The 57671-nt window shown below is 51.0% G+C and carries 54 protein-coding genes; 34 read left to right on the top strand and 20 right to left on the bottom strand.

The genetic code is table 11. The features are described from left to right. Positions 1-17: 17 nt before the first annotated feature. Positions 18-263 carry a hypothetical protein gene (locus AAHB90_RS25200; protein ID WP_342087998.1) on the top strand — a complete coding sequence of 82 codons (246 nt, stop codon included), beginning with the start codon at positions 18-20 and terminating at the stop codon, positions 261-263. A gap of 14 nt (positions 264-277) precedes the next feature. Here AAHB90_RS25200 and AAHB90_RS25195 read toward each other — a convergent pair whose 3' ends face one another. The 3 genes from AAHB90_RS25195 to AAHB90_RS25185 form a co-directional block, all read right to left on the bottom strand. Next, on the bottom strand, positions 278-1672 hold the full coding sequence (locus tag AAHB90_RS25195) for a tyrosine-type recombinase/integrase (RefSeq protein WP_342087997.1): 1395 nt from the start codon (positions 1670-1672) through the stop codon (positions 278-280). A gap of 278 nt (positions 1673-1950) precedes the next feature. Next, a complete protein-coding gene (locus tag AAHB90_RS25190) occupies positions 1951-2718 on the bottom strand; it encodes a DUF72 domain-containing protein (protein ID WP_342087996.1) in 768 nt (255 codons plus the stop codon). An 18-nt stretch (positions 2719-2736) separates the two neighbouring features. Further along, positions 2737-3408, bottom strand: a complete 672-nt coding sequence (locus AAHB90_RS25185; protein ID WP_342087995.1) for a DUF6766 family protein — start codon at positions 3406-3408, stop codon at positions 2737-2739. A gap of 232 nt (positions 3409-3640) precedes the next feature. Between AAHB90_RS25185 and AAHB90_RS25180 the strand changes: the two genes are divergently transcribed. From AAHB90_RS25180 to AAHB90_RS25165, 4 genes are all read left to right on the top strand, one after another. After that, positions 3641-7702, top strand: a complete 4062-nt coding sequence (locus AAHB90_RS25180) for an FG-GAP-like repeat-containing protein (protein ID WP_342087994.1) — start codon at positions 3641-3643, stop codon at positions 7700-7702. Between the two features lie 251 nt (positions 7703-7953). After that, positions 7954-8631, top strand: coding sequence for a GNAT family N-acetyltransferase (locus AAHB90_RS25175; RefSeq protein WP_342087993.1), 678 nt, complete (start codon positions 7954-7956; stop codon positions 8629-8631). Positions 8632-8720: 89 nt separating this feature from the next. Next, positions 8721-9608: an oxidoreductase gene (locus tag AAHB90_RS25170; RefSeq protein WP_342087992.1), complete on the top strand. Its 888-nt coding sequence runs from the start codon at positions 8721-8723 to the stop codon at positions 9606-9608. A 15-nt stretch (positions 9609-9623) separates the two neighbouring features. After that, positions 9624-10442 carry a helix-turn-helix domain-containing protein gene (locus AAHB90_RS25165; protein ID WP_342087991.1) on the top strand — a complete coding sequence of 273 codons (819 nt, stop codon included), beginning with the start codon at positions 9624-9626 and terminating at the stop codon, positions 10440-10442. Positions 10443-10515: 73 nt separating this feature from the next. On the opposite strand, the gene AAHB90_RS25160 is transcribed toward AAHB90_RS25165, so the two are convergent. The 5 genes from AAHB90_RS25160 to AAHB90_RS25140 form a co-directional block, all read right to left on the bottom strand. Continuing rightward, on the bottom strand, positions 10516-11430 hold the full coding sequence (locus AAHB90_RS25160; RefSeq protein WP_342087990.1) for a pirin family protein: 915 nt from the start codon (positions 11428-11430) through the stop codon (positions 10516-10518). 66 nt (positions 11431-11496) lie between these two features. Beyond that, positions 11497-12000: a methylated-DNA--[protein]-cysteine S-methyltransferase gene (locus tag AAHB90_RS25155; protein WP_342087989.1), complete on the bottom strand. Its 504-nt coding sequence runs from the start codon at positions 11998-12000 to the stop codon at positions 11497-11499. 421 nt (positions 12001-12421) lie between these two features. Further along, positions 12422-12637: a hypothetical protein gene (locus AAHB90_RS25150; RefSeq protein ID WP_342087988.1), complete on the bottom strand. Its 216-nt coding sequence runs from the start codon at positions 12635-12637 to the stop codon at positions 12422-12424. A gap of 210 nt (positions 12638-12847) precedes the next feature. After that, the gene (locus AAHB90_RS25145) at positions 12848-13258 is read right to left on the bottom strand and encodes an OsmC family protein (RefSeq protein WP_342087987.1); all 411 of its coding nucleotides are present in this window, start codon (positions 13256-13258) and stop codon (positions 12848-12850) included. Between the two features lie 73 nt (positions 13259-13331). After that, a complete protein-coding gene (locus AAHB90_RS25140; protein WP_342087986.1) occupies positions 13332-13916 on the bottom strand; it encodes a TetR/AcrR family transcriptional regulator in 585 nt (194 codons plus the stop codon). 188 nt (positions 13917-14104) lie between these two features. Between AAHB90_RS25140 and AAHB90_RS25135 the strand changes: the two genes are divergently transcribed. The 3 genes from AAHB90_RS25135 (at position 14105) to AAHB90_RS25125 (ending at position 15913) form a co-directional block, all read left to right on the top strand. Further along, a complete protein-coding gene (locus AAHB90_RS25135; protein ID WP_342087985.1) occupies positions 14105-14497 on the top strand; it encodes a hypothetical protein in 393 nt (130 codons plus the stop codon). Positions 14498-14614: 117 nt separating this feature from the next. After that, a complete protein-coding gene (locus AAHB90_RS25130; RefSeq protein ID WP_342087984.1) occupies positions 14615-15250 on the top strand; it encodes an SCO family protein in 636 nt (211 codons plus the stop codon). 81 nt (positions 15251-15331) lie between these two features. Next, complete coding sequence (locus tag AAHB90_RS25125) at positions 15332-15913, top strand: DJ-1/PfpI family protein (protein ID WP_342087983.1); 582 nt, start codon at positions 15332-15334, stop codon at positions 15911-15913. A 78-nt stretch (positions 15914-15991) separates the two neighbouring features. Here the strand turns inward: AAHB90_RS25125 and AAHB90_RS25120 are convergent, their stop codons facing one another. After that, a complete protein-coding gene (locus tag AAHB90_RS25120) occupies positions 15992-17107 on the bottom strand; it encodes a hypothetical protein (RefSeq protein ID WP_342087982.1) in 1116 nt (371 codons plus the stop codon). 372 nt (positions 17108-17479) lie between these two features. On the opposite strand from AAHB90_RS25120, the gene AAHB90_RS25115 reads away from it, so the two are divergent. Next, a complete protein-coding gene (locus AAHB90_RS25115; protein ID WP_342087981.1) occupies positions 17480-18379 on the top strand; it encodes a DMT family transporter in 900 nt (299 codons plus the stop codon). A 22-nt stretch (positions 18380-18401) separates the two neighbouring features. On the opposite strand, the gene AAHB90_RS25110 is transcribed toward AAHB90_RS25115, so the two are convergent. From AAHB90_RS25110 to AAHB90_RS25100, 3 genes are all read right to left on the bottom strand, one after another. Further along, positions 18402-19346, bottom strand: a complete 945-nt coding sequence (locus tag AAHB90_RS25110; protein WP_342087980.1) for a glycosyltransferase — start codon at positions 19344-19346, stop codon at positions 18402-18404. Between the two features lie 203 nt (positions 19347-19549). Next, positions 19550-19963, bottom strand: a complete 414-nt coding sequence (locus tag AAHB90_RS25105; protein WP_342087979.1) for a response regulator — start codon at positions 19961-19963, stop codon at positions 19550-19552. After that, positions 19956-21569 (bottom strand): sensor histidine kinase, encoded by a 1614-nt coding sequence (locus AAHB90_RS25100; RefSeq protein WP_342087978.1) that lies wholly within the window; start codon positions 21567-21569, stop codon positions 19956-19958. Before AAHB90_RS25100 ends, AAHB90_RS25105 begins: the two co-directional genes overlap by 8 nt. 442 nt (positions 21570-22011) lie before the next feature. Between AAHB90_RS25100 and AAHB90_RS25095 the strand changes: the two genes are divergently transcribed. The 4 genes from AAHB90_RS25095 (at position 22012) to AAHB90_RS25080 (ending at position 23873) form a co-directional block, all read left to right on the top strand. Further along, positions 22012-22371 carry a DUF4180 domain-containing protein gene (locus tag AAHB90_RS25095; protein ID WP_342087977.1) on the top strand — a complete coding sequence of 120 codons (360 nt, stop codon included), beginning with the start codon at positions 22012-22014 and terminating at the stop codon, positions 22369-22371. A gap of 6 nt (positions 22372-22377) precedes the next feature. Next, positions 22378-22941 carry a Crp/Fnr family transcriptional regulator gene (locus tag AAHB90_RS25090; protein ID WP_342087976.1) on the top strand — a complete coding sequence of 188 codons (564 nt, stop codon included), beginning with the start codon at positions 22378-22380 and terminating at the stop codon, positions 22939-22941. A 73-nt stretch (positions 22942-23014) separates the two neighbouring features. Continuing rightward, positions 23015-23344: a DMT family transporter gene (locus tag AAHB90_RS25085; protein WP_342087975.1), complete on the top strand. Its 330-nt coding sequence runs from the start codon at positions 23015-23017 to the stop codon at positions 23342-23344. A gap of 58 nt (positions 23345-23402) precedes the next feature. Beyond that, on the top strand, positions 23403-23873 hold the full coding sequence (locus AAHB90_RS25080) for an ankyrin repeat domain-containing protein (RefSeq protein ID WP_342087974.1): 471 nt from the start codon (positions 23403-23405) through the stop codon (positions 23871-23873). 52 nt (positions 23874-23925) lie between these two features. Here AAHB90_RS25080 and AAHB90_RS25075 read toward each other — a convergent pair whose 3' ends face one another. Continuing rightward, positions 23926-26118: a catalase gene (locus tag AAHB90_RS25075; RefSeq protein ID WP_342087973.1), complete on the bottom strand. Its 2193-nt coding sequence runs from the start codon at positions 26116-26118 to the stop codon at positions 23926-23928. Between the two features lie 16 nt (positions 26119-26134). Continuing rightward, a complete protein-coding gene (locus tag AAHB90_RS25070; protein WP_342087972.1) occupies positions 26135-26686 on the bottom strand; it encodes a ferritin-like domain-containing protein in 552 nt (183 codons plus the stop codon). Between the two features lie 147 nt (positions 26687-26833). On the opposite strand from AAHB90_RS25070, the gene AAHB90_RS25065 reads away from it, so the two are divergent. Both AAHB90_RS25065 and AAHB90_RS25060 read left to right on the top strand, forming a co-directional pair. Continuing rightward, positions 26834-27265, top strand: coding sequence for a hypothetical protein (locus tag AAHB90_RS25065; RefSeq protein ID WP_342087971.1), 432 nt, complete (start codon positions 26834-26836; stop codon positions 27263-27265). A 35-nt stretch (positions 27266-27300) separates the two neighbouring features. Then, positions 27301-27987, top strand: coding sequence for a phosphoribosyltransferase (locus tag AAHB90_RS25060; RefSeq protein WP_342087970.1), 687 nt, complete (start codon positions 27301-27303; stop codon positions 27985-27987). On the opposite strand, the gene AAHB90_RS25055 is transcribed toward AAHB90_RS25060, so the two are convergent. Then, the gene (locus AAHB90_RS25055) at positions 27984-28469 is read right to left on the bottom strand and encodes a response regulator (protein WP_342087969.1); all 486 of its coding nucleotides are present in this window, start codon (positions 28467-28469) and stop codon (positions 27984-27986) included. The genes AAHB90_RS25060 and AAHB90_RS25055 overlap by 4 nt on opposite strands. A 39-nt stretch (positions 28470-28508) precedes the next feature. Then, the gene (locus AAHB90_RS25050) at positions 28509-28913 is read right to left on the bottom strand and encodes a response regulator (protein ID WP_342087968.1); all 405 of its coding nucleotides are present in this window, start codon (positions 28911-28913) and stop codon (positions 28509-28511) included. A gap of 117 nt (positions 28914-29030) precedes the next feature. Between AAHB90_RS25050 and AAHB90_RS25045 the strand changes: the two genes are divergently transcribed. The 3 genes from AAHB90_RS25045 to AAHB90_RS25035 all read left to right on the top strand — a co-directional run bounded on the left by AAHB90_RS25045 (position 29031) and on the right by AAHB90_RS25035 (position 30674). Further along, positions 29031-30002, top strand: coding sequence for an MBL fold metallo-hydrolase (locus tag AAHB90_RS25045; protein ID WP_342087967.1), 972 nt, complete (start codon positions 29031-29033; stop codon positions 30000-30002). A gap of 201 nt (positions 30003-30203) precedes the next feature. Next, positions 30204-30500 (top strand): hypothetical protein, encoded by a 297-nt coding sequence (locus tag AAHB90_RS25040; protein WP_342087966.1) that lies wholly within the window; start codon positions 30204-30206, stop codon positions 30498-30500. Positions 30501-30503: 3 nt separating this feature from the next. Continuing rightward, positions 30504-30674 carry a hypothetical protein gene (locus AAHB90_RS25035; RefSeq protein WP_342087965.1) on the top strand — a complete coding sequence of 57 codons (171 nt, stop codon included), beginning with the start codon at positions 30504-30506 and terminating at the stop codon, positions 30672-30674. 152 nt (positions 30675-30826) lie between these two features. Here the strand turns inward: AAHB90_RS25035 and AAHB90_RS25030 are convergent, their stop codons facing one another. After that, the gene (locus AAHB90_RS25030; RefSeq protein WP_342087964.1) at positions 30827-31264 is read right to left on the bottom strand and encodes a hypothetical protein; all 438 of its coding nucleotides are present in this window, start codon (positions 31262-31264) and stop codon (positions 30827-30829) included. A 211-nt stretch (positions 31265-31475) separates the two neighbouring features. On the opposite strand from AAHB90_RS25030, the gene AAHB90_RS25025 reads away from it, so the two are divergent. The 16 genes from AAHB90_RS25025 to AAHB90_RS24950 all read left to right on the top strand — a co-directional run bounded on the left by AAHB90_RS25025 (position 31476) and on the right by AAHB90_RS24950 (position 51683). Further along, positions 31476-32078: a hypothetical protein gene (locus tag AAHB90_RS25025; protein ID WP_342087963.1), complete on the top strand. Its 603-nt coding sequence runs from the start codon at positions 31476-31478 to the stop codon at positions 32076-32078. 130 nt (positions 32079-32208) lie between these two features. Next, positions 32209-32760, top strand: coding sequence for a dihydrofolate reductase family protein (locus AAHB90_RS25020; RefSeq protein WP_342087962.1), 552 nt, complete (start codon positions 32209-32211; stop codon positions 32758-32760). Positions 32761-32869: 109 nt separating this feature from the next. Further along, the gene (locus AAHB90_RS25015) at positions 32870-33244 is read left to right on the top strand and encodes a hypothetical protein (protein WP_342087961.1); all 375 of its coding nucleotides are present in this window, start codon (positions 32870-32872) and stop codon (positions 33242-33244) included. A gap of 292 nt (positions 33245-33536) precedes the next feature. Continuing rightward, complete coding sequence (locus AAHB90_RS25010) at positions 33537-34127, top strand: RNA polymerase sigma factor (RefSeq protein WP_342087960.1); 591 nt, start codon at positions 33537-33539, stop codon at positions 34125-34127. Between the two features lie 299 nt (positions 34128-34426). Beyond that, positions 34427-35383 (top strand): FecR family protein, encoded by a 957-nt coding sequence (locus tag AAHB90_RS25005; protein WP_342087959.1) that lies wholly within the window; start codon positions 34427-34429, stop codon positions 35381-35383. A gap of 171 nt (positions 35384-35554) precedes the next feature. Beyond that, positions 35555-39082 carry a SusC/RagA family TonB-linked outer membrane protein gene (locus tag AAHB90_RS25000; RefSeq protein ID WP_342087958.1) on the top strand — a complete coding sequence of 1176 codons (3528 nt, stop codon included), beginning with the start codon at positions 35555-35557 and terminating at the stop codon, positions 39080-39082. 2 nt (positions 39083-39084) lie between these two features. Then, the gene (locus AAHB90_RS24995) at positions 39085-40563 is read left to right on the top strand and encodes a RagB/SusD family nutrient uptake outer membrane protein (RefSeq protein ID WP_342087957.1); all 1479 of its coding nucleotides are present in this window, start codon (positions 39085-39087) and stop codon (positions 40561-40563) included. An 85-nt stretch (positions 40564-40648) separates the two neighbouring features. Next, positions 40649-42295, top strand: a complete 1647-nt coding sequence (locus AAHB90_RS24990) for an amidohydrolase (RefSeq protein WP_342087956.1) — start codon at positions 40649-40651, stop codon at positions 42293-42295. Between the two features lie 93 nt (positions 42296-42388). Then, positions 42389-43981, top strand: a complete 1593-nt coding sequence (locus AAHB90_RS24985) for an amidohydrolase (protein WP_342088075.1) — start codon at positions 42389-42391, stop codon at positions 43979-43981. A gap of 228 nt (positions 43982-44209) precedes the next feature. After that, on the top strand, positions 44210-44464 hold the full coding sequence (locus AAHB90_RS24980) for a hypothetical protein (protein ID WP_342087955.1): 255 nt from the start codon (positions 44210-44212) through the stop codon (positions 44462-44464). A gap of 141 nt (positions 44465-44605) precedes the next feature. After that, the gene (locus tag AAHB90_RS24975; protein WP_342087954.1) at positions 44606-45274 is read left to right on the top strand and encodes an ABC transporter ATP-binding protein; all 669 of its coding nucleotides are present in this window, start codon (positions 44606-44608) and stop codon (positions 45272-45274) included. Beyond that, positions 45240-46403 (top strand): ABC transporter permease, encoded by a 1164-nt coding sequence (locus AAHB90_RS24970; RefSeq protein WP_342087953.1) that lies wholly within the window; start codon positions 45240-45242, stop codon positions 46401-46403. The genes AAHB90_RS24975 and AAHB90_RS24970 overlap by 35 nt, the downstream gene beginning before the upstream one ends. 1 nt (position 46404) lies before the next feature. Continuing rightward, positions 46405-46851 (top strand): hypothetical protein, encoded by a 447-nt coding sequence (locus tag AAHB90_RS24965; protein WP_342087952.1) that lies wholly within the window; start codon positions 46405-46407, stop codon positions 46849-46851. Between the two features lie 32 nt (positions 46852-46883). Beyond that, positions 46884-49445, top strand: coding sequence for a zinc-dependent metalloprotease (locus AAHB90_RS24960; protein ID WP_342087951.1), 2562 nt, complete (start codon positions 46884-46886; stop codon positions 49443-49445). A gap of 591 nt (positions 49446-50036) precedes the next feature. Then, positions 50037-51014 (top strand): CHAT domain-containing protein, encoded by a 978-nt coding sequence (locus AAHB90_RS24955; protein ID WP_342087950.1) that lies wholly within the window; start codon positions 50037-50039, stop codon positions 51012-51014. A gap of 15 nt (positions 51015-51029) precedes the next feature. Beyond that, positions 51030-51683 carry a hypothetical protein gene (locus AAHB90_RS24950; protein WP_342087949.1) on the top strand — a complete coding sequence of 218 codons (654 nt, stop codon included), beginning with the start codon at positions 51030-51032 and terminating at the stop codon, positions 51681-51683. Positions 51684-51693: 10 nt separating this feature from the next. Here AAHB90_RS24950 and AAHB90_RS24945 read toward each other — a convergent pair whose 3' ends face one another. Genes AAHB90_RS24945 through AAHB90_RS24935 form a run of 3 tightly spaced genes read right to left on the bottom strand, consistent with a single transcriptional unit; the run spans position 51694 to position 57267 of the window. Continuing rightward, the gene (locus tag AAHB90_RS24945; protein ID WP_342087948.1) at positions 51694-52953 is read right to left on the bottom strand and encodes a T9SS type A sorting domain-containing protein; all 1260 of its coding nucleotides are present in this window, start codon (positions 52951-52953) and stop codon (positions 51694-51696) included. Then, positions 52886-53896: a PorP/SprF family type IX secretion system membrane protein gene (locus AAHB90_RS24940; RefSeq protein ID WP_342087947.1), complete on the bottom strand. Its 1011-nt coding sequence runs from the start codon at positions 53894-53896 to the stop codon at positions 52886-52888. Before AAHB90_RS24940 ends, AAHB90_RS24945 begins: the two co-directional genes overlap by 68 nt. Before the next feature lie 5 nt (positions 53897-53901). Next, positions 53902-57267, bottom strand: a complete 3366-nt coding sequence (locus tag AAHB90_RS24935) for a PKD domain-containing protein (protein WP_342087946.1) — start codon at positions 57265-57267, stop codon at positions 53902-53904. Positions 57268-57671 lie beyond the last annotated feature (404 nt).

Here is a 57671-nt window from a genome sequence, read left to right as displayed (position 1 = left end):
TTAACTTCATCATCACTATGGAAAAAGACTTTGGACATCATGGCCCACACATTGTTCAAATTCGCCGGTTTACTCCGGAGAACACGGATTATTGGGAGAACGTTGCCGGCATCAATGAGCAGACCAACGAGCTGATCATGGCAAAGCCGGAGGATAGGCTGACGATGACGGAGGCCACGGCACTACTTAGAAAGCTGAACCCGACCGGATTTGCTGCGATCTACCGCGTGGTTCATTGGCATTGGCCTGAACAGCGGGCGTAATTTTGAGCCAGGGTTTACGAATCCTGGCTTTCTTGTTTCTTTGATTTTGGGATAAGGGCGCTCATGTATTCCATTGCCTCTTCTACTTCAAATGCCCCGAAATATTGCTCGGTGGTTTTAACCGATGAGTGGGTCATTGCTCCGGAAATGAACGCCATCGGCGCGCCAGACCTGAGCAGGGTAGTAGCAAAAGAGTGCCGCGCCTCGTACGTGCGCAATTTCGCTTCGAATCCAAGTGCGTCAGCTATCTTCGCCAAGTGTTTATTTGTTCTCCAAATAACTTGTTTTACGGTCCTCATTTGCCGGTCGAGTGTCATGCTGTCATCCAGAAACGGAAACAGGTAGGCCGACGGGTTTTTGTCCTCGTTGCCCCATCGATCAATTATAGCCAATGATTCTGGTAAAAGTGGCACGCGGGTTGTTTTTACATTTTGGCGATTCGAATCTTTGGTCTTTTCCCGGATAAATTCCAGGTGCGCGCCGCCCAATTTGATACTCGATCGTCTCAGGTGGCAAATATCCATGAAGTTCATTCCATTACAGAGGTAGGAGAACACCCAGAGGTCGCGGGCCATTTCTTGCGACTCAGATTTACATTCGAAGTGGAAGATCGCCGATATCGCATCTTGGTTGAGTGCCTTCTTTGTATTCCTCGCTGCCGGAATGATGTATCCTCGTTTCCCAAATGGGTACAAATCGCGATCAAGAATGCCCGCCTCAATGGCTTCATTGAATACAGTTCTTGCATTGCGCAGATTCATTGAAATGGTAGTGATGGAGGCGGGTGTTTCCGGCTTATCTTTGGCCTTCGGAGCCTTGCCAAACCTTAGCATCCATTTTTCGTAGTCCCGCAGGAAAGCTTTGGTAACTATATGCATTGGAACTTTCGGTGCCTTCGCATTTGTGATCTTTTTATAGATCGCAAATCGCTCAAAGCTTCGCGCCGCAGTTTTGGAAATATTTCCGCTCGATATGTCTCCTTGTTCAGTGAACCTTGATGCCCTGTCCCTCAGTGCCTCTAAAAGGTCAGTCGAGTAAACGATCTTTTCTTCTGGCTGGTAGCTCCCGATTACAGTTTGGGCAAACAGGTCGAAGCTGAAAAACGCGTCCAACTTTGCAAGGGATTTCCGGGCTCGCTCGGTTATGGAATCTTTTTTTATTCCAGACGGTTCGTCGATATATTCAGTGCCGTAAACCTGGTTCCACAAGTTTCTAAGGCTATCATCCTTGATCCGGCCTGAAAGTCCGTTCTTGTTTGTTTTTAGGAAGTCCACCTGACCATCTGTTAGTACAAGTCCAGAGGCGTAAAGGCGCTGTTTTCCCTCGAAATAGACGGACCATTTAACCTGATACCGGCCTTCGGGCATGTTTCGTTTGTCAAAATAAATTGAGAAGGAAGGTCTTTTCATATAATGCGACACTATCAATGAAACTAACAGTGTAAATATAGTCATTCAAACACTACTGAAAACTAACAGGAGTTAAACAAATAGTGCAATTGATTGATATGCAGTGATATTGGTCAATAGAAATAAGCAGAAATATTGCCAAAATTAATCACTTTGACGCCTTCTAAGCAGTAGGTCTTGTGTTCGAATCACAACGGGATCACTTGAAAATCAAGCACTTGCGAATCTTTCGTGAGTGCTTTTTTATGCAATATTCAATCGCTCAGCCGAGTAGAGAATCAGCCCCCATTACCCTCAAACCGTTCTTCTACGAATTTTTCGAGCGTTCTTAGATTTTCCAGTGCCGATCCCATCGTATTGTTGAAATAGACATAAACAGTCTTTCCCTCATTGATCCAATCGGAGATATAACCGGCGTATTCGAAAAGCAGACCTTGATCGTAGCTTCCCTTGTAATTTCCTCCCGGCCCGTGAAAGCGCAGATAGAGGTACGGGGCGTCCAACATGGGTTGGGGCGACACACTGCCCGACTTGTCATGAAATACCATGGCAGCACCATGTGCATTCAGTAGTTCGTAGGTCTGCTCGTTATACCAGGAAGCATCCCTGAATTCGACTGCTATCGGCCAACGGCGTTGGTTGGTTTTATGTATAACGGATAGCAATGTTTCGACTTTCCCGAACATTACCCGCTTGACTGAGGCCGGAAACTGCACAAGAATGCACCCTTGTTTGTCGTGGGCTCCTTCGATAACCTCGAAGAATTTTTCAAGATCAGACTCCGCGAATTGAAGCAACTTACTGTGGGTAATCTGCTTCCACAATTTGAATGTAAACCGGAAATGGTCGTCCGTGGAATTGCTCCACTGCGCCACTGTGGATGCTTTCGGGAGTTTGTAGAAAATAGAATTGATTTCGATAGAGTTAAAAAGCGCGCCGTAAATGCGCAGCCGGCTCCATCCTTCGTAAGCAGGCGGATAGGCCTGGCTGTTTTTGTAGGGCAGCACTAAGCCACTGGTTCCAAGGTATAATTGCTGATTTGTCATATCCCAGGTGAAACGGATCTATTTGCCGGTTTCCATGTGGGGCGCATCCACGGGTTTTGACTCCGGGGAGCCTTTTTGTCTCAGGAAAATAGACAATACCACAATGGATGCCACGGACAAAAATTCACTTTGCCAGTTTTGAAAAGTTTCGAACCAGAAGTCCGGCTCTCCCAGAAATGCGACTAAGTCCTTCTGCGGTTGCCCATGGAGCGCTTGTTCTTCATTAAAATCGATAAAGCTGCCGTAAAGGTGACCAAGCCAACTGAGCAGGAACATCAAAACAAAAGCGATGGAAAGGGAATGTTCGTAAACACGCAGCCGCCACCCGCCGCGTTTCACCGGTCCGGGCGCGTCCTTCCTGCCAGGGTCTGGTTCCCGGTCGACCTCCTCCGGTTTGACGAGGTCTTTGGACTCCGCCGACCCGATTTGCCGAAGTGAAATAGTCAGAATGACGTAAAGCGCCATTTGGAGGAACTCGCTTTGGAAGTTCTCGAATGTCGCGGAGAAAAAGTGACCGCTGGTAAGGTATTGCCCTAATCCGAGCGTCGAACTACCGAGTTCTTCCAACTCCTGATTGTGCTGTTTCCATCCAAAAAAAACCTGCGCCACCAGCGCCATCAGAAATAGTGATATGAAGACGATAGACAGGCTATTGCGATAAAAAAAGTGGTCGGTTTTGTTTGTTTGCATGGCTGATCCGGGTTGGAAATCGCCTGATATCCATACGAAAACCGTGCCATAGAAATTCGGTCGCGTTACGGAAAAGGCGCCGCGCCTGGATGATTTTGATACGAATTATCATATCATTTACCGCTACATAATTAGATCGTAGTAGTAATAGTTACAGCAATTATATTCGGCCAACATAACTATTTGTTTTGTATTGAACCAGTTATCAACTATCTGTATCAAACAATTGCCGATGAAAAACCGCTACAAATTGCTCTTCGTTTCTCTATTTGCTTTTTGTCTATTGTTTTACAAAAAGATCCACGAAACGCTCACATTCAAAAAATCAGCCACGACTGTAATGCTGGCAGAAATGCCAGGTAAAGATGAAGCCTTATTACCCGACAGTGCGCTATCCGGCATCCGGGAGGTAATTGCTAGCCGCGAGTATCACGTAACTTTCGACGAACAAGCCGGCGTTTTTCAAAGCCCTAACCGCAAACAGAACTTGCGGGCTACTTATGCGCCCGGCTTGTTGACGGTAAAAAAGCGAGTGGATTCGACCCATTCGGATTTTACATTGAGACTCCTCAATCAAGGAATTTTTGGCGACGGTAAACTGCTTTACGCGGTATCGCAGAATAGCCGTGTAAACAGTTCCGCAAACAAAGTAGTCATTGATCACGGTCCATTTTCGGAGGAGTTTATTAATAATGAAGATGGTGTCCGTCAAAATTTTATTATTGAAAGTGCTCCTGCCGGACTGAAATCATTAGCCGTTAAGCTGGAAGTAAAGGGAGCAGAGGTTTTGGATAACGAAGAAAACGAACTTCGCTTTATAACCAAAGTTATTAACGGGAAAGAGTCCCGGGAGCTCACCTACAACGGACTGAAATGCTGGGACGCGAACGGGCAGATCCTGGACGCGACATTGGCATATCAAAACAATCGGATCGAGATTACAGCCGACGTCGAAAACGCCACATTCCCGGTAACAATCGACCCGATCGTGGGAGGTGGACCGGCTAATGCCAATAAAAGACTTGAAATCCATCAAAGTAATGCATGGCTGGGCTACTCGGTATCCAGCGCAGGCGACGTCAATGGCGATGGGTACAGCGATGTGATCGTGGGAGCACCCAAATACGATAACGGGCAGATCGACGAAGGTGCGGCATTTGTGTTTCCCGGAACGGCCGGTGGGCTGAGCCTTGCGGCGACCGTACTGCAAAGCAATCAGGTCAATGCGCAGGCAGGTATGTCGGTGTCCAGTGCCGGTGATGTTAATAAGGACGGATACAGCGATGTGCTTGTGGGTGCGCCTTATTACGATGCCGGGCAAACCGACGAAGGCGTCGTGTTGGTATACCTTGGTAGTGCGGCTGGTCTAAATACGAACCCTACCCAGATACTGGAAATCAATCAGAGTGCTGCCAACCTGGGTATTTCAGTGGCTATGGCCGGGGATGTCAACGGCGACGGGCATAGCGATATCCTGGCCGGCGCACATCAGTACGACAATGGCCAAAACAATGAGGGTGCAGCTTTCCTCTATTATGGCAATGCAGCGGGCGTCGGGGGAAATCCCGTGGCGCTGGAAGCGAACCAGGCCAATGCGATGATGGGCTATGCCATATCGTCGGCCGGAGATGTTAATGCCGACGGTTTCAGCGACGTGCTGGTAGGTGCTAGGTTGTACACCAACGGAGAACTCTACGAAGGAGCGGTTTTCGTATATAAAGGAAGCGCGGCAGGTATTATCACGGCAAATCCTTTCAAAGTGGAAGCCAATCAGATCGATGCAAGGTTGGGACATTCCGTTGCTACGGTGGGTGATGTCAATGGAGACGGTTTTTCCGATGTACTGCTGGGTGCGTATCAATATAAGCTGAGCCAGGTCAACGAGGGGGCAGCCTTCCTGTATTTTGGTTCTACTTTGGGAGAAACAATCGGGGACAAGAGAACGCTCGTAGGTTATCAGAAAGAAGGACAGTTCGGATGGGCCGTGGCGGGTGCTGGCGATTTGAATGGAGATGGGTACGGTGATTTTGTGATCGGTGCCAGGTATTACGATATAACCAAGAGCAATGAGGGTGCAGTATTTATGTATTATGGTAACCCTACGAAGAACTTTCCGGTCAGAAATGCGGTCTTTTCGGGCGAACAGGGCGAAGCATGGATGGGTACTGCCCTGGCTTCGGCAGGGGATGTCAATGGCGATGGATATAGCGATCTGATCATTGGTGCATATGCTTACGACAATGGCCAAACCGATGAAGGCACGGCGCTGGTCTACCATGGTGGGGGCCTGGTTGGTCATCTGACGGCCAAAACCATGGTAGCCGACTCGGTCGCTGCACGGCGGTTCGGATCGGCAGTGGCTAACGCCGGGGATATCAATGCCGATGGCTTCGACGACGTCATCATCAGTGCTCCGGGGGCTGATCCGCTCACCCCAGGCCGGACCTGCGTTATTTACGGATCGACCGAGGGGATTAAACCGCCGTGGTACAATGCCCCGCACAAATTAACGACGGTAATATTCGGTCGCGCAGTATCTGGCGCCGGAGATGTGAACGGGGATGGTTACGCAGACGTCGTGATAGGAAATCCGAGTTATGGCAATGTGCCTAATGGCGGTGAGGTGAGGATCTACTTTGGTACCGCAACGGGAATTGATACCGTTAATTTCCAGGTGTTGTACGAGCCACTGGGAGGTACGAAGTTTGGAACCTCCGTAAGTGGCGCGGGAGATCTCAACGGGGATAATTATGCAGACATAGTGGTAGGAGCGCCCAAATACAAAGTGGTCAATGACACACGGGGTGCTGCATACGTTTACTATGGCTCGTCAACCGGGGTGGGGACTGTCCCGAAAGTCCTACCTGGGAAAAATAGCAATGCAAGTATGGGTACCTCCGTCGCCGGCCTGGGAGATACCAATGGCGACGGGTACGACGACCTGATCGTCGGTGCGCCGACGACCAATACCGGTGCCGTTGAAGGTGGCGCGGCCTGGATCTATTATGGCTCTTCAACCGGTGTTGACAATTCGAGTACTTTTTTCAAGAACGATAATGCTTATGTGCATTTCGGGATGTCGGTTGCTGCTGCGGGTGATGTAAACGGGGATGGTTTCAACGACGCGGTAATTGGTATTCCCGAGCATGGATTGTCTAAACAAGGTTCGGTAGCGGTGTATCTTGGGGCATCGGCCGGCTTTACGGAAGCAAACAAACGATTTTACCCCGGTAACTGGGCAAATGCTGCATTTGGCATTTCTGTATCCGGTGCTGGCGATGTCAACGGCGACGGTTACAGCGATATTATCGTGGGCGAAAACAAACTATCCCACCTGACGGCGCAGAGAGGTGGCTTTACGGTGATTCCGGGAGTGCCGGCTGGTGGCATAGTCCCCCCGAACTGGGAAGTAATGGGTGATGCGATCCTGGATCAGATGGGCACATCAGTGTCGGGGGCAGGCGATGTAAACGGAGATGGCTTTTCGGATGTCATCGTGGGCATTCCGGGGCGCGACGGCATCAACCAGGATGTAGGAACCGTACATATTTTTGACGGGGGCGCGGAATATCAGGACCCGATTTGGTTCAATATTTTGCAAGGTAAACCGGGCAGGGTCAGACTGTACAATGCAGACATGGTTACACCTTATGCGCCAAATGCTTCTCAACCTAATTTTGCGGCTGGTCTTAAAAGCCGGTCGTTCCTGGGGAGGAACAAAGGTAAGCTGGTATGGGAAACCAAAAGTAACGGGCAGCCTTTTTCCAGTAATCCCAATACACCGATCAGCAATAGTGTACAGTCGACTGGCTCGCAGCCTGTATTCACAGATCTTACCGCGGCAGGAACAGAGCTGAAAGCGCTTGTGACTAAATTAAATCCCGAAACAAAACTAAGGGCGCGCGTCAGATATGAACCTGCGCTCGCCCTGACAGGCCAGGTATACGGGCCATGGCGCTATGTGCAGGTGTATGTAGAAGGAAAAAGCGTATCTCCGGCACCTGCCGAAGATATTACTTCCAGACTGGCCTTGAAGCCGGAATTTGCAGAAGGGGCCGAGGAACGCTTATCAATATTCCCGAATCCCGCGAGCGAGAGGCTCTTCATCCATTCCAGCTCCCCAAATACAATCAAAGGCGTGAAAATGATCTCGGCAAGCGGAGCGGTAGTCTACCAGGGAGTTGGTACGCAGACCGAAATCGACCTGAAGGGCCTTGCGCCGGGAATGTACATTCTGGTGTCCAAGTACGCCGACGGTTCGCAGGGATCTCATAAAGTGATGGTCAAAAAGTGATGTGCGATTTTTTGGGTTTGTAATTCTGTCCAGAGCGCCGGGGGAACCCTGGCGCTCTGGCATAAACGATGCTCCATTCAAATGCGGGGCGCAGCATACCTGCCAGCGCCGAACCAGCTGCGGGCCATTCCTGCGGCCAGGCTTCCGCGCTTACTTTTTTTGTCCCGAGGATGTAACAAAGCAAGTATGGCGGTTGTTGAGTCCTGAAACAGATGGCTGACATCAATTAGCCTGAGCATTGACTATTTGAAATGAAACAAATTCTTGACAATCCTGCCTGGCATGCGCTACGTACACACAACCGTGCGCTTGGGCATGTACAGGATGGATCGGCATACTTTCTACCGGAAGTTTCGCCGTTCGCGGCGGTGGAGGGACCTGCGCTGGAAGGGCTGCCGGCGCTGTATGAGGCTATTCCCTTTGATCATAATATCATATTCGTCAGTAACGAAAACGTGGCAATTCCCCATCCGTGGGAGCTTCTTGCAGTGGTACCGGGCTATCAGATGCTCTACCACGGCCTGGCGGGTCCAGTGTCGGACGGTCCGCCAGTTGTCCCGCTCACAACGGCGCATGTCCCGGAAATGATTGCATTGACAAGTCTTACCGCTCCCGGGCCATTCTCGACGGAAACTATCCGTTTTGGTCATTACGAAGGAATTTTCGACGATGGACGGCTTGTTGCCATGGCCGGACAGCGCATGCATCCAGAGGGCCACGCGGAAATCAGCGCTGTCTGCACCCATCCCAATCACCTGGGAAAAGGTTATGCGCGACATTTGCTGCTCCGGCAGGTAAACCGCATTCAACAGAACGGTGAACAGCCTTTCCTGCATGTGAAGGCGGATAACAAGCGGGCGATAGGCGTATACGAGTCGCTGGGTTTTACGATTCGGACGGAGATCTTCTTTTATGTATTGAAACGATGAGCTTTTAAACAAAGCGACTCTGAGCTTTTCAACAAAGTTGCGGCGCACGTAGCAGGCTACTTTTGTATTGTACTTAAAACACAAAGACAATGACAAAGGTATGGTTTATTACAGGTAGCTCCCGCGGACTGGGACGTAACCTCACAGAAGCAGTTTTGAAAAGCGGAGATAAAGTAGTTGCTACCGCTCGGAATATTGGCCAGTTGGAAACCCTGGTTACCGAATTTGGAGACCAGATTTACCCGGTAGCGCTCGATGTAACCGACTACGAACAGGTTTATCATGTTGTGGCCAACGCTGTTGCCCATTTCGGACGTATCGATGTACTGGTGAACAATGCAGGTTTCGGCGTCATCGGAGCCGCTGAGGCATACACCGAGGAGCAGGTACGCAGCCAGTTGGAAACAAACCTTTATGCGCCGATCGAAATCACGCGCGCCGTATTGCCTTATATGCGTAAGCAGAAAAGCGGCCGCATTTTGGAGATCAGCTCGATAGGCGGCCGGGTTGGTAATGCGGGACTTACGATGTATCAGGCCGCCAAGTTTGGTTTGGCCGGCTTCACCGAGGCATTGGCCAAGGAAGTCGCGCCGCTGGGGATTTATGTTACCAGCGTGGAGCCGGGCGGTTTCCGCACCGATTGGGCGGGCGCCTCCATGACCTATGCCCGCGAGATCGAGGGTTACGAGATGGTGAGCCAGCGTACCGATTATTTTAAATCGGGCAAATTTGTGCCGGTAGGTGACCCCGAAAAGGCCGCGGAGGTGATGGTAGCATTAGCAGCGCATCCTGCACCGCCCGTTCACCTTGTACTTGGCAGCGAGGCGATTGGTATTTTGAAAATAGCTGACCAGGCCCGGAAGGCTGAAATGGAAGCGTGGGAGCACGTGAGCCTTTCGACCGACCACCGCGAATCGGAGGATTTTCTGGAAACTTCGATGGGCAAATGGTACACCGGCGGCAAAACGGACGCATAATTCCTAAATTTGTTTATGGCCGATTTGAAATCCAATAAACAGACATCTCCCATCGCGTATTCGTGTTATTTCACCCGGAACCGCGAGGGAGAGCAGTTTGCGCCCGAGCACGTATTCAGTTACCAGATCTCCGGTACGCTCACGATCAATAACGGCGACGATGAGTATGTTTTTAAAGAAGGGGATTGCCGGTTTATACGACGTAATCAATTGATCAAATTCATCAAGCAGCCGCCGGCAAACGGCGTTTTTAAATCCATTTCGGTGTACCTGGAACAGGAAACGCTGAGAAATTTTGCCATGGAACATGGTTACCAGGCCGATCATGGGCGAAGCCAGGAAGCCGGGTCCATTATCGCTTTGAAAGGAGGAAGTCTGGTAAAGGGTTTTATGGATTCGCTGATGCCGTACAGTGAGGACGACCAACTGATAGATGCGGACTTACAGGCATTGAAAGTGCGGGAAGCCATTATGATCCTGCTTCGCTCATCACCGGTGATGAAAGACATATTGTTCGATTTCAGCGAGCCGGGCAAGATCGATCTGGAAGCGTTTATGAACAAAAACTTCCATTTTAATGTGCAGATGAGCCGTTTTGCTTACCTGACGGGACGCAGTCTGGCCACATTCAAACGGGACTTCGAACATATATTCCACACCTCACCCAGCCGCTGGTTACAGCAAAGGCGGTTGCAGGAGGCACATTACCTGATCAAGGAGAAAGGCCGGGCAGCTTCCGATGTATATCTTGAAATCGGTTTCGAAGACCTTTCACATTTCTCATTTGCTTTCAAAAAAATGTTTGGTGTGCCGCCTTCCAGGCTTGCCGGTTGATATAAAGCCCTGTAACCACACGATTACAGGGCTTTGTTCTGAGAGCCCAGCAGTAAAGTTACAGGACTGAATATCAGGATAGTGGCTCCGGTCGGGGAGGGGATCCGGCTGGGCGTGAATATTCGTCCGGCAGCGGGATAAACTCGTGATCATCGGCAGGCGGGAGCTGAATGCGGCCCTGTCTCCAATCTTCCTTTGCTTGTTCGATACGTTCTTTCCGTGAAGACACAAAGTTCCACCAAATAAACCGTTCACCCAGCGGTTCGCCGCCCAGGAGCATTAAGGTAGTGTTTTCCCTCGCTTTGACAGTGGGTTCTGCATTTTTATTGAAAACCAGCATCTGACCCGGCTGGTAGAAATAGCCGCCGGTTTCCACAGATCCTTTCACTACATAGATAGCCCGCTCTGAATAGCCATCGGGAATACGGAAGGTGGCTCCTGCTTCCAGTACCACATGGAGGTAGAATAGGGGAGAAAGTGTTTGCACACCGTTGGATAGTCCAAATGCATCACCTGCAATGAGCCGCATCCACACTCCTCGGTCGGTGAATACCGGCAGTTCATTTTTGGCATAATTTCTGAACGAGGGCGCGGCCTCCTCGTCTTTTTCTGGCAGGGCCACCCAGGTCTGGATCATTTCAAGGCCGCCAGCCAGAGCCGCAGGATCTTCGAACCGTTCCGAATGGGCAATTCCGCTGCCGGCTGTCATCCAGTTGACTTCGCCCGGACGGATGATCTGCTGCACGCCTGTGCTATCGCGGTGGGTGACCTGACCGTCAAATAGATAGCTGACCGTGGAAAGCCCGATATGCGGGTGCGGGAGCACATCCAGCGACGACGGATTGGCCGGAACCGCACCCAAAGGCCCCGCGTGGTCCATAAATATAAACGGCCCGACCATTCGCCGGAGACGGAAAGGAAGGATCCGTTTCACTACCACCGACTCGCTGATAGCCGCCTTTCTGGCTTCAATTACAATATCCAGCATGGGAGTTTTTTTGACTAAATATAGGTAAAGACCGTGACGTGTGGATAGCCATTTACTGTGGTCTGGTCAGTCGAAGATCGTGGTTTGGCGGTATGGCGCTTCCAGTTCGAGCAGCAGAGCCTTGTTTTCCAGCCCGCCGCCGAAGCCTACCAGTTTCCCACTTGCGCCCACCATGCGATGGCAGGGAGCGATAATAGGGATTGGGTTTTTATTGGCCGCTCCGCCCACAGCCCGCACGGATTCAGGGTTGCCGATTTGACGGGCGATGTCGCCATACGACCGTGTTTCACCAAATGGAATGATGAGTAATGCTGCCCAAACCTGTTTTTGAAAATCGCTGCCAATGAAGTCGAGTGGTAGCGAAAACGTTTTGCGCTTTCTGGCGAAGTATTCGTTCAATTGTTTCTCCGTTTCCAGCAATAATGGATGGTCTGGCTTTTCGATGCCCCGCTCGATGCTGGATTTTTCCCCATCTCCGTAATCCCAGAGTACGGCTCTCAGGCCATTGTCTGTGGCAATCAGCGTAAGGTCGCCGGTTGGGGAAGCCATTCTTTTAAAAAAAGTATCCATGATCTCGTTGCGTGTTGTCTTCAGGCAACAAAAAAATGGATTTTATTGGTTCGGAAAGTGCTGACAGATTTAGAATCTTAGGAGTGTATCAGCAATGCGGATTTTTAAAGCGCTTTTTTAAGGTCGTAATTGAAATCCACAAAACGGCGGCACCTCCGTAGCCGGTATAAAACTTATCCATTTCTAATATTGCTTCTGGTTTACAAAAGTCCATAAACACACGAAGGACCAACCTGCACCCGCTGGTCATCGATACAATCTGAAATCCCGTGCTTATCAGATCAGGCAGATTGGTTTGAACAAAACGGTTTTGATACCAGAAGGTAAGCAGGTACGAAACACTTCCCAATCCAGCCAATGCAAAGATGATCTTGGGAGCCAGAACATCCCTGATAATTGAGTTTAGTACATCGATCAATTGCTACTGACCTTTGCTGATTAGAGCCTTATTGCTTTTGTACTCAGAGCAAAGCGCAATGAAGATGCCAAATGCTCCACCAGCCAGTGCACCCGAAATGTTGGCGATGCTGGCACCAATCACGGCGCCGCCCATAGACGTGGAGATCAATGACGGAATCAGGGTAGCCCATTGATTTCCGTCGCATTGTTTTTTAATTGTAGGGATGGAGGACTGCATAGCTAGTGTGGTTTATGAAAATCTGTCATAGTTGTCACAAAACTAAAAAAAATCTCGCGGTAATTGCTATATCATCATCCCGCAAATTTTAAGTAACTCATTGTAGTACTTGTTTTTATAATGAAATATTTACAGGTTACCAAACGGTCATCACAGCAAATGCGACACCCGTTCAAAGCCGGATGTCGCACTTGCTGTGATGTATGCGGACTAAACCAAAGTCGCGTTTAAAACGATTTCAAAACTGAATGCCTGGCTGACAGGACAGGTTTTTTCGGCTCCTTTGGCGATGAGCTGGAATTCTTCCTCCGAAATGCCGGGCACTTTCGCTTGTAATGTTAGCTCGGATTTTGTGATTTTACCATTATCCAGTGTGACAACCGACTGTGTTTCCAGTGAGTCGACAGTGTATCCGGCCTGGCTCAGGTCGAGATCCAGTTTCATGGTGAAACAACCTGCATGGGCTGCGGCAAGCAGTTCTTCGGGGTTAGTGCCGATGCCGTCGGCAAAGCGGCTGTTGAATGAGTATTGTGTTTTGTTCAGGACGGTGCTTCCGGTCGTGATGTGTCCTGCGCCTGTTTTGATGTCACCATTCCATACGGCTGTTGCTTTGCGTTTCATGATATTCAGAGTTTAAAATAAAAAATGATTTAAAATAAAATGTACTATTTGGTACAGAATTAGGTAAAAAAAATTAATGCAGGATATTTAGGTTCATCCGTACCAGCTCTGCAAGCTTGTGCTGGTCGGTTTCCATTCTACGGGTTACATTGAGGCCATTCCACAGATTAACCAGATACGTGCCCAGTGCAGCGGCCAGCTCCTGGGTTTCAAGCAATCCCAGATCCTTGCCTTTTTGAACCGCTTCCGTGAATATTTCCTCCAGCAGATGCAGATACTTCGCTGCGATTATTTTCAAGCCTGAATCGTCGGCGGATACCTGTATCAATGCATTACCAAAGTAGCAGCCTTTGTTACCGACCGGGGAGTCATTCCCTGTGAGCGACAAAAAGAAATCCCTGATAAACTGCACGGGGTTTTCGCAGGTTGCAAGCGCGTCCCGAATCGCTTTGAAGTTCAGTTCGACGACCCGTTCCATCGACTTCCTGAACAACTCTTCCTTCCCGCCTTTAAATGCAAAATAAAAACTGCCTTTGCCGATTCCCATCGCGTGAAGCAGGTCGTCGGCGGTGGCGTTGGCATATCCCTTTTCCCAAAAGACCTCCACCGCCTTGTCCAGGATCGCTGTTTCGTCATAAATTTTGGGTCTGCCTGCCATTGTTCTTTTTATTTGATGTTACAAAGGTATAATACTTTACTAATTGGTACAAAATAAAAGCGAAAATATTTTCGGAAAATTTTCGAAGAGTGGGCCGGATGGGTAGGAGAACGGCAGATTTGCTATCCCGGCTATCGGGAGTTAGCTTTGTGGATTGTCAGTTCATGCTAAAATCACTTTCACTACACTTGAAAGTTCCCCTAAAACAATGGATCACCCTGGGCTTTACACTCCTGATGCTTGTTAAAGCGTGGGTTATCCCTTTGGTTTACCTTGATTATGAGCTGCGTAAGGAGTACATCATTGCCAACCTCTGTGTGAACCGCGACAATCCGATCGTAGTCTGCGAGGGTAAATGCTACCTGGCCGAAAAGGTGGTTGAAGCCAAGAAACAGGAGGAGCGCCGGGCGGAACAAACCTATATGGCAAACCTGCTTTTCCAGGTGATGGACACGGGCAAACCATTCATTTTCCAATCGCCTGAGCATTTCGAAACGCGTTTGGCGATTACATTCGGCTACGTTTCGCCGTTCCTTCCGGGCGCGGTTGCTTCGGAGATTTTCCATCCCCCGCTGGGCTAAACTGCCATTTTTTAGCCTGATTCAAATCTATTCGGATTTGAATGCAGTGTATTCCAAACGCGCTGCCTGGGCAGCGCCCTCAATTCCATTTCTTTTATTTCAAAAATCAGTATGATCATGCATACCCGAAGATTAATCGTCGGTTTGCTGGTAGCGGCGTTGCTGCCTGCCTGCGAAGACCGTAAACTGCCCTACCTGGGCGAGCCCGAGGCCGTTACCAAAACCGTTGAAGGTAAAACCACCAGGGAAATGAGCTACCCTTCGATTCCCGCCTTTTCGTTTATAAACCAGGATAACCAGCCGGTAACCGAGCTGGATTTTAAAGACAAAATCTATGTCGCCGATTTCTTCTTCACTACCTGTCCGACGATTTGCCCTGTTATGAAAAAGAACATGCTTAAAGTCTACGACGAAGTGAAGGACAACCCGACTGTGCGTATTCTATCGCATACCATCGACCCGGAACATGATACGCCCGCTGTGCTCAAAACTTACTCGAATGACCTCGGCGTAAGTAATACGACATGGCAGTTTGTGACGGGCGATCGCGGGAAGATCTACGAAATAGGGCAGAAGCATTATCTTATTACCGCAGCCGAAGATGCCAAATCGCCGGGCGGTTTCCTGCATAGCGGGCATTTCGTGCTGCTCGACAAGGATCGTCATATCCGTGGCATGTACGACGGCACCACCGACGAGGGTACCTATGAGCTCATCCGTGATATCCGGACATTACTCAAAGAATATGAGTAGAGAAATTGATCTCCGCAGGAACCAGGAGGCCATTTTTCACGTAGCTTTAAGCGACTCTTAAATCGCTAAACTTAAACCGTTATGTCAAAGAAAATTCTGTTACTGGCAGGGGATTACGTCGAAGATTATGAAGCAATGGTACCCTACCAGGCATTGCTCTCCGTTGGATTCGAGGTCGACACCCTGGCACCCGACCGCAAAAAAGGCGACACCGTTCCGACAGCTGTTCATGACTTCGTAGGTGATCAGACTTACAAGGAGACCCAAGGGCACCGTTTCGCGATTACCGCCGATTTTGACGGTATTAATCCAGCCGACTACGACGGATTGTACATCGCGGGCGGTCGCGCACCGGAGTACACGCGCCTTAACAAACGCGTACTCGAAATCACCCGGCATTTCTTCGAAGCAAACAAACCGGTAGCCGCAATCTGCCATGGAATCCAGATATTGACCGCTGCGAAAGTATTGCAGGGCCGGACACTGACGGCCTACGTGGCGGTAGGGCCGGACATCGAGCTGGCTGGCGGTACATGGAAGAACATTCCGGCCGATCAGGCCGTGGTGGATGGCAACCTGGTTACCTCCCCGGCATGGCCCGGTCACCCGGCAATTCTGAAAGAGTTTTACAAATTGCTGGGGGTGCAGATCAGCGGCTTTTAAGGAAGTTGTATTTGAAACAAACATGGCCGGACTTGCGAATCGTGCAGGTCCGGCCATGTTGTTTTGCATTAAAATGAATTAGAATTTAAACGACACGCCGGCATTGACAGAGTAATCGGCAAAGGCGGCGTCACCGCGTACAAATGTGCCCGATTTGTCGGAATACTCCTTGTCGGTTACGCTTTGCGTGCGGTTTCTGACGAATGCGACCGGTACAGTCGCGAAGAAGCTGAATTTCTCGCCCGAAAAAGTGATACCGGGCTCCGCGCTCCACACATAGCCGGGCCGACGAAAATCGCCGCTGCCGCCTACGAGGTCATGGACCGGAATACCTTCCAGACGGGCGCCGACAGCTACTGCCCAGCCTTTTAGAACAGGATTAAGGGAATAACTGAAACCACCGCGCGCCATGTACTGGTCAGGCACGCTCATGATGGCCTCGTTGGCCAGGCGCGGCGATAGGGTTTCGCGGTAGGTGCGCACACCGTTCTGCTCGCGTGGATTGACGAGGTAATAAAAGTTGCCGTACACGCCGAAGTTATGGAAGATGTTATAAAATGTATTCAACTCCACAGTAACACCCGTGCCGCCGTCGCCGAGTTGAATAGACTGGTCGACGGTGCGGAGTTCTTTCGTGCCATTCGGGCCGACATTGTACCAGTAATCCTGGTAATTATAATCGCCGGTAGCTAATTTGATGCCCAGACCCAGCTGGATATTTCCACGATAGCTCTTTTTAGGATCGAAAAGCCAGTGATAGGCGGCAATACGCAGGTCGCCTATGCCGAAGGAGTGCATGCTATGGCGCTGGTTGAATTTGTTGGCGCCATTCACCAGACCATGCTCGTAGAGCGAAGAACGTGCATTTGAGATGATCGGCAGGTCGACCATCAATGACCAGCGGTCATTGAGAATGCGCATGATATTGATGTCAACCGAGGCCGTGTGGTTAATGACCTCCGTGTGCTGTATCAAGCGTTCCTTGTTTTCAGTTTTACCGGAAAAATGGCGGAAGGATTTGAAATAGCGACCGCTGGCGCTTACTACCCATTGAGCGTGGTCGTTGCTGTCGGCATGGGCGATCATACAGGCGCTCCCCGTGCCCCGAATGGCCACGCAGCCTTGCGAAAATGAACGTTGAGTAGCGCAAAGCGTCAATAACAATGCGGTTAGTAGATGTAATTGTTTTTTCATATTTGAATTGGTGAATTTTCCTGACAGGTAAAATAAAGGCAAAAAAATGAGAATATCGTACAATGCTTCCGGTAAAAAGGAAAATGAAGCTCCGGGTTGGTCTTCCAGTCAAATAGCTCTATTTTTGCAGTATAATTTCAAATATCATGTCTGATAGCCGACTTCTTTTCTGCATTTCGCCTCCTCCGGTAGCCTGAACGGCTTAATAACCGGAATCTATTGGTACTTCCCATTTCTTCGGGAGGCAGTGATGCTATTACCATTGTTCATGAGGGTTGTTAAGCCTTGGCCCTTTGCGGGTTCCGCTTAACGGGTTTGCGTTGTTTTCACAGCGCCCAATGTCCATTTCATACCTTTTGAACAAATCTTACAATGAAACAAGCTTTTGTTAAACTGCATATAGCTATTGTGCTTGCCGGATTTACCGGCATTTTCGGAAAACTGATCACGGTAAATGAGGGCCTGCTGTCGTGGTACCGCATTTGGCTGGCGGGCATTCTGATGCTGCTTATCCTGACTGCTACCAGAAAGCTCGAACGCGTATCATTCCGCGACTTTGCCCGCATTTCGCTGACCGGCCTGTTTCTCGGGTTGCATTGGATTTTCTTTTACGGCAGTATCAAGTATTCCAATATTTCGGTTGGGGTGGTGTGCTTCTCGCTGGCCGGTTTCTTTACGGCTATTTTTTCGCCGGTGATCAACCGGAAGCCATTCGTGATTTCGGAACTGCTGCTCAGCCTGCTCACACTTCTGGGTATTGCCTTGATTTTCAGTTTCGACTCGCGGTACCGCACCGGTATCACACTCGGGGTGATTTCGTCGGCGCTCGGATCGCTTTATATGATCACCAATGAGCGGCTCGCGCATTCGTTCAAAAGCGAAACCGCTACGATGTATGCGATGATTGGCGGGGCCGTTGCGTTAACCCCGCTCATGCCGCTGTATTTTTACTTTTTTCCCGTCGAGACACTGGTGCCTTCATGGTCGGACGCGGGCTACCTTTTATTGCTGGCGTTTTTCTGCACCGTAGTCTTGTATATATTGCAAACCCAGGTACTGCGTCGTATTTCGGCATTCACGGTCAATCTAAGCCTGAACCTGGAACCGGTTTACACGATCATACTGGCTATTCTCTTTTATCACGAGAACAGGGAGCTTCGTTGGTCATTCTACCTCGGTTTAGCATTGATCATTCTATCTGTGGTATTGCAAATGCAGCACGTAATGCGGGCGCATAAGAGCGCCGGGCCGGCTGTGGCGGGTAGCCGCTAACCGAAACATCGGGGCACCAGGCCTAACGGTGCCCCGAATGCCGCAGTTCGCTATCGATCACCTCCCGTAGTTGGTTGAGCTGGTCCTGGTAGCCGGCCAATTTAAACCCGCGGTATGTCAATGCTTCCGGAATATCCTTTTTCAGATCCAGTGCTGTCTGTCGCCGGTTTAAAGCGATTTGCTGCATTTGCAGATATTCTGCCAGGTACTCCTGTTCTGATTGGCCAGGCGTAGGGACCAGCAATGCTTTTTTTTCATAAACAACCAGGTCCATCAGCGTGGAATAGCCGCTTCTACAAATCACTAGCTGCGCATCGGAGAGCGCTTCGGCAAGGTCGTGGGCGTTTGCGTGCGTTGCGTAGGTGATATGCGCAGGCAGATCCGCGCGCGGCATGCCTGATGGATCGCCGGCCACGAAATGAAAACGGTATTCAGTGGCAGACGCGGCTTGCTGTAACAACTTTTCTTCCAAAATGCCGCGCATGGGCTCGGGCCCTGAAAGCAAGACCAATATGCTGTTTTTTTGAACCTGGGCAGGTTTGAAGGAAAGACTCAGTTGGGATAACAGCCCCGCATAGCGAGCATTCGAAGGGATATGAGGCGGATGAGATAGCCTGCCCGCGAGCCCGCCATTTTCTTTCATATCCACGATCCAGCATTCATCGAATTTTTCGAGAATACGGTAATGCAGCTTTCGCACCAGCCAGTCGGCACCCATTCCAAAACCGGTGATGATATTGAGCTGGTGGGTTATGATCACCGATCTCAACCCTTTTATTTTCAACCCGTAACGGTTGTCGGAAATAACCAGGTCAAACTGGTGCCTGGCTTGCGTTTCACGGAGCCATTCCCGTTCGCGACGGATCGCGCCCAGAATTTTGGGGATTTGCGCCAGGATTTTAGCAACAAAAGCTTCGCCGCCACGACTATACGTGATCCCGTAGCCGACAAGAGGCAACTGCGGCAAATCAGGAAAATTCTCTTTTAGCAGCAATGCAGGCGCACCCGACGCGGCAATGGTTACCTCACACCCTTTGTCAAGAAGGTACCGGATGACCGGGATGCAGCGTGTGGCATGTCCTAGTCCCCAGTCCAGCGGCGCTATCAGTATACGAAATGGCAGGGTGGATTTGATTTTTGGTTAACAAGGTAAAAATAGTAACTCCGCCGCTATTTTGAACCAAGGAATGAGAGTACACGATCAGTAACCTCTTTTAGCAAAGGGGTATGGACGGGTTTTTGCAGGTAGTCCATCACATTGCCGGAGCTCATCGCCCGGTCATAGTCTTCCAGGTCGGTTGAAGAACTCATCATGCAAATCGATATGGGCCGGGGAACTTCGGGTTTTAATTTTTCGTATTCGTTCAGAAACTGCCAGCCATCCAGAATAGGCATATTAATGTCGAGCAATATCAGTTGAGGGAGTTTCAGAGCGTCTTCACGGTTGCGGGAAAGATAATCGAGTGCATCCCGGCCATTCTCGAAAAATATAATCTCCCGGGTTATTTTGGCCTTTTCAATGATTCGTTTTAGCAGGTAAGTGAAGATTTTGTCGTCGTCAATTACGCAGAGGATTTCAAGCATTTTCGTTGAAAGTAATTTTAAATGTAATACCCGCGTCGACCTTACTGAAAACCTGAATGTTCCCGCCCTGGGCTTCTATTTGATTTTTTATCAAAAATAAACCAACTCCGTGAGCATCTTTGTGTTTATGGAAAGTTTTATACAGACCGAAGATTTTGTCGGCATGTAAAGACAGGTCTATGCCTTTGCCTTCGTCGCTGTATTCCAGTACTTTAAGGCCCGCCTCATTGCGATAGAACCGAAGTTTGATCACCGGATGCTGGCCTTCTTTCCTGTATTTGATACCGTTGGAAATCAGGTTCATTAAAATGCTTTCCAGGTAGATTCGGGGAAAAACGATTTCATTTTCCTGAAAATCCAATTGAACCTGTGCCTGGCTTGTGTGAAGGCTTTCATCGAGCACACCAAGCACCTGCTGTGTTATTTCTCTGATGTTCAACCTTTCACCTTCCAATTGGTTGTCGCGGATCTTGATGACCTGCGAAAGGTCGTCGAGCGTTCCGTTCAGGTGTTTCGATACCGTTTTGATTTTTTGGAAAAGCTCCTCATTATCCTTGGTTAGGGTCGATTCATCGACAAAATCCGCAAGCAGCGCGATGTTGCTCGAATGATTCCGTAGGTTGTGAGATAAAATATGGGTGAAGCTTTGCAACTGGCTATTCTTTTGTGCCATCTGATCGATGGATTTTATCAGTTTGAGTTCCAGGGTTTTATATCGGTCGATATCCATAATGATGCCTCTGATCCTGGTTACCTGGCCCGTCGCATTGAGCAGCGGCGTAGCGGAAAACCGGACCCATTTGCGGTTGCCGGATGGCGTGATGAGCTGCAATTCGTGGTCCCAGGGCCGCCCGAGTTCGATCGACTCTGTCAGCGCGGCCCGGACAATGAGCTGATAGGGCTCCGGGAAAAAGGCTAGCAGATCGGTTTCATCATGGATATTTTCCTCGTTGGTTTCCAGGATGGTACCCGAGGTGGCCGTCCATCTGAACTGATCTGTCGCCGGGTCGTATTCCCAGCCGCCCAGTTTGCCGACATTGCCTGCCGCCGTCAGCAGGAATTCACTTTCTGCGAGCTTCTCTTCTACAACCGCCCGCTCGTCGATTTCCCGTTTCAGGTCAGACACGGATCTGAGCAGCAGTACATTCGGGAAAATTTTAAACAGGTAATAAACGGTCGCCAGCGATATGACGGCCGTGGCGAACCTGATCAGCGCACTGAGGCGGTAGACAGGTAACCAGAAGACGAGCGCGTCGATCAAATGCGTGGCGCCGCAAAAAAGAATGAATGCGACGAAAAGCCAGATCGTTCTCGGAAAGGGGAAGTCCTTTCTTTGCCGGATGAACCGGATGAGGAAAATGGGTATCAGGAAATAGGCTGTCCAGATGAGGATATCGGAAATAATGTATAGCCAGCCATGAAAATCAGACCAGGAACCGCAGTACCACCGCGCCGGCCATTCGGACGTGCTGAAAAGCCCGCGGAAGAATTCCTGTATCTGCTCCGGCAGCGCTGCATGGTTTATTTTCAACGGCGATGCGCCCGTACGGCAGAGCGGAATACTGTCGTTTGAAATAGCATGCAGGTGTGCAGTTTCCGGGGCCATGAATAATTAAGTAGTGGGGGGTGCAATTCGAATATTAATGATAAATCTCATGCCAAACAACCACCAGTATTTTTTCTAAACTAGCCTATCCGGTGCCGTAAAAATACTATTCTATGGAATTTGTAAAAATAGTTTTAATGTAGCGGCCGGGGTGTAGATAGTCCGTCGTCAAGTGGATTTTGGGCAGTCAATAGTTCTGACATCGAGCGCTGAATTAACCTTCGATTGTATATTGGCAGATGCCTTTACCAGCAAAAAAATCAGGTTGCAGACCAATGCAGGTTGTAACCAACGCTTGTGCTATTTATCCTTTCCCGGGAAAAAGACGATTAGAATAAATATTTTGGAATGTAGAAAAAGTTCAATCGCTGTTGATGCCCCGTGGCTTACTTTTTAACTAACTTAGCGGGCAGCCGCAATTGAAACGAACGGCTTTTTTGCTATGACTATTCAACTCCATCAACAGAACGAAACCACGATTGCCGAGGTTATTTCCGATAAAGTTTTGATCCAGACACCCGACGACGGATTGCAGGTCATGGTAGATCTGTACTACCAGGGTTACGGTGAGATGATCCTGCATGAGCCCAACATCACTCCGGAGTTTTTCGATCTCAAAACGGGCATAGCGGGCGAAATTCTACAGAAGTTTGCCACATACCGCGTCCGGCTCGCCATTGTCGGTGACTTTGCGCGATACGAGAGCAAGAGCCTGCGTGATTTCATTTTCGAAAGCAATAAGGGCAGGCAGATCAACTTTCTGCCGACGGTCGAAGAGGCGGTCGGGAAACTGTCAAAATAATAAAGGATGGAAATAGATGAAATCCTCGAATGTTTCCACCCGCTGCCGCCCCAGTCCCGAGCGGCTTTGAAAGCATATATCACCGAAGTGCAATTCCCCAAAGGTCACACGCTCATCCGTGCGGGCAGGGTGGAAAAGACATTGTATTTCATTCGCAGTGGTATTGTCCGCGCCTATTCCGACGGTGCGCGTGGGGATGTCACATTCTGGTTTGGGAAAGAAGGGGACCTGGTGGTTTCGATGAAAAGCTACGTTTCGGGACAGCCGGGTTACGAGCACATCGAAACGCTGGAAGCCTGCGACTTGTACCAAATGAGAGCGCAGGACCTGGAAGGGCTTTTCGCGGGCGATATTCACATTGCCAACTGGGGCCGCAAGCTGATCGGGCAGGAACTGATCAAAACCGAGGAGCGGCTTATTTCGATGCAGTTCAAAACGGCCCAGGAAAGGTATCTCGATTTAATGTCTGCCGCACCCGATTTGCTTCAACGCGTGCAATTGTGCCACATTGCCTCCTTTCTGGGAATTACACAGGTAAGCCTAAGCAGGATACGCGCAGAGATCAGGTAGCAGCCCGTTTTTATCATTTGTAAAATTTTTTGTGGATCCTGAGCAGGACCTTTGTATCAAAAAACAAAGTGTTATGAACTGGATTATTTTAATCGTCGCCGGCCTGTTCGAGGTCGGATTCGCCTCTTGTTTGGGAAAAGTTCGTGAAACAAGCGGGAACGAAATGTATTTGTGGTTTACAGGATTTGTCATTTCCCTGGTTGCCAGCATGGTATTGCTGCTCAAAGCGACCCAAACGTTGCCGATCGGCACGGCTTATGCAGTTTGGACGGGAATAGGCGCAGTGGGTACAGTGCTTGTGGGGATACTGGTATTCAAAGATCCGGTTAGTTTCTGGCGAGTATTCTTTATAACCACCCTGATCCTCTCTATCGCAGGCTTGAAAGCGGTTTCACAGCATTAGGCGGTGTCCCCCGGGCACACTATTTTGGTTAACTCCGAACCAAAATCTACTGCTCATAATGGAAGATTACACGAATGTATTGATACACGCAGCCCGCGTAGGGAACGTGGAAGTGATCCGCGAACTGCTTAGCCGGGGTGTCGACGTAAATGTCCGGGATGAAAAGGGCTATACGCCGTTGCTGATAGCTTGTTATAACAACCGCCCTGAGGCTGCGGAGCTTCTGCTGGAATCGGGGGCGGACGTAAACGCGGGCGACCATGGGGGGAACACGGCGCTGATGGGTGCAGCTTTCAAGGGACTTCCCGAGATTGCCTCCCTGCTGATCCGCTACGGCGCGGACCTGAACAGCCAGCACGGAAACGGTGGCACTGCGTTAATGTTCGCGACGATGTTTGGTCGCAACGAAATGGTGAAACTGCTGCTGGAAAGTGGGGCGGATGCGGGTTTGCTGGATGTAAGAGGCCAGTCCGCGTTCGACCTGGCCGTGCAGCAGGGGAATGAGGAAGCGATCACCTTACTTACATAAAAAGAATCCCCTGCCGCTGGCTAAGTCGCGGCAAGGGGATTTCTTTTTGAGATTAAGCAGGAATTTTCCTTGGTTTTTCCCGCTCCCAGAACCTGTGCTGCGCGATGGCCGTGACGAATTGTCTGGCTAATTTGGCCGGGTCGTCGCTGATGACGATCCCATCGAGTAATACCGATTCATCCGAGAAAACAGCGGGGATTTTCCTTGCAAAATAGGTCGATTCGATCACCTGCATCGCCCCGGCGTCCGCCGCAATGGCCTTGCAATGCTTGAATGCCTCGTTCAGGAAATGGACAGCGTCGGCATCAGCCTCCACAGTCGCTACGCTGTTGGTGCCAGCCGGCACATACACCGCATCGTAAAGCACGGACGCGGCCGTCAGAAAACTGTGGTGTACATGGATTTCCTCATCGGTTGTAGACAAAATGAAGTTCTGCCTTGGCGCGATCACCTCTACTATGGCACCTTCTGCTTCCAACGCGGCTTTAACGGTATTCAACGAGTTACTGTCTACACCGTCAGCAGCGAGGAATGCTATTTTCCGGGTTTTAATGCTGTCTTTCGGGCTGTTGGCCGTACTCAACGCCGCTGAGGCCGTGAGCGATCCTTCCAGGATCACCGGGTCATAATCGGCCGGGTCGGCGTCAGCGGGAATGCTGCGGTTTACAGGTAGTTCAGGGTCCTCGGGAACCGGAAGGCGGAGCGCGAATGCCACTGCCGCAGCCAGCCCCTTATCAATCATCGAAAGGATCCCAAGCATCCTGCTGCGTACGTCATTGGATTGCACTTTCCCCAGTTCAAAGCTGAGCGCGTCGATGAGGTGGTTTTTCTCGGGGTCTGACTGGCTGTTGAAAAACAGTTTTGCCTGGCTGAAATGATCCAGGAAACTTTTGCTTCTGGCCCTTATTTTCCGCGCGTCAATTTTTTCGGAGTAGGAGGTAAACCCGCCTTCCGATGCTTTCGCCTGCAACGGATAATTATCTCCCAGCGAATTAGGCCCATAGCTGACCTTGCCGCGATTGATAGTCTGCCGCATGTAGCCGTCGCGCTGGTTGTTGTGCACCGGGACAATTGGCCTGTTAATAGGTATTTCCTGGAAATTAGGGCCTCCGAGGCGGATCAGCTGGGTGTCGGTGTAGGAAAACAACCTGCCTTGCAGCAATGGGTCGTTGGTAAAATCGATGCCGGGTACCACATGCCCGATATGAAACGCCGCTTGCTCGGTTTCGGCAAAGAAGTTCTCGGGATTGCGGTTAAGCGTCATTTTCCCGATCTTGATAACCGGTACCAGCTCCTCGGGAATAAGTTTGGTCGGGTCCAGCAGGTCGAATTCAAATTTAAATTCATCCTCTTCCGGCACAATCTGCAAGCCCAGTTCCCACTCAGCGAAGTTTCCGCTTTCGATGGCATCCCAAAGGTCGCGACGGTGGAAATCAGGGTCTTTCCCCGAGATATTTTGGGCCTCGTCCCAGGCCACCGAATGCACCCCCAGTAATGGTTTCCAATGGAATTTTACAAAATGGCTGACGCCCTCGGCGTTCACCAGCCTGAAGGTGTGCACGCCGAAGCCTTCCATCATACGGTAGCTGCGCGGAATGGCACGGTCGCTCATCAGCCACATGATCATATGTGCCGATTCGGGCATGACCGATATGAAATCCCAAAACGTATCATGTGCGGAAGCCGCCTGCGGGATTTCGTTGTCTGGTTCGGGTTTTACAGCGTGAACCAGATCGGGGAACTTGATGGCATCCTGGATAAAAAATACCGGCATGTTGTTTCCGACAAGGTCGAAGTTACCTTCCTGCGTATAAAACTTGACAGCGAATCCCCGTACGTCGCGGGCGAGGTCGGTTGAGCCCCTTGAACCCGCAACGGTTGAAAACCGGACAAAAACCGGCGTTTCGATGGAGGCATCATTGAGGAATTGCGCCTTGGTATATTGTGGGAGCGGCTCGTAGAGTTTGAAAACCCCGTGGGCACCCGAACCCCGGGCATGTACGACCCGCTCGGGTATACGTTCGTGATCAAAATGTGTTATTTTTTCGCGCAGAATGAAGTCTTCCAGCAACGAGGCGCCCCGGTCGCCCGCTTTAAGGGAATTCTGGTCGTCGTTGACGCGGACGCCCGTATTGGTATTCATCAGCTCGCCTGTCGAGTCTTCCATATGCTGGGCCAGGCTCCTGATCTTGTCGTTCTCCGGCTGGTCAACCGCCGGATTTTGTTGCGCTTTTCTTTTCGCCATAGTTGTTGATGATTAATTAAGCCTCCTGTGCGGCCTGGTATGCAATGTCATTTTCGGCGATGGAAGCCAACAGTTCGTCGCTCGCCTGTTCTTCGGCAAGTGTTTCTGCCAGGATACCGGCTACTTCTTCCAGCCCCAGCGTGGTTGCCAGCTGTATCAGGCCCAGGTAGGATGCAATCTCATAATGCTCTACTTTTTGTGATGAAAGGATTATACCCACATCTCGTGTGGCAGTTCCTGCATCGGTACTTTCGATCACGCCTTCCCCTTCCTTGGTAAGCCCCTCCATTGCATCGCATTTCTTAGCGATGGCTTTCTGTTCGAGAAGTGTAAAGATTTGTTCGAGCCGCGACACGTGTTCTACGGTTTGCGCAAGGTGTTGTTCGATGGCGCTGACCAGCTTTTTGGCGCTGGCGGCCTGGCTCATTTTGGGTAATGCCTTTACCAAATGGTTTTCGGCCCAGTAAATGTCCCGCAGGCAATCCAGAAACAATTCGTACAGGGCAGGTTCGGCGGTCGCCGATGTTTTTGTCTTGAATTTAGGTTCCGAGTTTGTTTCCCTTTTCATAGTTGCATGGTTTAAAAATCGGAGGCTGTCAGCAAAACGTGTTCCAGCATATTTTCAGACTGGTATACAAGTTGCTTTTTATCGGTTTGAAAGGGAAGCATGGTTGCTGAACCTCTCTCCGACCAACACAATGCCAGGATGTTATACATGATGAAAACCTTGGTCTTTTCGCCGAAAGTTGCATTAGACGGTGTTCCCGCAGGTTTTTCCGGGCGCTTTAAAATGCTTCACCTCGAATCCGGCCAACTGTATGTTTACCGGGTCCACATTACGAAACAGAAGTATACGGGTACGCATGTCCCCGGAATGGGAAGTCCCGAAGAAGACCTTGCGTGGTGGCAACGAATGTATCATGCGCTTGTTTCATTTATAGGGTTGTACAACCGGGAATACGGGTACCTGCCTTCGGATCAGAATATTTACCATGATGGCCGTTTCTACACCGGTGAAAGCTTATTCGGGAAAAAAATAAGTTTTGTCGTCGAAGAGGCAATGCAGCGCGACCTGGCCGAGCGCGAAGTTGTATTGCAGGATTTTGCGGGTCACACACCGCCGGCAGAAGGAGTGGAGGAGCAATAAGCTATTGTGGATTTTTTTGTACAGACCTGAAACACATGAACCGAAGCAACGATATCGTTTTTGCCGACCGGAAAGATGCGGGAGAGCAGCTGGGTCGTTTTTTAACACGACGTTACAAACAAGCCGATCCGCTTGTGATGGGCATTGCCAGAGGAGGGGTAGAAGTGGCCTATTATGTCGCCAAATGCCTTGAAACTGACCTGAATATGGTTATTTCAAGAAAACTACCTGTGCCGGGGCATCCCGAGGTTGGTTTCGGTGCCATAGCGGAAGACCTGTCGGTATACGTGGCTTCCCGGTACCGGCGGTCGCTCAAACCGGAGACTATTGGGGAGATTATAGATGAGCAAACGGACGAGGTGAACCGCCGGATAAGCATGTACAAGCAATCGCAACCGCTCCCGGACATGCATGGGCGGACCGTCATTATTGTCGACGACGGCATTGCCACAGGGGTCACACTCGTGCCTGTGCTGCGCCTCTGCCGCAAACGGGGCGCCAGGCGGGTGATAGTGGCCGTTCCTGTGGCCGGCAATCACTATGACGCCCAGCTGAATGATGCCGATGCGCTCGAAATACTGGTTATGCCTGAATGGTTTTACGCGGTAGGGCAGGCGTATGCTTCTTTTCGCGATCTTACTGACGAAGAATTGCAGGCTATTGTCCGCAAGGGCGCTTACCTGCGGTCAGGGTGGGAACACGTGCGCAGTTTACACAACTAATGCAGGATCTGATCGGGGATGTCCGTAGCGGCCTGTCCCTGACCATCGATCCAGCGGCGGCACATGGTTACCAGGAAGGTATGCAGCTCTTCAAAATCGACCGGCTTGACAAAAAAGGAATTTGCCCCGGCTTGGTAACAGCGGTCGATGTCTTCCTGCCTGGCAGTACTGCTCAGGATCACAATGGGGATGGTTTTCCAGTCGGTTTCGGTGTTAGGAGGCGTCTGGCGCACGAGTTTGAGCAAATCAAAACCATTAATAGCCGGTAATTCCAGATCGATGATGATCAAGCCGGGCCGTCGTCCTTTGAACTGCTCGGCCGATTGAAGGACCATGTACTGATACAGTTCGTGCGCACCCTGGAAAAATCTGACACGATAGTCGGGCAGGAATTTGGTAAAAACACTCCTTGCGAGCTGACGAAATTCGCCGGAACCTTCAACAAGGTAGATCTCTTTGCTGCTCATGTATTTGCTGTCCAAAAGTGTGGTGTTTTAAAACCTCAAAAATGCATTCCGGCCCTATCCCAACTGGGCATTCAGGAAACAGGTATCGACAGTCCTGGCCAGCTTCATGAAATCTGCTTCATGTATCGGCTTTTCGAGAAATACATTGACGCCGCGCGCGTAGGCTTCGTGCACGAGCATGCGGTTTGAGGTCGTCGATAGCATTACAACCGGAATATGGCGGGAAGCATTGTTCAGTTTCAGGATGTCGAGCGTTTCCAGGCCGCTCAACCTGGGCATGTTCATATCCATGATGATCATCGCGGGGTCATCCGATACACGTTGATCGGCAATTAATTTGATGAGGTCCTCCCCCGAATCCAGCTCGATGATCTGTACATGGCTGATGACCTGTTCCACCGCAATGCGGATCAGCATGCGGTCGTCTTCATCGTCATCGGCAAGGTAAATGGTCTTCATTCGGTGCGATAATGGCTAATGAGATACTATAAGGATGGAAAGCAAATAAATCATGCCAGGATGAGCAGATGGCACAATTTTTACCGTCAGCTGGTCAAAAATCAAAAACGAACGAGGATGAAAACGGAAACTAATCAATCAGGATCTTTCTTTCAGATAACGGAGAGGGTTTGGGGAATTAAAGACGTGATGGTCAATGTGTACCTCATTGCCAATCCGGACAAATCGTGGGTGCTCGTCGACGCGGGGCTCAAGAGTACTTTTGCCAGGATCAAAACTGCGGCCGCGGAGATTTTCGGCGAGGGTATACCGCCCGTCGCGGTGGTCCTGACGCACGGACATTTTGATCATGTCGGTTCACTGGAAGCCATCATCCGTGAATGGAATGTGCCAGTCTATACCCATTTGCTGGAAATGCCCTATCTGACTGGCAGATCGGACTATCCGCCAGCGGATTCGAGTGTGGGGGGCGGGCTGCTGTCACTGGTTTCAGGGTTGTATCCTAATGACCCTGTCGACCTGATTGACGCCGTCAAATCGCTGCCGCTCGATGGCCACATACCTTTCCTGCCTGAATGGAGGTACATCCATACGCCCGGGCATGCCCCCGGACACATAAGCCTCTGGCGTGAGCAGGACCGGGTGCTCATCGCCGGTGATGCGTTCGTGACAACGAAACAGGAATCGGTTTTCAGCGTACTCACGCAGCGGAAAGTGATTTCCGGGCCGCCCAAATATTTCACATATGATTGGTACCAGGCCGATAAATCGGTTAATGCGCTTGCCGACCTATCACCTGAAATCGTCGCGACGGGTCATGGGAAGCCCATGGCAGGCCGGGAAATGCGTCAGCAACTGATGGATTTGGCCCTTAATTTCGCCGACCGGGCTGTTCCACGTTATGGCCGGTATGTTGCCGAGCCTGCGGTGACTAATCGCGATGGCATCGTGTCGCTACCGAAAACACCGGCCAGGCCTGGGGCGGTTTGGGCATTGGTCAGCAGCGTGGCGGTGATCGCATTGGGATGTGTGTATTTTTCGCGGCAGCGCTCACGGAGGGAGCTACTCTCACTCCCCAATTTTTCATAATGTTGTCAGCAATCCCTGAGTAATTGTATCTAACTAAGTAGTTGGATTTGAGTAGTATTTGTGACATGTATCCTGGGCGATCACTGGCAGTCCGGCTCGTGGTGCCGCGCGCCGCTTTCTGGAACAGTTTTTACGCAAACGCGCATTTTTTAACGATGTCGCAAAGCGAATGATGGAACGAGCACTACAAAATTCAGGATTATGAGTGATGCGAGGAACATGGTGAAATGTATTGCCAGGATCTGGCGGATGTACAAAAGGCAGGAATCGCTCTTCAGATCTGCGATGGCACTCGACCTGCCCAGCAGATTGAGAAGGATTTGCAGCAACGGCTATATGATGTCGCTGTTGTTCAAGAAAGATGTAGGGAGTATATATGAATCAGTTAAAAGCGTTCTCGATGACGGTGAGCTGTCGAGCATTACCCGCAGCGCCGACGAGCCAGGTGACCAGACTCCGGACCCGCATGGGTTACTATCCCAGATCAGCTCGCATTAGCAGATGATGCTGCAAGAATACCAGGCACTCTTGCCACATCTTGATCACGACAGCGACGCCGCGCGTGCATGCAGCGAGCATATCGAAAAGCTTTTGAACCTGAAAAGCTCGCTCATGAAAGAAGCCGGTAGCCTTCCCGATGAGCGCGAGAAAGATTTCTCATACGTGGCTTGAAACCCAAAACGTTTGAAACCGTATGGATGCATTCCGCAATCACTCAAATTGAGATTACATTCGTTTATGATAGCCTGTGAATTTGCGTTGAGAGGATCAGCGCTCATTCACAGGCTATTTTAATATAAGGAAAATCCGATCGGTTGTGCTACCTACCGCAGGCTCTTGATCGCCAGGGCTGCCGCCAATCCACCCAGCAGATACCAGGTGATGGTAAGAAGCTTGGTTTCGCCGGTTCTGGCAACCGTGCTTTCGTTCAGGCCCAGCGGCTTGGCCAGACCTATAGCCCCTAGGCCGGCCATAAGGCCATAACCCGCACCGCGGAGCAGGATGGTATCATCGTCACCTTTACCGATCATGGCATAATAACCCGCATTACTGGCGAGGTCGGCTACGAACGTGGAGGCGGTCAGGACTTCGCCGGTAGGGGCTTCCACACCGACGGCTTCGGCGGTTTTGGTAACGGCCTCCTCACCGAGCAGGTCAATACGCGGCGCTTTATCCGAAACGCGTTTGGCAACTTCGTGGACCAGGTTAAGCACGACCGCCCCGGTAATTCCGCCGAGAATGTTTCTGATCTCTGGTTTCATAAATGTTTGTTGTTTGAATAACGAACTGGATGCGCAATCCTGGGATTGCTTTTTAACGAGTTGCTACCCTGAAAAAACCGAACCAGCTGATCAGCGGGTTATTAGTTGATATTTTTCTACAAATGCAACCTGCGGCCCAGGGTTTGGCGGGCAAAGGTATGTGGCATGTTTATTTCCTCCGAAGAGCGGATTTCACAAAAACGCTATTGAAATGGAGGATAAAAACTACACAGGCGTGGTGCCCGCACAGGTACGCGGCGATGCGGTAACAGCCCAGGGCAGCCGCAGATTCGACAATGCTGCCGAGGCGATGGCTTTTTTTAGCCGGGCTGAAAACAGGTTGCTGGACGTCAACCATTGGCATGAGCTGGCCGGCGAAGTACTTGCCTACTTTACGCTCACGAATAGTAAGGGAGAGTCCCTAGCAGGGCAGGCAAGGGAAGGTTTGTTGCTAAAAATAGACATCCCTGGCCCGGGTTCTGAGGAGGGCTTCGATTGGGTGGTGATCGAGGAGTTGAAAAGGGTCGAATCGGTCGATTTGCAGAGTACCGCGCTGCGCGTTCGTCCGGTGCCCGCGCCGGGTTCGGGGGATGATGAACCCACCCATTTTTATGATGATAAATCCACCAGCACTTTCACGGTCACCCGGGAGGGTAATATCGTTACCGTGGCTGTTTACGACCGCAACATCGCACCCAACACGGAGTCGGATTCGCTGATCGCCAAAGTCAGGAACGCCATTACAGGTCTGGTAGGCGCCAAGGCGTTTTCGAAAATACAATGGCAGTCGCTGGTGGACGGCCTTTTGAACTAATGGTTGCCCAGGATAGTGTTATTGTAGGTCAAATTCCCCCTTTATTTGTCCTGAATAACCTCACGATCTCATAGGGCATCTATCTAATTTAGCACCGGTTCCAAATGGGTTCAATTAGATACAAATAATTATGAGAAAAATACTTGCTGCCATCAATATGACGATTGATGGCATTTGCGACCACACGAAAGGTGTTGCAGACGAGCAGATACATCAACATTACGAAGAGCTGATACGCAGCGGTGACACCATTCTGTACGGGAGGACGACCTTTGAGCTCATGAAGTTCTGGAAAACCCTGGTAGAGAACCCGACGGGCGATAATACGATGGACGATTTCGCAGTAGCGATGGAAAACATTACAAAGGTTGTTTTTTCCAGGACTTTGACCGACCCGGAATGGAAAAGCGCAACGATTGCCAGGCGGGAACTTAAAGAAGAGGTGCTGCACCTGAGGCAACAACCGGGTGGGACCATTCTGGTCGGCAGCCGGAGCATTATCGTTGCTTTGCTGAATTTTGGTTTAATTGACGAATTCCAGCTTACGATTCATCCTATGATAGCCGGACAGGGGTTGTCCATGTTTGAAAACGTCAATGAGATTAAAACGCTAAAACTTTTAAAGACAAAAACATTTGGCTGCGGTGCTGTAACGCTCTATTATGAGCCGTCAAAAATATAGCCTGGTCTGCAAGGTCAGGGGAGTTGTCTGAGTTAGGTTACAAACCCAATTTTTATTTTTAATTTCCGGCTAAGTATCTGATCATTCAAACTCAAACATCCAAATGAACATGAAAACAAGACGCTACGTTTTTCTGATGGTTATTGCAATTGGTGTGTTCTCGATGGCAGCGCGAAAAGCATTCACGGCCGGTGATCTGGTGGGTACCTGGAAATATCTGATCAGTGACGTTCCGCCTGAATATGAATCGGGACTTTTGGTTTTCGAACAAAAGGATGATAAGACGGTCGGATATGTGGAGGCCGCAGAAAAGAATGAGATGCAGGGGTTAACCGTCGATCAGGACAAAGTCACTTTCACGACAGAAAACCAGAACGGCGTATTCAAATATAGTTTTGTGCAAAAAGGCGACACGCTCACCGGAATGATAGGGTCGCAGTACGGGGACTTTCCCATTAAGGCAGTCAGACAGGCCAAGAAATGACTCTCAACGCCTGAGATTGCCGCCATACTATCTGACATCAGTATGATTAGCCTGTTGATACTCCAAGACCTGGTCCCCGGACCGGGTCTTTTTATTCCGGACCAGATCCAGCGTGAGATCCTTTGGTATATATAGATTATTTCACCTATTTTATAAAAACCATAATTATACTAATCTATTTCAACTAAATTCGAAATTAATGATCTGTAAATTTATTAAATCTTGAAATTTTCATGAATATGTGGCTAAATTAGGGAGACGATATTTGGTAGGATAAAAGATTTACTCAAAGATGGACACGCTCGATGAAACTGTTCTGCTGCAAGACATTGCTTTGGGAGACAGCAAGGCTTTCGATGAGGTATACCGGCACTACCATGGTGAAATAAGTCGCTACGTTCTCAAATTTGTTAAATCCACTGAGCAGACCGAGGACCTTTGCCAGGAGATATTTTTGAAAGTGTGGGAGAGACGCGAAACTTTGCCCAACCTGCAATCATTCCGGGCCTATCTTTTCACAGTATCGAAAAACCGCGTACTTGACTTTCTTCGCCGCGCTGCCACCGAGCGTTCGGTGCGTGAGGAGATCATTCGCGCATCCCTTCAACATGCTAATGATGTCGAGGAATCTCTGCAATCCGAAGAATACCGGCATTATATGCAAAAAGTACTACTCGAACTTTCCCCGCGCGACCGGGAAGTTTTTCGCCTCTGCCGCGAAATGGAGCATTCCTACGAGGAAGCAGCCGAAGTCCTGGGTATTTCCCGCAATGCCATTAAAAAACACATGGTAAAAGCGATCAAATTCATCAAATATTCTGCACACAAGAGCTTCGGATTGTCATTTAACTCACTGGTTATCTATGTGATGTTGGTTTGGTGATCGTTGTGCAGGTGTAGTCAGGGATTTGTCAAGTATGTCAGGTATTGTTATTTGTAGTCACGTATGGTCAGGTATGGACATATGTGGTCAGGTTATTATTGTCAGGTATGGTCATTTGTAGTTAGGTTTGGAATTTGTTGTCGGAGATTGTTTTTCGTACACACTCCCGACTACCCCTGTCAACCCCTAACAACCCATGCCCATACTCGACTACCCTTGACGACAAATGACAAAAAATTTTTAACAAGGAGGTACCCTAAAACCCGCCTCGCCCGTCTTCATCATAAATAGCCGGAGAAATGGAAGAAAAGAGATTCCTGGAAGAACTCGTCAAACGTTACGTTGCCAATTCGTTGAGCAGGGAAGAGTTGGATATTTTCTTTCGTTTGATGGCCGAAGGTAAGCTGAATGACGCACTGGCCTCAGAGCTCGACAAGGAAAGCAGAGCAGAAGCAGGGATTGTGAAACCATTGCAGACCAGGTCGTGGACGCCTGTTTTCCGGACATTGCGGATCGCGGCTTCTGTGCTGCTGGTACTTGGACTGTCGTTCTTTATGTGGAAACAGGATCCTTTCCGGCTATTTGGAAACACGGTTTCTGTCGTCACGGTGAAGGGTGAAAGAAAGGAAGTGAAACTGCCGGATGGTTCGACGGTATGGCTCAACGAATCGAGCAGAATGGAGTATCCGGCCCGTTTCGAGGGTAAAACGCGGAAAGTGACGCTGGTCGACGGCGAGGCATATTTCGATATCAAAAGGGATGAATTGAAACCCTTCTTTGTAGAAGCGTCCGGCACAACGACGCGGGTGCTGGGCACCGCATTTAATATCAGGTCATACCATTTTCTGAAAAGTATATTGGTTACCGTTACTCGTGGGAAGGTCGAAGTACAGAAGGCGGAAGGTCCCGGCGGGCCCGACAAAAAGATACTTTTGCCCAATGAACAGGTGTACTACGACATGAAGACCCGTGAGATCAGAAAGGTAAATGTGAATAGCGCCAATGCCGTGGCATGGAAGGAGGGCAGGCTGCTGTTCGACAATGAGAGCTTCGCTAATGTAATTGCTATTCTTGAAAACAAATTCGATGTAAAGATCCGGGCAGAGGAATCGATACGCCAATACCATATGTCTGCCGAATTTGCTTCAACCGACTCCCTCCCTCGCATACTCGACCTGCTATCGCTGGCCAACAACCTGGAATACCGCTTTGAAAACAACCAGATAACCCTTACCACCAAAAGAAGCCCCATTTGAACCCGGAGCCTATGTAATGAACGACAGCCTTTTAACGCAAAAAATCCGGCAAGCCGAAGCCCGCCGGAAGAATGATAGTGAAAATCAGAACGTAACGCCAATCACTGACTGATCTTGCTATCCGGAAGCTGGAATTAATGTTTCACGATTAACCCCAACTCATTCAAAGGTATGAAAAATTGTACCAGAAGTTTACTGTCCATACACAAATGGACACGCCTGACCGCGTTTTTCCTGCTTTTCGTGCTACTGCTGACAATACCTTCCGCCCAAGCGGGAAGTGAGGTTAAACAGAGCCTTCAGGAAGTGACGATCGACCTTACGCTTCACGACAGGAGCCTGAAAGAGGCATTCAACCTGATCAAGAAAAAGACCGGCTTTAAATTTGTATATAATGAAGAACTCGTGGCGCCCTACCGGGTCAATATCGACGTAAACCGTAAGCCCGTAGACCAGGTGCTCGACGAACTGCTGGGCCCGACACGGCTGGATTACCGCGAGCAAAGGGGTACAGTGGTCATCGTTGAAAAAGAGTCCAGAACAACCGGGCAGATCCAGAAAACAGAAATCCTGCTCGCATCGCTGGTCCGTCCGGCCGACCGCGAAATATCCGGTGTGGTGACAGATAACGAAAATGGCGAGGCATTGCCGGGTGTTGCCGTGCTCGTAAAGGGTACTTCAACCGGTACCATCACCGATATGAATGGTAAATACATCATCAAAGTATCCGACTCGGGTGCCCCTGTTCTTGTGTTCTCGTACGTAGGCTACGTGGCGCAGGAGGTGGCTGTTGGCGGGCAGTCGGCGATCAGCATTAAGCTGGCAAGCAGTACCAAGCAGCTCAGTGAACTGATGGTGGTAGGTTATGGCACGCAATCCAAGGAGGAATTTACGGGTTCTGCGGCGCGGGTTTCGGGAGATAAATTGAAAGATATGCCGGTACAAAGTTTCGATCAGGGGTTGGCCGGTCGCGCTACTGGCGTGAGCATCGGTCAGCCGAACGGCGTGCTGAACAACCCTCCCGTGATCCGTATCAGGGGTGTCAACTCGATCTCGCTCAGCTCGTTCCCATTGGTAGTGGTGGATGGCATTCCAATTAACACCGGGGATGTTGCTGCCAATACCACGGTGGCCAACAACCCGCTGGGCGACATTAACCCGGCTGATATCGAATCGATTGACGTGCTGAAAGATGCCGCATCGACTTCCATTTACGGTTCGCGCGCAGCAGCGGGCGTGCTCCTGATCACCACCAAAAGCGGTAAAACTGGCAAGGCGAAGGTGACCTACGAAGGCTGGACAGGTATGACCAAAGCGACCCGTCTTCCAAAAATGCTGGACGCGCAGCAATTTATGGATATTAAAAATGAGGGTGTGATGAATGCCAAGATTCTGGGCGGCAATGCGAACAACGATGCCGTAGCGTCGGCGCTTTTCTTTCCTATTATACAGGAAGACGGCTCTATTGTGAATACCAACTGGTACGACAAAGTGTATCAGACCGGCGTTTCCCAAAACCACAGCATCAGTGTTTCCGGGGGTTCGGAATCGACGAAATATTACTTTTCCACTAATTACAGCAACCAGAAAGGGATTCTGAAAACCAACCAGTTTACCCGCAAAGCAGCCCGTTTCAATATCGATCACAAGCTGAACCAGTGGCTGTCGTTTTCCGGAAATATCAACTACAATACCAGCCTGAATGCATCGCCCAACACGGGTTCGCTCAGCGGTAATGCTTTCGGGTTGGTGGGATCTGCGCGGCTGGCCTGGCTTTCGGCACCGAATGTGTACGCGGTGAACCCCGATGGCTCTTACAACCTGAGCTCCTCCAACACGCTGGGAATGGGCAACAATAAAGTGGCGAGCAATTTTTACAACCCCGTACCATTGCTGGACCTGAATAAGTACACCTCCGAAAACGACCGTATTATCGCCAACTTCGGGACAACTGTAAAGTTGTTCAAAGGTCTGCAATACAAAATGAGCTACGCGATGGACCGGCTGAAAGTCGAGAATGTAAGTTTCAACAGTCCCGTTCACGGTCCGGGAAACTCTTCCAACGGCAGCGCCACCAACAGCAGCAGGCTGATCAGCAACTGGAACTGGACAAACACATTGAACTACCAGACTACGATCGCAACCAAACATAACATTTCGTTGCTTGCTGGTTATGACGTTCAAAAGTTTGGAACATCAGGCTGGGGAGCGACCCGTACGCAGCTCTCGGATCCCTTTTTTGACGAGTTTCAGGGAAGTTACGGTCAAATCTCGCCGACCGCGAATGTGCTGACAGAAAGTGCATTAGTCTCTGTATTTTCCCGGTTTACCTATGATTTTGGCAAAAAATACTTTTTCACCCTCAACTACCGCCGCGACGGCAACTCAGCACTCGGCAGCGGGAAGAAGTACGGAAATTTCGGTGGGGTGTCAGGCGGATGGAGCATTTCCGAGGAAGAATTTTATAAGAATTCAAAACTGGCCGATATTATGAGCAGCGTGAAGCTGCGCGCAAGCTGGGGACGCGTGGGCAACTCGGGCGTGAGCGCATACGGTTCGCTCGCACTGTATGAATCGAATCTCTATGCAGCCGTGCCGACCTGGAATTTCAGCCAGGGGGGCAACCCCGATCTGGGCTGGGAAACGAGCAATCAGACGAACGTAGGCGCCGACGTGAGCTTCCTGAACGATCGCATTACCCTTGAAGCTACTTACTATGCCAATAGCGTTAATGGCTTGATCCTCAATGTGCCGCAGTCTCCTTCGAAGGGAATCCCGGGCGGCGCGATATTTATGAACATCGGATCGATGTACAACCACGGCATCGAGCTTGGCGTGAATGCGAACATTATCCGCAGAGGAAAGCTGAGCTGGAATGCAAGTCTGAACTTCACGCATAATAAAAACAAGGTCACCGAACTTTATGGGCAGGGAACCGAGCTGGTGGGTACCACATCCACGGCAGCGGAGGCGACCAACATTACCCGCGTTGGCTACTCGGTAGGGAGCTTGTATGGGGCCAAAACGGATGGTGTGAATCCCGAAAATGGCCAGCGCATCTTCATCAACAAGGCGGGCGAACGTGTGCAGTACAGCCACGTGGTGCCTGCGGGAGGCAGCCGCTGGACGTATCTGGACGGCTCTCCCGCACCTGCCATCGCGGTGGGGGATTACTATTTACTCGGCAATGCCCTGCCGACCTATTATGGTGGTTTTATCAATAATGTTAAATACGGCCAATGGGACCTGGGCGTAAACTTCACCTACTCGGGAGGGAACCTGGTCATGAATGGTACAAAGGCTACCTGGCGCGACCAGCGCTTCTGGAACAACACGACCGAAGTGCTCGATCGCTGGACCACGCCGGGGCAGGTAACCGACATTCCACGCGTCGTCTATGGCGATCTGCTTTCGAACGGCTCGTCGTGGCCGATATCGGAGAATGCCGAGAAAGGCGATTTTCTGCGGTTACAGTCGGTTTCGCTGGGTTATCGGGTTCCGGGCCCGATCCTGAGCAAGCTGGGGCTGAGCTCGGTGCGGCTGTATGCGCAGGTTTTCAATGCGTTTATCCTGACCAAATACACCGGTACCGATCCCGAGATTTCGGTCAATGGAAATTCCAATACGACGCCCGGGGTTGAGAAAAACTCCATTCCGCAAGGCCGCACATTCACATTTGGTTTAAACCTGGGTTTCTGATCATGAAAAATATTCTCAAAAACACTCCTATGAAGCCTGTGAATACCCTGCTGTTCCGGCTGGCCTGCTTGGCATTGCCTATGACGGCCCTGATGACCTCGTGCGATGAAAAGGAGCTGCTCAATCCGGTCCCGAACATCGCCTTGCAGGATGCCTACATTTTCGACACGCCGGCCCGCGTACTGGGGCAGGTGAATGGTTTGTACGGTGCAATGAAAGACCCTAACCTTTACGGCGGCCGTTACCTGATGCTGGCAGATATCCGCGGCGAGGAGTTTATCAACCGTACGCAGAATGTCTTTACCGGCTACGATGCTTGGAGCCACACCGTGACCTCCGGCTCCAACGACGCCTCTTCGGCCTGGGGAACTTCCTATACTGCCATTAATTCGGCGAACCTGCTGATCGATGGCCTGCCGAAGCATCCCGACGTCGTGGATGCAGCCACGGCAGCGCAGTATGTCGCGGAGGCGAAATTTGTCCGGGCATTCTGTTATTTCGGGCTGATTATCCGCTATGCACAGCCTTACGTGAAGGATAAAGGCGCCTCGCCGGGCATTCCTTTGCGCTTGCAGGGCGAGAGTACGCCGGCCAACAACGACCTTGCACGCAGCACGGTGGCGGAAGTGTATGCGCAAATCCTGAAAGACCTCGACGATGCAGAGGCCGGGTTGCCTGCCAGCTATTCAACTGCTTTGCTGAACACGACCCGCGCTCATAAGAATACGGCTATTGCCATGAAAACCAGGGTGTACCTGACGATGGGCGATTATGCCAAAACGGTTGCCGAAGCGAAGAAGATCGTCTCGGATGCGATGCCGTTCAGCGCTCCATCTGGCGTGAAACACCAGCTGCAACCCAACATTACCACCGTGTTTTTTACGGATTATACCACCGCCGAATCGATCTTCTCGATGCCGATGACCCCCCTGAACCTGGTAAGTGGCCAGAATTCTTTGGCCTATGAGTATAATCTCAATCTGGAATATAACCTGAACCCGACGGGGATCCTCGGAGAGCCCACCTGGCCGGCTACCGACGTCCGGAAAACTGCATTTACGAGAGTAGCGGGTGGGCTTACGTATTTGAAAAAATACAATCAGACCAACCCGACCACCGACTACGTGCCGCTGCTCCGCTATTCCGAAGTGCTGCTGAACTATGCCGAAGCCCTTGCCAAGACTGGTGATCTGGCCAAATCGGTGGACCTGCTGAAAGCCGTGCGGCTCCGCTCGGATGCTACTTACGCTTTCCCGGCGGCTGACATTGCCACGGCGGAGGCATTGGTAAAAACGATCTGGACCGAACGGCGCATCGAGTTCCTGGGAGAAGGCCTGCGCTCAAACGATCTTCTGCGTAACCTGCTCACGATCCCGGCCAAAGGCAGCGGCGGGCTTTCGGCGCCGGCCATTTCACCCTCGCAGCCCGAATACATCTTCCCGATCCCGAATGCGGAATTGTCAACTAATAAACTGATCTAGTACCGGGCTTCGACTGCGCTCAGCCTGACACAAGCACTGTCAGGCTGAGCGCAGTCGAAGCCCCGGTACTCTAACCGAAAATCCTATGAATAAATCTGCAAAAATACTCAGCTACCTCGCAGCCATCATGCTGCTCCCCAGCCTCGCAGGCGCGCAGGTAAAACTCACTCCCGCCAAAATCGACGCCCTTAAAACCGAACTGGCCAAGGACATTGACGGTCAGAAGAAATTCACCCAGGAAATGGTGGACATGATATTCAGCTTCGGAGAACTGGGTTTTCAGGAAGTCGAGACTTCGAAATACCTGACGGATATTCTCAAAAAGAACGGATTCACTGTCGAACAGGGTATTTCGGGTATTCCTACTGCCTGGACGGCTAAATGGGGTTCGGGCAAGCCGGTAATCGCGGTGGGGAGTGATATAGATTGTATTCCAAAAGCTTCGCAGAAGCCGGGCGTAGCTTATCACGACCCTATCATCGAAGGTGCACCGGGACATGGCGAAGGCCACAATTCCGGTCAGCCGTTGAATGTGACAGCCGTATTGGCATTGAAAAAGATCATGGAACGCGAAAAGATACCGGGTACCATTATGCTCTGGCCGGGTGTAGCCGAGGAGCAGCTCGCTACTAAGGCCTATTTCGTCCGTGACGGCTATTTTAAAGACGTGGATGCCTGCATTTTCACACATGTTAGCAGCAACCTGGGCACTTCCTATGGTGACACCGGAGGCAATGGCATGATCTCGGTCCGCTTCGATTTCGAAGGGCAGGCCTCCCACGCAGGCGGGGCACCTTGGCGCGGGAAGAGCGCATTGGATGCCGTGGAGCTGATGAATATCGGCTGGAATTACCACCGGGAGCACATGGAAACGACCCAGCGCTCGCACTATGTGATCACCGATGGTGGCGATCAGCCCAATGTGGTGCCTTCCAAGGCTTCGGTTTGGTATTATTTCCGCGAGCGCAGCTATCCGAAGATCACGCAGATGTATAAAGACGGAATCCGCATTGCAGAAGCCGCCGCCAAAATGACCGAAACCAAAATGACCTACGAAGTGCTGGGCAGCGCGTGGCCGGGACATATGAATCAGCCCATTGCCGAGACGATGTACGAAAATATCAAGAGCGTTGGCCTGCCGCAATGGAGCGAGGAAGATCAGAAGCTAGCCCGCGCATTGCAGAAAGAGGTTGATAGTCCTGCCATAGGTTTCGGAGGCGAGCGTGCCAACGACGGTTTGAGCACTTCATTAAGCCAATTGAGAAAACCGATGGCGACGGCGTCGGCAGGCGGGGGAGGGTCGGATGATATTGCCGATATTTCCTGGAATTTGCCGACAATTGTCCTGGGTTATCCTGCCAATATTCCGGGATTACCAGGTCATCATTGGGCCAACGCCATTGCCATGGCGACACCCATCGCGCACAAAGGCGTGACCGCGGGTGCGAAAGCGGAGGCGATGACGTTGCTGGACCTGTTTGTAAAACCCGAGATCCTGACCAATGCCTGGAAGTATTTCAACGAAGTGCAGACCAAGGACACCAAGTACACGGCCCTTATTTCTAAAACCGATAAGCCGGCTGTCCATCTCAATAAGAAGATCATGGAGGAGTTCCGGCCGGAGATGAAAAAATATTATTATGACCCTGCCAAATATCCGACCTATCTCGAACAGTTAGGGATTAAATACCCCACGGTCAGAGAGGAAAAAAGTTCAGGTACAGGGAAATAGGTTTTCACTTAAATGCTTCCAGACATGCTTTTACAAACAGATGGTTGGTTCCGGAGAATGAGGCATTGGGGAATGGGTTGCGCAGCAAGTGCAATGCTGGCTTTACCGGCGGACTCGTTGGCGCAGGTAAAAATGAACCCCGCTAAAATCGATGCGCTGAAAACGGAAATGGCCAAAGAGATCGACAGCCAGAAGAAGTTTACCCAGGAAATGGTCGACATGGTATTCAGCTTTGGCGAGTTGGGTTTCCAGGAGGTCGAAACTTCAAAGTACCTGACCGATATTTTAAAGAAAAATGGCTTTACCATCGAGCAGGGCATTGCCGGTATTCCTACCGCCTGGACGGCCAAATGGGGCTCGGGAAAGCCGGTAATTGCCGTAGGTAGTGATATTGACTGTATTCCAAAAGCGTCCCAAAAACCGGGCGTAGCTTACCATGATCCCATTATTGAAGGTGCACCTGGTCATGGGGAAGGGCATAATTCGGGTCAGCCGCTTAACATCACCGCGGTGCTTGCATTGAAAAAGATCATGGAACGTGAAAAAATACCTGGCACCATTATGCTTTGGCCGGGTGTGGCCGAGGAGCAGTTGGGCACCAAGGCCTACTATGTCCGCGATGGTTTTTTCAAAGGTGTCGATGCCTGTATTTTCACACATGTGGCTAACAACCTGTCGGTTTCGTATGGCGACGGCGGCAATAACGGAATGGTATCGGTGCAGTTCAACTTCGAAGGACAGGCCTCTCACGCGGGTGCTGCCCCCTGGAGAGGGAAGAGCGCGCTCGATGCAGTGGAGCTCATGAATATCGGCTGGAACTTCCACCGCGAGCACATGGAAACCACTCAGCGTTCGCATTACGTAATTAAAGACGGCGGCGACCAGCCTAACGTGGTGCCTTCCAAGGCGTCGGTGTGGTATTATTTCCGCGAGCGGACTTACCCTAAGATCACCCAGATGCTTAAAGACGGTATCCGCATCGCCGAGGGCGCGGCGCAGATGACTGAAACCAAAATGACCTACGAAGTGCTGGGCAGCGCCTGGCCGGGTCATTTCAACCAGGCCATTGCCGAGACGATGTATGAGAATATCAAGCGGGTGGGTTTGCCCAAATGGTCGGAGGAAGACCAGGTTCTGGCCAGAGCTGCACAGAAGGAAATGCAAAATCCCGAAGGCGGCGCACTTGAAACCAACGGACTGGCTACGACATTAAGCCAGCTATCCAAACCTTCGGCTACGCCTAATACCGGTGGTGGTGGCTCCGACGACATTGCCGACATTTCCTGGAATTTGCCCACTGTTGTACTGCGTTATCCGGCCAACATTCCCGGCCTTCCGGGCCACCACTGGGCGAATGCGATCGCTATGGCTACGCCCATTGCCCACAAAGGAGTTACCGCCGGCGCGAAAGTGGAGGCCATGACGTTGCTCGACCTGCTCGTAAAACCCGAAGTGCTGCGGTATGCCTGGGATTATTTCAACAATGTCCAGACCAAAGACGTCAAATACAAAGCCCTGATTTCAGCCACCGACAAGCCGGCCATTCATCTGAACGAAAAGATCATGTCAGAATTCCGGCCGGAAATGAAGAAATACTATTACGACCCGACCAAATATGCAACGTATCTCGAACAGCTTGGGATTAAGTATCCAACGGTGCGGGACGGCGGTAGTGCGGGCAAATAACGGGTTTGTTTTAGTCAGGAATGGTGAAGTATTGTAAAGAGTAGTCGGGCATTGTCAGGTGCAGTCAGGTGCAGTCAGGTGTGGTCAAGTATTTGTCAAGTGTAGTCAGGCATTGTCAAGAATAGTCAAGACTAGTGAGGCATTGTCAGGAGTAGTGTTTTGGTCAAGTATTTGTCAGGTATCGGCAGAGATGGCCAAGGAGGCGCAGATTTAGTCGGACGTTGTCAAATGTCATCAAGATCGTCGGGAATTGTTTACATACCGCCTGAGGCGATAAGCATTGAGGGGCCAGGCCAGCCACGGAGTGGCTCCCTGTTTGTAGCAAAAAAGATCCGCGTCGAATCGTCGGACTCCGTCAGGAGTCGCCTCGCAACCGGCAGCGCAGAATCAGGAGGCACCTACGGAGCCAGCGATTCCCGATTCAATGCATTGCTAAAAACAGAAAGCTCCTCCGGAGCTGCGTCTAAATTGACCAGACTATAAGAGAAGGCTCCTCGCGAGCAGACAATACTTGACCACATCTGACTACTCTTGACTATATCTGACAGTACTTAACCAGCCCTGACAACACCTGACCAAACCTGACAACACCTGACCAATCATGACCACACCCCACAAATCCCCATGCTGCAAACCACTTCCCTGACTAAAACCTTCGCGAATGGCGCCACCTTACGTTTCCCGGATTGGAACGTCGGCTCCGGCGAGCAGTGGCTCTTACTGGGCGAATCGGGAAGCGGGAAAACGACCTTGCTGCATATACTTGGTGGATTGCTGCGGCCTTCGCAAGGGCGTGTGGTGCTGGATATGAAGGATTTGTATGCTCTTTCTGCCCAGCAGCTCGACCGGTTTCGCGGGCGGCGTATTGGCATTGTTTTCCAACAACCGCATTTGATCCGAAGCATGACCGTGGAAGAGAATCTTGTACTCGCGCAACGTTTCGCAGGGTTTGGGAAGGATGTTTTGAGGATCAGGGAGGTGCTGAATGCATTGGATATGGACCATAAACGAGGCAGTTACCCGCAGCAACTGAGCCAGGGCCAGGCGCAGCGCGTGGGCATTGCACGGGCGCTCGTGAACCGGCCGGCATTGCTGCTGGCCGATGAGCCTACCAGCAGCCTGGACAACCGCAATGCCGATGCCGTGATTCGTCTGCTATCCGGGCTGGCGGCCTCCGAAGGTGCTACGCTGATTATTTCCACGCACGACGACCGGGTTAAAGAGGCTTTTTTCAAGGATTTTATAATCGATCTTTCCCATGAACGTATTTCTGATCAGTTGGAAAAATCTTAAAGCCAACCCGACCGCGCTTGCATTGAACCTGCTGCTGGTCGCATTCGGTACGGGAATGCTGGCCATGCTGCTTCTGGGTGTGAAGCAGGTGGGAGAGCGGCTGCGCGACAATGCAGCAGGTGTGGACCTCGTAGTGGGCGCGAAGGGTAGCCCGTTACAGTTGATCCTGAGCAGCATTTATTTTATTGACTTTCCAACCGGTAATATCAGCGAGAATGAGGCGCGACTGCTGGCAGCTAACCCGATGGTGAAAAAGGCGGTACCGCTTGCATTAGGAGATAACTACGCAGGTTTCCGCATTGTGGGCACCGATACGGGTTATGTAAGCCTGCGCGGCCTGGAATTGGCGACGGGCCATTTTTGGACGAAGGCATTTGAAGTCGTTATCGGCGCGGAAGTGGCGCGGGCGCAGGGCCTGAAAGCCGGCGACCGTATTTATGGTTCGCATGGGCTTTCGTCGGACGAGGATGTTCACCAGGATCATCCCTATACGATTACCGGTGTTTTGAAAAGGAAAGGAAATGTGGCCGATAACCTGGTGCTCACCGGCCTGGAAAGCATCTGGGAAATGCATGGCGCGGAGGATAAACGGGAAATCACTTCCATGCTCCTGCAATACCGGTCGAGAATGGCGATGGTGGCCATGCCCTCGATGATCAACCGCTCTACGACCATGCAGGCGGCTTCTCCGGCGAAGGAAAGCGCGCGGTTGTTTGCATTAATCGGCGTTGGCGTGGACGCGATACGCTGGTTCGCCATCGCATTGATGCTGCTGGCGGGCGTAAGCGTATTCGTAAGCCTTTACAATTCCCTGCGCGAACGCGTGTACGACCTCGCGGTCATGCGTGTGATGGGCGCATCGCGTGAGGTGATTTTTGCGATGATCCTGCTGGAAGGGGCTTTGCTAACCACATTCGGCTCACTAGCCGGAATCGTACTGGGGCACGGCGCACTGCATTGGATAGGTTACTGGCAGGACTCGCCGCAGGCGCGGCTGGACGCCCTCGTGTTTTTGCCCGAAGAAGCCTGGCTGTTCGGTGCCGGCCTGCTAATTGGGGTGGTGGCCGCACTATTGCCGGCCATCCAGGCCTACCGGAACGATATTTCTGAAACCATGTCGAAAGTTTGAAATGATTCTTACCAATAAATGGCTGTTGTTGATTTTCCTGCTGTCGGGATACGCCGGTATGGCCCAGCCGCCGGCGCATATCCCGCTGATGAACGACACATGGAAGCTCATCGCACAACGTACCTACAAGAAGAACGCCGATTTTAAGATGGTCCCGGCGTTTCCGGCCCGGCTGGAGGCGTTGCAGAACAAGACCGTCGAATTGCCTGGCTACATGATCCCGATCAATGCCGACCTGAACCACAGGGAGTTTATGCTCGCGGTGGTGCCGATGGACCAGTGCCCTTATTGCGGGCAGGGAGATATTCCATCGATGGTGGAGATCAAAATGGTGAAGGAAGTCGGGTATACCGACAAGCCTGTGAAGATCAGGGGTAAGCTGATGCTGAACAAAACCGGCGATTTCCGGTCGGAGGTGTTCCTGCTCCAGGCCGAGCAGGTAAAATAGTATTTAAATCATTCATCCATAACCCGAATCCTATGAAGTTGAGATTCTATGCATTGGCTGTTTTACTGGCAGCCGGTACCCTCAGTTTTGCGCAAAATCAGGGCGCAGCGTCCGGCCAGCGTAGTTCCACGCCTGGGGCAACGGCCCCCGCAACGAGCATTGCCTCCGCCACACAAGGCATGAAGAAGTACGAAGGCTTTTTTAATTTCTATTATGATGAAAAAACAGGAAGGGTGCTGCTCGAAGTGGATAAGCTCGACAAGGACTTTCTTTATTTCGCGTCACTTTCGGAAGGCGTAGGCAATGGCGGTCCCGAGCGAGGACAAGCGTCTTCGGCACTCGCCAAATTCATAAAAGTGGGCCCGAAGGTACTGCTGGTGGAGCCAGTAACCAATTACCGGGCTATTTCGCAGAATGTCGACGAGCAAAAAGCGGTGGAGAATGCATTCGCAAAATCGGTCATTTGGGGCTTTGCGCCGGTGGCTGTGGAGGGTGAAAAACTGCTCGTGGATCTCACACCGTTCATCATCCGCGACAGCCAGAACATCGCAGCCCGGCTAGGGGTGCGGCGCGTGAGCGGGCCCGTCAGTGTGCCGCAGCCAAGCAGCGGGGGAGGTACCTACCGGCTCGACGAATCCCGCTCGGTTGTTTACATGGAAAACACGAAAAACTTTCCTAAGAACACAGAATTCGAAGCGATGGTCACCTTTACCGGCGGCTCGCCGAATGTGAACCGTTTTGGAGGCGGAGGCAGCAGCCTAGCGCCCGACCCCGGCGCGGTAACGATCAATATGCACCAATCGTTTGTGGAGCTGCCCGACGGCGACTACAAGCCCCGGCGCTTCGATCCGAGATCCGCATTCGGGATGTTCAGCTATATGGATTTTTCTGCGCCGATGACCGAGCCCATCGTCAAGCGGTTCATTCGCAGGCACCGTCTGGAAAAGAAAAACCCGGGTAATGCGCCCAGTGAAGCCGTGGAACCCATTGTGTACTACATCGACCGCGGCGCTCCCGAACCCGTGAAAACCGCATTGATCGAGGGCGGCGCATATTGGAACGAAGCATTCGAGGCGGCCGGGTTCAAGAATGCTTTTCAGGTGAAAGAATTGCCGCAGGGGGCCGATCCGATGGACATCCGCTACAATGTCGTGAACTGGATCAACCGCACCGGTGCGCCGCGCGGCTTTTCGTCTGGTGCCTCGTATATCGATCCCAGGACAGGAGAAATCATCAAAGGCGTTGTAACGCTCGGTTCGGATCGCCACCGCCAGGATTACCTCATCGCCGAGGGCCTTTTGCAGCCTTATGAAGATGGTAAAAAGACCACCAATGCCATGCAGGAGCTCGCGTTGGCGCGTGTAAGGCAGCTTTCGGCCCACGAAATAGGGCATACGCTTGGTTTTAACCACAATTTTGCCGCCAGTCCGAAAGACCGTGGATCGGTGATGGATTATCCGTTTCCAAGATTTTCGCTGAAAGCGGACGGTACGGTCGATATTTCCGATTCTTATGCAAAAGGCATCGGCGCCTGGGACAAGCGCGCAGTGATGTGGGGCTATACCGAGTTTCCGAAGGGTGCCGACGAAGAGGCGGGGCTTGAAAAAATCATGCAGGAAACGCTCAAACAAGGCTTTTTGTATATCCCCGACATCGGTGGTAATGCGCACCCAACGTCGCACCAGTGGGACGACGGCGCTAATCCGATCGATCAGATGACCAATATTATGAAGGTCCGCAGGAAGGTTCTCGATAATTTTTCCGAAAAAGCCATTCAAAAAGGCGAGCCGATGGCGACGATCGAGGAAGTGCTGGTGCCGATTTATCTGCTCCATCGTTACCAGGTTGAAGCCGTGGCAAAGTCGGTGGGAGGGCTTTATTTTACCCATGCTGTCAAGAACGACGGCCAGGTAACAACCCGGATGGTCGAGCCGAAAGAACAATGGCGCGCGCTCGAATCGCTGCTCGGTACGATCACCCCCGAAGCGCTGGCATTGCCGGATGCGCTGATCAGCAAAATTCCGCCCCGCCCGAGTGGTTACCCGGCGAGCCTGGAAACCTTTACAGGTCACACAGGTCCGACATTCGACCCCATTGCGGCTGCCGAAACCGCGGCCGGTACCACGCTGTCCTACCTGCTTAATCCTGAGCGCGCCGCGCGCCTGATTGAGTACAATGCACGCGATGCCAAGCAACCTGGGCTGATGCCGGTAATCGACAAGCTTTTTGAGAAAACCTGGAAATCATCCCCATTGGACGGATACAAGGGCGAACTGCAAACTTTGGTTAACAACCTTTCGCTGAAATACCTGCTCATGCTTGCCGCCGACTCCAAGGCACCCGAAAATGTGCGTGGTGAAGCGTTGCTGAAAGTGGGAGAACTGAGCGACTGGCTGAAAGGGCAGCTTGCCACGGCAGCACCCAAGCAAAAGGCGAATATGTTGTTCGCATTGTCTCAAATCGACGAGTTTGGCAAGAACCCCATCAAGTTTGAACCCGGTTCGGTGCTCGACATGCCTCCGGGCGCGCCGATTATGGGGCATATGGACTTCATGGGATGTTCGCAAACGCATTCAGGCGAGAATTCGCAGTAGGATTTTATTCGGGTGCTATGAACGCTCACTTTTCCAACTCCCACTCCGCTGAGCTCTTTGGTTTCCGTTTTAAATTGTAATTCGAATCGAAATAGTAGACACTGCTTGCATCACAGCCTAGCCCAATAAGTGGTTTGTTGACGGTTGTACTTTTGCTTTGCGCAAAAGATTGGGATATTGTCGCAAGAAATACACTTGCTCCGAGCAAAACGGCTGTTAGTGAAATCGCCACTACGATGATTCTCTTGTTGGTCGAATCGAGGCTTTGAAATACTGAGTTCATGGGGTAGTGAATGAGTTGTCGAGAAGCGAGCAAGATAAGATGCATTAGTTAAGGATAAACCCGACCAATGTTACTATTGTATGAATTTTGGGAAAACCCGTAGGCCACAACAGCGCAGAACCTGGGCGTATTCCCGGTTTGTCCCTGGCTATCATTCCAATCAGCCGGATACCTATATACTCGTCTATCTGACCTCCGACGGCCTGGTCACGGATTGTGATCTCGTTGAAAGATAATAGCTATTTGAAGCGAATTATACAACAAATTGAAGCTATATTTATAATGGAAGAAATCAGTCTGTAACGAGTATGCCCGCCAGTACGTCTAACAGTAGCCCTATTAACACGCCTGTGGTGTTGTCCTACTTTTCGCAAAGCGGTGATCCGAACGATCCTTATCTGGATTTTTTACAGGACGAGTACCGCGTTATCACCGATTCGTGGGAAAAGTATCAGCAAACAGCCTCACCAAAAAGCATTAATGTGTTGTATCCCGCGCGTGGCGCAGCGGACCCCAGGCAGATCGACGACGATATCCGCGCATTCAAGCATCGGATCATCCTTTTTCATTTCAGTGGGCACGCTGGTTCGCAGCACTTGCTTTTCAAAGATGGCTCCGCTTACGCCAAAGGACTTGCCGGATTGCTCGGTGAAGCGCAAAACCTGAAAGTCGTCTTTTTGAACGGCTGCGCGACGCACGATCAGGTTAACCTCCTGTTTGAGAAAAACATAAAGGCCGTGATCGCTACCCGGGGAAAGGTCAATGACGGCGTTGCCAAAGACTTCTCGAAAAACTTTTATGAAGCCGTCTCTTCCACTGATTACACCATCCGGGAGGCATTTGAACACGCGGTCAACACCATGATCAAGGACGGACGAATCGCGCCGGAAACTTCGACGGCATTGAACAGCTGGCGTGGAATTGTCAAGGAAAGCAGCGACGATAAGGACCGGTGGGAGTTGTTTGTCAGGGAAGGTTTTTCGGAACTTGACAGCAAGGACTGGTGGAAAATAGGCGTCATCACACCGGGACGGAAAGAATTGATATCAGGCGGCTCATTCTGGGACCGTGGACAAATATGGCTTTCGGCACTGCTCTTCGCGCTTGGGTTGGCCATTATCGCATACGGGATTTTCTTTCAAGACGACATCAAGGTGGCCGGCATCGGTGTTGCTTCCTGCTGTGTTGGAATCTTTGGTTTTAAAAACCAGCAGCGTTACGTAACAGCCGAATTAAACCCCGAGCTGGTAGATGATTCCATGCGCAAAAAACTCCGACTCTTGTAATCCTCTCCAGACCCTATGAGCACTCTCCCAGAATTTGAACACGCGCAAAGCCGCCTGAGCCAGGAAATTACCTCCCTTAAAAAGCAAAGCGTACTGGCGCTGGCATTGGCCGTCGTTTTCATTATCTCGACCATTGTCCTGGTGATCCAGGTGAAGCATGCGAACAAACAACTTAAAGTTTCCGAAGACAGGCTTCAAATAATGAACGACAGCATTCAGGATCTTAATAAACAACTGAACACCTGGCGGGTTTCGCTGATCACCAAGGAGCCGGAGAAACCTAAGAAAGACATCAAACCATCCAGGCCGCATATTTCGGCAGGTCATGAGATTGCCGTACCCGTTGTGGTAGCCGAGCCGCCCAAACCCTTTCTTGGTCTGATCGTTTACATTCACGATCGCAAGGGTAGCCAGGTTTCGGATACACTGAAAGCAGCGCTGCTCGAAAAAGGCGCGATCGTCCCTTCCATCCAGCATATCGGGAATTCAGTCAGGTTTGGCAACGCGGTTAAATACTTTCATCCAAATGAAAGTCAGACTGCTGAAACCCTGAAAAGTCAGCTAGACGAAATTCTTGGCAGAAAGGCGATCCTGGCCAGGGTCCCGATCCGCTACCTGGCCAACGACAAGGTACCGATTGGCCAATTCGAAGTCTGGATCGATAAATGAACGATACCGATCAATGCTTGACAACCCGGTAAACACGTTCTTTACCCGATTCTTCAATCCGTAATAGGTACACGCCCGGAACAAACTTGGCGATGCTGAGACTTTCTTCTTGCCTTTGAAACTTCCCTTGCCAAACTGAAATCCCCCGGCTGTCGTACAACGTGACATTTCTGGGACGCGCGGTTTCAAAGGTGATTTGCAAATACTCTCTGGCCGGATTTGGCGCTACAATTACACGCGCATTCACAGCTCCGGGTTCCGCCGTAATGAGCGATACCATCACCGTAGAAGGAGCCAATACATTCCCGAGACCGCATTGGCCATACACAGTCAGCAGCTTGTAAACCTGGCCGGGTAAGGCCTGCCAAAGTATCACGGAATCGACGGCGCTGGCAGTATACATGGTTTGCTTGTCGTTGCCCAGGCCAATTTCGTATTGCCACGGGCCGCTTCCCGATAACAGCACGACAGCTGCCGGATCGCTGCCCTCCTTATAAGCAGCAAAGTCGGACGCAAATTTGGCAGTAGCTTTTTGTCCGGTAAACAATGCCGACCGGTAAGCACCACTGGCAGTACCCGCATCGGAAGCCACCACGCGAATGCGGTATTGTTTGCCTGCCGAAAGATCGAGCGGGAGCATTGCGCGCAATAGAGAAGCTTTTCCGGCAGTTGGGATCGATTTGAATGTCCTTCCAGTAGAGTCCGAAAGCTGAACGGTCAGCACATTGCCCGGTGTGAATAAGCCGATTTGCTCGAAGTAGACAAGAATCGAATCGCCCACGCAAAAACCAAAAGTGGGAGAGCCAAAGCTTGTTACGTTCACGGTACGCTCGCTGGGCGGATTTACTTCCACCGTCGCGCTGCCCGACCATTTCCCGACGCCACAGCTATTGGATACGGATGTAAAAGTATAAGTAGTCGTTTGTTCAGGCTTTACGCTAATGAACTCATTTCCGGAACCGCCGAAAAAAGTACCTTTTTTGCCGTCTGAAAGTTGATAGCTGACCGTTTCAGGGACGGTGTTGTCGGTCTGCACAAACAATAGTGTTTCCCCACCGCTGTTGATAACGGTGCTTCCGCTGATCGTCGCGTTCACCGGCCGGGTAATGTAAATACCGAATTCACTGCTCAGCTCCGACTCCCTGTAAGGGGCAGACTTCTTAATGAAAAGTTTACTCCTGTTGATCGTAGGTCGTCTTGCATTAGTAACGAAGGCACTTACGTGCCCTGCGATCAGTCGTTCTTTTACCGGCGAAACGGAACAGTGCATCGACGCCATACCAGATTGATATTTCAAAAGACCCGGTATCCGGGCCGAGGGATGACACGGAAAGGTCGTAACTGGCCTGGATAAGCATATTGCCATATGCCCATCCGGCGGTCCCAGTCAGTGCGTCGCGGCGGGTGTTGCCCCAGATCATCCCACGGTACCACATGCCCGCGACCAGTGGTGAAAATATCAGGTTAAAGCCAGCATCCAGTTGTCGCGAGCTTCCTTGCTTTCTTACCTGTATGCCCAAGTTCAGCGCGCTTTCCCGGCTCAGGTCACTGCCAAGATTATTGCCAAACAAAGCCGGAATGCCAATGGGGATTTTGGAGCCGAGCTGAACGTTGATCCGTTGATGGTCGATGCTGACAGGACTATTGACGCCCATATTGTGCCAGGCACCGCTGATCCAGTAAGATGCGTAGTCTTCATGCCTGGGCACGTATTCAAGAATGCCGCCGACCGATAGGGTAAACCGGTTTTGTTGGATGGCACTTCCGGAAAGTGGGTCCGGGCTGCCCAGAAAATCGGAGACATAGGTAAGGTCGGTCCCGTTCCACCGGTTCAATGCCCACGCAGCCTGTACGCCGCCGATCAGCCGAAGCTCCTTCTGGCCGTCGAGGTACACCAATTTCGATAACTGGCTGGAGAGCTGATCACTTTTCAGCGCATTGCCGCGTTGGTCGTGAAGCACCTGGACTCCCAGGCCAATTTGCTGGTCTTCGGCATAAGTGTCGAACGAGAATGCGGCAGTTTGAAATGCCGTGCCCACGGTTGCCCATTGATTACGATAGTTGGCGATCAGGCGGGGAGTTCCCGCATCTCCGGCAAGTGCAGGATTGGCGTAAATGGGGTTTGCGTAAAATTGTGAAAATTGTGGTGACTGTGCCCGGACCGAACTACACAGGAAACAAATCACGGCGGGAAAAAGCAGAATTCTTTTCATAAATGTTAGCGGGCCAGGTAAATGTTCCCCCGTAGTTTTCCGGATTTTTTTTGGTCAACATAGAGCACGTCGGCTTCGTAAACGTACATATCTGCGGGCATCGCCTTGCCACCGAAAGTCCCGTCCCAGGATTCGCCCGCTTGCTGGCTGCCAGGTTGGACATCTTTCATTTCAAAGACAATTTCTCCCCAGCGATTGCGGATCCGCAGAAGACCGATCCTGCTGATCCCCGCCCCGAACAATGTATAGCGGTCGCCGATGCCGTCGCCGTTAGGGGTAAATGCCTGAGGGACATCCACCTGGCATTCCCGTACTACAAATGCCGCCGCGCGTTCGGTTGAATCCATGCAGACCCCGCCCTTTATCGTCACCAGTTTTACATCGTATATGCCGGGTTCGAAGGGAAGGGCAGGCACTCTCGCTTCGGCAGTCCGGCCATCGCTGAAATACCATAAGTATCGGTCAGCAGGTTCGGAATGATTGAGCAAGACTACCGGGCCGGGTGCGCAGAACAGTGAGTCGCCGACGAAGCCAAAATCGGCTTTGGCAGGGGAAACGATGGTTACCGCAGCTTTTTTAGCGACCACCTTGCAAGCCTGTGTGTTTCGGAATAGGCTCAAAGTCACCTGGTAGGTTCCTTCACCCGGATAAAGATGTTCGGGGGAATGGCTGAGCGAATCAAGCGGGCTCCCATCTCCGAAATCCCACACAAACCCTAATTCAGGAGGCGACTGGTTGACAAACTTGACGGAGGAATTATTGCAAGCCAGGGAGGGATTTTCAAAGGTTCCGGCGGGTGATTCGCTCGTTCTGATAGTCAATTGAGTAGAGTCGGAGCCGCAATCCGTGTAGGCTATAAGCGTCACTTTGTACTCGCTTTTGCTTTTGGAAAATGCGTGCGTCGGATTAGCGGTGGTGGCAATGGTTCCATCGCCAAACCGCCATAACCAGCGGACAGGCTTGGGAACCGAAGCGTCCTTGAATTGCACAACTTCACCCGGGCATACTTCCGATTTGGAAATGGTATACAATGCTTTCACCGTGCTAGGGTATACACGAATGGCCACCGAGTCATTGTCCGCTCCGCATTCGCCGGAGACCTTCAACCTGACTATGTATGTGCTGGCGCTGTCTTTCGCCGAAAATTGGTGAGACAGTGTATCGGCGGCGGATGGCAACGTGGTGCCATCGCCAAACGACCACACCGACGTTTTTTTGTCGTGGCCCGTGGACCGATTGGAAAATAGGAGAGAAGCGGGGGTGCACCTGAGCATTGTGGAATCGACGCCGATCTCGGCACGCGTGCCCGGCCGGACGGTGACCTCTTTAACATCGGTCTGCTCCCCGCAGGCATTGTCAGCCGCTACGCTGATTTCATATACGGAATCTTTTCTGCTCGTATTATCAAATACGCTGCCTGGAAGCTGGAATCCTTTAAAAACAGTCTGGCCATTTACTTTCCAAACATATTCGATGCCAGGCTCGGCATCGCCATTTACCTTGAAGGACACCTTTAAAGGAGCGCAGCCGGCTGTTACGTTTGGTATAAAACTGATTTTCGCAGGCGGACGCGTAATCGTAACTTCCCGTGTAAGCGTGTCGGCACAAGTACCTGCGCGTGCGATAAGGGTTATGGTTTGTTTACCGGGAGACAATTGCAATCCTGGATTCGCCTCGTTGGCAACGACTACATGATTGACCAGCCACACATACGCTTCCGCGCGCGACGACGTATTGACCGGGTTAAAGGCCTGTCCAGCGCAGCCATCCTGAATTGAAAAGTCCGCTTTGGGGCTACCAATAGTTACCTTTGCCTGCGCTTCTGCCTTGCAACCGGTCTTGCTTGCGACGCTGTACCGTATGTCAAACTCATTGCCGGATAATCCTGTGGTAAACAGGGTGTCTCCTTTGATGCAACCCGAACAGGAAGCCGTTGCCCATTGGCCGCCTGCCGGGGTTCCTGAAAGTTTGATCCAGGCTGTGCCTTCGCATATGGACTTGTTATCAGCGGTGGCCTGAATACCTTCAACAGACACCTTCACAGATGTGGTCATCACGCATTTACCTGTGCCGCGGGTGTAGGTGATATTGAAAGTACCGGGAGTTTTGGGGACAAAGAAATTCTGTCCGTTAACGGTTTCAAGGGCCTCTCCGCTCCATTCACCGCCCGGTAGATTGGCGGTAAGCAAAATGCGCCCGGAACTTGTACAGACGAGGGTATCCTTGGGAATGGACACAATTTTTACAGGTTGGGCCGGTGAAACGTTGAATGTATCACTTGCCGTTTGCGTACCACAGGCATTCTGGACTTTGGCGACGACAATATAAGGCACGGACGCAAATTTCACAGAAATCTCCTGCCCGGCCGGGAATGAGGTGCCATTCATTGTATAAACTGCCCCAGGGATAGGATTAGTAACTCTGTAGGCTATTTCTTCGCAGACATCCGGCTGCGGGGTAATGGACGGCGCTGTGGTACTAATTACCTTGTATTTTCGGGTGATCTTCCTGTTGCCGCAACTGTTGTTTACGGTTAGCGTAATCGTATACTCTTTGGCCTCTTCCAGTTTGATCTTGATGGCCGCACCGTTGATACTAGTATTGCCCTGAAAACTGTACTTTCCCCCATCAATGTCCCAAGCGTAGCCAGACTCATCCTGTGAGATACTCCCGTCGAGGTCGATAACCCCGCCGCCGGATAGGCACACCACCGTGTCTTTTTCAATTATCGACACGCCCGAAACTTTAAAGTCCGCAACAGGTGGTTTGGCGAGTTTAAACTCAGTCTCCGCGGTACTGGAACCACAAACTTTGGAAGTGGCTGTCAATTTGACCTTATAGGTTTTTGCCGGGTCTGTAAAAGTAAGATACGGGTAGGTGTCAGTGCTTGTTCTGCCGTCGCTGAATTCCCATAGAAAGTCGACATCGTAAGTGGGGCAGCTTTCGTTCCTGATCGTCACGGCAGCGCCTGCGCAAGCGGCGTCGATCACCGGCCTGGCCTCCGGCCTTTTCTTAAATATCAGCAAATAACCCTTGTTATCATTTCCGCAGCTTACGGCGCGAATGTTGAAGTTGTATTCAATTTCGGCATCACTACAATTCTTGGCGAATTGTCTAAGGTCATAAACATGTGTGGCTTTCTTTTCGGCGGTCAGCGTGATGCGCTCCGTTTTGCCGTCGCCCCACCTGATTTCATATTCTTTCGTGTCACAAAAGCCAGGTTTAAGGTTAAGACAAAGTTCATAGGTTGAGTCGCTGGGGGTTACGCAAAGCTCACCAGTGCCGGTACAGAACTGAAAGTCGACGGGTATTTGCGCATGCGCAGAAAGGGCCAGGCATAGGCACAGAAAGGTAAGTAGAATGTATTTCAATGCAATTTCATTTTGATAACACAGAAAGACGGAAGGTTGGAATCAAAAGATTCGGCATTAAAGATAGCAGTCCGGGACAAATAAGTCACCAAGCTTTGACTGTCTGTAACTTCATAGGAGCCGAACCAAAAACACTTGCTGCAATTGTCGAAACGGACTTTCGACAATTGCAGTTTTTCAAGGATTTAAATGAAAAAAGCTCCTTAGCGAAAGCTAGGGAGCTTTTGTGCCCGCAACCGAACAAATGCCGAACGAAATGCTAGCTGATTTAGAGAAAATAGTTTCTTTAACTACGTCATCATTCAATCAATAGTACAACTACTATGCGATCTTGAAGCGGTGACTGGCCTGACCGTTATTTCAATGCATAGGTGTGGTAACCGCCATCAGCAACCACCTCCGTA

This window comes from Dyadobacter sp. OTU695 (assembly GCF_038440355.1).
GTDB lineage: Bacteria > Bacteroidota > Bacteroidia > Cytophagales > Spirosomataceae > Dyadobacter.
This window is presented reverse-complemented; position numbering and strand designations above follow the sequence as displayed.

Coding starts and splice junctions, on each gene's coding strand:
- AAHB90_RS24965 (WP_342087952.1), top strand. CDS start 46,405: ATGATTCTTACCAATAAATGGCTGTTGTTGATTTTCCTGCTGTCGGGA.
- AAHB90_RS25180 (WP_342087994.1), top strand. CDS start 3,641: ATGAAAAACCGCTACAAATTGCTCTTCGTTTCTCTATTTGCTTTTTGT.
- AAHB90_RS25035 (WP_342087965.1), top strand. CDS start 30,504: ATGATGCTGCAAGAATACCAGGCACTCTTGCCACATCTTGATCACGAC.
- AAHB90_RS25020 (WP_342087962.1), top strand. CDS start 32,209: ATGAGAAAAATACTTGCTGCCATCAATATGACGATTGATGGCATTTGC.
- AAHB90_RS25060 (WP_342087970.1), top strand. CDS start 27,301: ATGAACCGAAGCAACGATATCGTTTTTGCCGACCGGAAAGATGCGGGA.
- AAHB90_RS24990 (WP_342087956.1), top strand. CDS start 40,649: ATGAATAAATCTGCAAAAATACTCAGCTACCTCGCAGCCATCATGCTG.
- AAHB90_RS25025 (WP_342087963.1), top strand. CDS start 31,476: ATGGAGGATAAAAACTACACAGGCGTGGTGCCCGCACAGGTACGCGGC.
- AAHB90_RS25190 (WP_342087996.1), bottom strand. CDS start 2,718: ATGACAAATCAGCAATTATACCTTGGAACCAGTGGCTTAGTGCTGCCC.
- AAHB90_RS24945 (WP_342087948.1), bottom strand. CDS start 52,953: ATGCACTGTTCCGTTTCGCCGGTAAAAGAACGACTGATCGCAGGGCAC.
- AAHB90_RS24980 (WP_342087955.1), top strand. CDS start 44,210: ATGTCATCAAGATCGTCGGGAATTGTTTACATACCGCCTGAGGCGATA.
- AAHB90_RS24940 (WP_342087947.1), bottom strand. CDS start 53,896: ATGAAAAGAATTCTGCTTTTTCCCGCCGTGATTTGTTTCCTGTGTAGT.
- AAHB90_RS25065 (WP_342087971.1), top strand. CDS start 26,834: ATGATGAAAACCTTGGTCTTTTCGCCGAAAGTTGCATTAGACGGTGTT.
- AAHB90_RS25005 (WP_342087959.1), top strand. CDS start 34,427: ATGGAAGAAAAGAGATTCCTGGAAGAACTCGTCAAACGTTACGTTGCC.
- AAHB90_RS25170 (WP_342087992.1), top strand. CDS start 8,721: ATGACAAAGGTATGGTTTATTACAGGTAGCTCCCGCGGACTGGGACGT.
- AAHB90_RS25000 (WP_342087958.1), top strand. CDS start 35,555: ATGAAAAATTGTACCAGAAGTTTACTGTCCATACACAAATGGACACGC.
- AAHB90_RS25075 (WP_342087973.1), bottom strand. CDS start 26,118: ATGGCGAAAAGAAAAGCGCAACAAAATCCGGCGGTTGACCAGCCGGAG.
- AAHB90_RS25040 (WP_342087966.1), top strand. CDS start 30,204: ATGAGTGATGCGAGGAACATGGTGAAATGTATTGCCAGGATCTGGCGG.
- AAHB90_RS25130 (WP_342087984.1), top strand. CDS start 14,615: ATGCATACCCGAAGATTAATCGTCGGTTTGCTGGTAGCGGCGTTGCTG.
- AAHB90_RS25165 (WP_342087991.1), top strand. CDS start 9,624: ATGGCCGATTTGAAATCCAATAAACAGACATCTCCCATCGCGTATTCG.
- AAHB90_RS25080 (WP_342087974.1), top strand. CDS start 23,403: ATGGAAGATTACACGAATGTATTGATACACGCAGCCCGCGTAGGGAAC.
- AAHB90_RS25120 (WP_342087982.1), bottom strand. CDS start 17,107: ATGAAAAAACAATTACATCTACTAACCGCATTGTTATTGACGCTTTGC.
- AAHB90_RS25175 (WP_342087993.1), top strand. CDS start 7,954: ATGAAACAAATTCTTGACAATCCTGCCTGGCATGCGCTACGTACACAC.
- AAHB90_RS25115 (WP_342087981.1), top strand. CDS start 17,480: ATGAAACAAGCTTTTGTTAAACTGCATATAGCTATTGTGCTTGCCGGA.
- AAHB90_RS25200 (WP_342087998.1), top strand. CDS start 18: ATGGAAAAAGACTTTGGACATCATGGCCCACACATTGTTCAAATTCGC.
- AAHB90_RS25150 (WP_342087988.1), bottom strand. CDS start 12,637: ATGCAGTCCTCCATCCCTACAATTAAAAAACAATGCGACGGAAATCAA.
- AAHB90_RS25030 (WP_342087964.1), bottom strand. CDS start 31,264: ATGAAACCAGAGATCAGAAACATTCTCGGCGGAATTACCGGGGCGGTC.
- AAHB90_RS25010 (WP_342087960.1), top strand. CDS start 33,537: ATGGACACGCTCGATGAAACTGTTCTGCTGCAAGACATTGCTTTGGGA.
- AAHB90_RS24970 (WP_342087953.1), top strand. CDS start 45,240: ATGAACGTATTTCTGATCAGTTGGAAAAATCTTAAAGCCAACCCGACC.
- AAHB90_RS24960 (WP_342087951.1), top strand. CDS start 46,884: ATGAAGTTGAGATTCTATGCATTGGCTGTTTTACTGGCAGCCGGTACC.
- AAHB90_RS25090 (WP_342087976.1), top strand. CDS start 22,378: ATGGAAATAGATGAAATCCTCGAATGTTTCCACCCGCTGCCGCCCCAG.
- AAHB90_RS25160 (WP_342087990.1), bottom strand. CDS start 11,430: ATGCTGGATATTGTAATTGAAGCCAGAAAGGCGGCTATCAGCGAGTCG.
- AAHB90_RS25155 (WP_342087989.1), bottom strand. CDS start 12,000: ATGGATACTTTTTTTAAAAGAATGGCTTCCCCAACCGGCGACCTTACG.
- AAHB90_RS24975 (WP_342087954.1), top strand. CDS start 44,606: ATGCTGCAAACCACTTCCCTGACTAAAACCTTCGCGAATGGCGCCACC.
- AAHB90_RS24955 (WP_342087950.1), top strand. CDS start 50,037: ATGCCCGCCAGTACGTCTAACAGTAGCCCTATTAACACGCCTGTGGTG.
- AAHB90_RS25015 (WP_342087961.1), top strand. CDS start 32,870: ATGAAAACAAGACGCTACGTTTTTCTGATGGTTATTGCAATTGGTGTG.
- AAHB90_RS24950 (WP_342087949.1), top strand. CDS start 51,030: ATGAGCACTCTCCCAGAATTTGAACACGCGCAAAGCCGCCTGAGCCAG.
- AAHB90_RS24985 (WP_342088075.1), top strand. CDS start 42,389: ATGCTGGCTTTACCGGCGGACTCGTTGGCGCAGGTAAAAATGAACCCC.
- AAHB90_RS25085 (WP_342087975.1), top strand. CDS start 23,015: ATGAACTGGATTATTTTAATCGTCGCCGGCCTGTTCGAGGTCGGATTC.
- AAHB90_RS25095 (WP_342087977.1), top strand. CDS start 22,012: ATGACTATTCAACTCCATCAACAGAACGAAACCACGATTGCCGAGGTT.
- AAHB90_RS25045 (WP_342087967.1), top strand. CDS start 29,031: ATGAAAACGGAAACTAATCAATCAGGATCTTTCTTTCAGATAACGGAG.
- AAHB90_RS25140 (WP_342087986.1), bottom strand. CDS start 13,916: ATGGCAGGCAGACCCAAAATTTATGACGAAACAGCGATCCTGGACAAG.
- AAHB90_RS25100 (WP_342087978.1), bottom strand. CDS start 21,569: ATGGCCCCGGAAACTGCACACCTGCATGCTATTTCAAACGACAGTATT.
- AAHB90_RS25195 (WP_342087997.1), bottom strand. CDS start 1,672: ATGAAAAGACCTTCCTTCTCAATTTATTTTGACAAACGAAACATGCCC.
- AAHB90_RS25070 (WP_342087972.1), bottom strand. CDS start 26,686: ATGAAAAGGGAAACAAACTCGGAACCTAAATTCAAGACAAAAACATCG.
- AAHB90_RS25105 (WP_342087979.1), bottom strand. CDS start 19,963: ATGCTTGAAATCCTCTGCGTAATTGACGACGACAAAATCTTCACTTAC.
- AAHB90_RS24995 (WP_342087957.1), top strand. CDS start 39,085: ATGAAAAATATTCTCAAAAACACTCCTATGAAGCCTGTGAATACCCTG.
- AAHB90_RS25145 (WP_342087987.1), bottom strand. CDS start 13,258: ATGAAACGCAAAGCAACAGCCGTATGGAATGGTGACATCAAAACAGGC.
- AAHB90_RS25185 (WP_342087995.1), bottom strand. CDS start 3,408: ATGCAAACAAACAAAACCGACCACTTTTTTTATCGCAATAGCCTGTCT.
- AAHB90_RS25125 (WP_342087983.1), top strand. CDS start 15,332: ATGTCAAAGAAAATTCTGTTACTGGCAGGGGATTACGTCGAAGATTAT.
- AAHB90_RS25050 (WP_342087968.1), bottom strand. CDS start 28,913: ATGAAGACCATTTACCTTGCCGATGACGATGAAGACGACCGCATGCTG.